We start from the raw sequence: 57,671 nt of genomic DNA on the forward strand, positions 1-57,671 counted from the left end.
AGGTAACGGCCGCTGCGGCGAATATTGCCGAAGGAGGCGACGGTCGCGCCGCTGCCGACCCGGTTTCTCTCGATCACCGTTACCCGCAGGCCGCGCCGGGCGAGAAAATAGGTTGATGCGGCCCCCATCAAGCCGCCTCCCAGAACGATCACATCCATGAAGCCGTTTCCATTGTCTCTTCCATGCCCTTCACCATTTCGGGAGCAGCCAACGGTGTCAAAGTCGAGCTTCTCGGCCTCCCATAAGTCGGGCCTATGGGCAGCGGAAACCAAAACATAAGCTCGACTTATGGGACGTGGCTTTTTCGCTCTTGGACCAGCTTCGCCAATCCGTGTCAGCTTCATGACAAGCAGCAGGAAAGGACCCTGGAAATGGACAATTCGGCCACGCCCGGCAAAGGCGCCTTCGACCAGCAGGACTGGAAAATCGGCGTTGATATCGGCGGCACCTTCATCGATTTCTGTGCTCTTGAAACACGCTCTGGCCGCGTTGCCTCCCTCAAAGTCCTGACGACGCCCGATGATCCGGGTGCTGAACTGATGACGGGACTGTCGCTTCTTGCTGAACGGGAAGGACTTGAGCCTTCTTCCGTCAGCCGTTTCGTTCATGGGACGACGGTCGGCATCAATACGGTGATCCAGCGTCGTGGCGTATCGCTGGCGCTGATGACCAATGCAGGCTTCGAAGATGTGATCGAGCTGGCGCGACTCAGGATGCCCGACGTCTATTCGCTCTTTTGTGCCCGCCCGGACCAGCTGATTGCCCGCGACATGATCTTTGGCATTCCGGCCCGCCTGCGGGCAGATGGCAGCGAAGCGCAGGCGCCGGATCTTTCGGTCGTCGCGACAGCGGTCGCCAGGGCAAAGGCGAATGGTGCGGCTGGCATCATCATTTCCTTCCTGCATTCCTGGCGTAACGATGCGCATGAGGCGGCCGTAAAGCAGGAGATCGCCCGTATCGCGCCTGAGCTCTTCGTATTCACGTCCTGCGAGGTCTGGCCGGTGATCCGTGAATACGAGCGGACGACGACCGCCATCCTAAATGGTTACGTCCATCCGCGTGTTTCCGGTTATCTGACAGCGCTCGAAGAAAAGCTGCTGTCGCGTGGCGTGACGGCGCCGGCACTTCTGACCAAGTCGAACGGCGGCGTCATGAATGCCGACGAAGGCAAGCGTTCCTGCGTTCAGATGCTGCTGTCAGGCACCGCGTCCGGCGTCATCGGTGCCGCCTGGCTTGCCCGGCGCGCCGGTGAAAAGCATATTCTTACCCTCGACATCGGCGGCACTTCGGCGGATTTCGCGCTGATCATCGATGGCGAGCCGCAATTCGGAACCGGTGAGCTGATCGGCGAATTCCCGCTACATATTCCCTCCGTCTCCGTCAGCTCGATTGGCATCGGGGGTGGTTCGATCGCAAGTGTCGATGCGCAGGGCGTTCTGCGTGTCGGCCCGGAATCGGCGGGTTCGACACCCGGCCCAGCCTGTTACGGTCGCGGCGGAGCACAGGCGACCGTCACCGACGCCATGGCCGTTTGCGGCTGGCTCGGCCATAGCCAGATGGCGTACGGGCAACTGCAGATCGATGTTGGCCTTGCTCGCGCGGCCCTAACCCGGCTGGCAGAGAAGATCGGCCGAACGGCAGAAGAGGCAGCCCAGGCCATTCTCGACATCGCCATTTCGGAAATGTTCGTCGAAGTCGAAAAGCTGGCATCGCGTGCCGGCGTCGATCTGCGCGAGTTCACGCTGATGCCGTTTGGCGGCGGTGGTCCTATGCTCGGCGCCTTTCTGGCTCGCGAATTCAAGATGGCCAAGGTCATCGGCCCGCCGCGGCCCGGCGTCGTCTCCGCGCTTGGTGGTCTGGTCGCCGACTTGCGTGGCGATTTCATCCGCACCGTCTTTACCCATCTTTCCGAAGAGGCCGCGCCGCAGCTGCGCGGCGCTCTTGAAGAGCTTGCCCTTGAAGGGCGTAACTGGCTGGCGAAGCAGGGCCATGCCGGGGCCGCGACGCTGAATATCTCCGCCGACATGCGTTATCTCGGCCAGAGCTTCGAGATCGAAGTGCCGATCCAGGCAGCCTGGATTGCCGAAGGCAGATTGGCTTCGATTAAGGAAGCATTTCACGCCATGCATGCACGGCTCTACGATTTCGATGATCCTGATGGTGCGATCGAGATCGTCAACTTGCGTCTTTCGGCAATCGGCGCGGGCCCAGTTCTGGAATTCCCGGTCGACACTCGTGAAGGCGGCGAAGCGGCCAATGCCGAGCGTGAGATCCCGGTCTTTACCGGCAAGACCATCGAGTGGATAGGCCTCCACCGGCGAGACCGCCTGCGCCCCGGCAGCCATTTTTCCGGGCCGGCCGTCGTTGCCCAGGAGGACACGACTTTCGCCATTCCGGGTGGGACGCATGTCGAAGTCGACAGCCACCTGAATCTGCACCTCACCTTTTCGGAGTAACAGCTCATGTTCGATCCCTTGAACCTTCAGGTGTTCGCCAACCACACCCGTGCTGCTGCCGAAAACATGGCCTATACGCTGCAGCGTACGGCCCATTCAGCCTTCGTCAAGGAGACGGAGGATTTCACTGTCATGCTCGTCAACCGCAAGGGCGAGACTTTTGGCGTACCGATGGGGCTTGGCGCCACATGGTATCCTGGCCTCACCTATACCCGTGCGATCGACATGATCGCCGATTACAAGCCCGGCGACGTCGCCTTCACCAACGATCCCTATTCCTGCTTCGTCGCCACCCATGCGCCGGACACGCATCTCTGGAAGCCGGTCTTCTACGAGGGCGAGATCATCGCCTGGACGGGCGGCCATATCCACAATACCGACATGGGCGGCGCCGTGCCCGCCTCGCTATCGCGGGCACTGACGGAAGTTCATCAGGAAGGTATCCGATTTCCGCCGATGAAACTGGTCAACGAAGGCGTCTTCGACGAGCAGATCCTGAGGATCATGACGACCAATGTCCGCAAGCCCGACCTCAATATCGGCGACATGAAGGCTCTCGTCGGGGCGCTCAACACGGGCGAACGCAAGATCCTCGCTATGGTCGAGAAATTTGGCAAGCAAGTCTTTCTCGAAGGCACCGAGGTCTTGCTAGACCATGCCGAGGCGCAAGCGCGCAATATTCTGCGCTCGATGCCGGACGGTACCTGGGAATTCGTCGATTATGCCGACGAGGATTCCGTCGAGGCCAATCCTTGCCGGCTGAAGTTGACGCTGACGATCCGCGGTGACGAGGCAATCCTCGATTTCACGGGCTCGGATCCGCAGCTCGGCTCCTCTCTCAACGTTCCCTCCGGTGGCGACCCGCGCCATACCATGCTTCTGGTCGGTGTCTATTACATTCTCTACACGCTCAATCCGAAGATCCTGCTCAATACCGGCCTGACGCGGCCATTCACCTGCATCACACCGAAGGGCAGCGTGCTGAACCCAATTGCGCCGGCAGCCGTTGGTATGCGCTCGCTCACCTGCGCGCGTCTTCGCTCCGTCGTCTTCGGCGCCTTCAATCAGGCGGTGCCCGATAGGTTGCCGGCAGCGCCGGCCGGCAACAATTGCATCGTCAACGTGATGACAACGGATGAACGCAATGGCCGAACGGTTATCGCCGCAGTCAATCCCGTGGTCGGCGGCGGTGGAGGCATGCCCTATCGGGACGGCACCAATGGTTCCGGCGCCGATGCGGCTTATCTCAAAAACACGCCGATAGAGATCACTGAAACGGAAGTGCCGATCGAGTTCGTCAAATATGGGCTCGCCAGGGATAGCGGCGGTGCGGGGCGCTGGCGCGGTGGTCTCGCAACCGAAATGGCCTTCCGGGTCTTTTCACCGGATAGCCGCATCACCGCCCGCAACCGCGATCGCAGCTTCTTCCGCCCCTGGGGCACACTGGGTGGCAAAGCGGCGGGCCTTTCCGACATGGTGCTGAACCCCGGCAGCGACGAATTCAAGCGGCTTGGCAATATCGACACCGCCATCCTGCAGCCCGGCGATGTGCTGGAAATCCGGTCTGCCGGTGGCGGTGGACGCGGCAATCCGATCGAACGCGAAGTCTGGCGCGTGGCACAAGATGTCGCTCGCGGTTACGTCTCGGCCGAGGCTGCCGAACGTGACTATGGCGTTGTCATCAAGGATGGCGTGGTGGACGAGGCGGGAACGGAAAAGCTGAGGGCCGCCCGCGCGGTGCCGGATGAGCATTTCCACTATGGCCCCGAGCGCGATGGATATGAGGCACAATGGACTCGAGAAGCCTATGATCTGCTGACCGAAATCCTGCAGGGCCTTCCGATTCACTGGCGCTTCTTCACCAAGACGGAGATCTTTCGCCGGATGACGGGTCGTGTCGGAGCAGACGGCGTGGCGGCGGCGTTTGCGGATGTCCAGGCACGCTTCAAGGATATGCCGGAACCCGTCGTCGAGCGGAAAGAGGCTGCGGAATGACATCCGGATTGCAATCTGCCCGGCCTGCAGGGCGAATAAGGCGCCTTGCCGAAAAGGGCAGGCCGCAGGTCCGGTTCAGACTGGACGGTGTCGATTGTAAGGCGCTTTCCGGGGACACGGTGCTGACCGCGGTGCTCGTCTCCGCACCTGCCGTGCGGCAATCGGAGTTCGGGCCGGAAAAACGGGCCGGCTTCTGTCTGATGGGAGCCTGCCAGGACTGCTGGCTCTGGCAGGAGGATGGTCGGCGGCTTCGGGCCTGTTCGACCCTGATTGCCGAAGGCATGCAATTGCGAACCGCGCCTCCGGAGATCTGGCCATGACCGACGAGAGCGGAGAAAAGGTGGTTATCGTCGGCGCCGGTCCCGCGGGTATCCGCGCCGCCGAGGTTCTGGTTCAGGCGGGGATAAGACCCGTCGTCATCGATGAGGGGCTCAAGGGCGGCGGCCAGATCTATCGTCGGTCGCCAGAGGGTTTTACGAGATCGCCGAAGCAGCTTTACGGATCGGAAGCCCACAAGGCCGTCGCACTCCACTCCCTGTTCGACCGCATGGTCGCGGTCGGAGCGATCGACTATCACCCCCAAAGCTCCGTGCTTTCGACGGCAGGCAATCTTCTGCAGGCACTGACACCTGCCGGACGCCAGGACTTCACGTATTCCCGCCTGATCCTTGCAACCGGCGCCATGGACCGCCTAGCGCCCGTTCCTGGCTGGCAGTCGCCAGGCGTTTATAGCCTCGGTGCAACGCAGATCGCGCTGAAGGCACAGGGGATCGCGCTTGGTGGCCAGACCGTCCTTGCCGGTTCGGGGCCATTGCTCACGCTGATCGCCACCCAGCTGCTGAAGGCTGGCGCGAATATCGCGGCAGTCCTCGACACATCCTCGTCTCGGAACCAAGTGTCGGGATTGCCTGGCATGCTGGCGAGGCCCACCCTGGTTTTGAGGGGCATCTTGATGCGGTCGAAGCTCGGCCGGCTTTACCATGCCGGTGTGACGCTGGAGCGGATCGAGACCGATGAGCGGGGCCCTGTCGCCATGCACTGGCGCGATGCCCGCGGCAAAAGCCGTGTCGCGTCCTGCGACGTGGTGGGTCTTGGCTGGCATCTGCGTGCCGAAACCCAGCTGGCGGGTCTGGCCGGCTGCTCGTTCGACTATGACGAAAGCTGGTTGCAATGGCTGCCCCGCACCGATCGCATGGGGCGGGCGGGCGAAAGGCTCTATCTTGCTGGCGATGGGCTGAGAATCCTCGGCGCCGATGGTGCGGAGGTCACCGGCCGTCTCGCCGCGATCGCCTGCCTTGCGGATATGGGTTGGCCCTTCCCGGATGCGCGACCGGACTTGCGCCGGCTGGAGCGGCTCGAGCGTTTCGCCCGCGCCATGGCCCGCGCCTTTCCCTGGCCGCGTGATATCGTCCGCGCCGTTCCCGACGAGACCGTTGTCTGTCGCTGTGAAGGTGTGACCGCCGGTCAGTTGCGTGAAAGCGTCGTCTATGGCGGTGCCGAAGCCAATCGGGTCAAATCACTTGCGCGTGTCGGTATGGGGCGCTGTCAGGGGCGTTTCTGCCAGCTTGCCAGCGTCGAGCTGATTGCCGAAAAGGCCGGTTTAAAGGTCTGCGATGCGGGTCGGTTGCGCGAACAGGCGCCTGTCAGGCCGCTGCCTATCGGTGACTGGGTTCGCGAGGCCTGACCAGCCGGCTCAGGTGGTGGTATTGCCAGCATTCAAAACCGCGGCACAGGCCTCTCGCAGATTGTCACGCATGGCAATATGACTTCCCGTGAGCGGTCGGTCTCGGCTAGTCAGCAACGCGATCGGCACGGAAATCTTCTGCTGAAGCGGGCGCCGGACGAGGCCCGCGAATTGTTCCCAGGGCAGAAGTCCATCGACAATGGCGACACCGAAACCGTCGCGGACGAAGGGCAGGGCGGTGATGGAAATATCGATCTCGATCGCCGGATTGAAGATCTGTTTTTCGGCAGCCGCGGCGCTCACCAGCAATCGGCCGGGAAGCGTGCCGGCGCGGTAGGAGATCAACATCTCGTTCTGAAGATCGGCAAAACCGATTTGTTCCAGTTCGGCAAGCCGGTGATGTTCGGGAATGATGCAGATCAGTTCCGCGTGCCCGAGCGTCTCAACGTCGATGCCGGGCCGGGCGAAATTGTTCATGACAATGCCGAGCGGCGCATCGCCGTCGCGGATCATGTCGACGACATTGACGAGCGGTGCGATCAGCGATCGGACGACGATGTCCGGATGGGAGGCGCGAAACGCGACCAGCGCCTTCGGCACGATCGACATGGCTGGCGGCGCGGAAGCCGCGACCCGGATCAGCCCGGTACGGCCGAAGCGCATGTCCGTCGTGCGGCGGCGAAGGGCGCTGAGCTCGGAAAAGATGCGTTCGCATTCCGGATAAAGCTCCTCGGCTTCCCGCGTCGGAACCAGCTTGCCGCGCACGCGGTTGAAAAGCTTGAAACCCAGTTGATCCTCGGCATGCAGAAGGATCTGGCTGAGCGCCGGCTGCGATATGTTCAGCATCGCGGCGGCGCCGGTCACCGTTCCGGTTCGCATCAGCATGCAAAAGACTTCGAGCTGGCGTGCCTGCATTGAAAATCCTTTGAATGCGTGACTGGGGTTTTAGACACCTTATCGCGCGACGGGACGATTCAGAAGTCGGCGACCTTTCCCCATGACGAGGTTTCAAACCGCTTCGGGTGATAGGGGATCGGATCGACGATCGGGGTGCTGGCGGTAACGATGTCGGCGATGAGGTGACCGGCGCCCGGGCCAATGCCAAAGCCGTGGCCACTGAAACCGGCAGCAAGGATGAAGCCGGGAACGCTTGCCACTTCGCCGATGGCCGGAACGCCGTCTGGTGTGGAATCGATATACCCGGCCCAACTTGCTGTGATGCGCCGCTTGCCGATTGCCGGCAGAAGTTCAACGGCACGGTCATAGGTCAGCTTGATCGTGCCAGCATCAACGGCGGGGTCGAGGATGCGCATATGTTCCATTGGCGTCGGGCGATCGAGCCGCCACCGGGCAAGGCTTTCATGGCCGCTGCGTATGCCTTCGAGCCCGCCTGGAGAAAGGCTGCGCCAACGGCGCATGAACATCGGCAGAAACTGCGTTGCAAAACGCATGTTCTGGGCGGTCACATCGACCCGGCCACGGCCGCTGATGGCAAGCGTATGGCCGCCGTCGCCGCGCCGCGTCACCGAAACACGTGCTGTATGCAGGGCATCCGGCAAATCGCCTTCACCGGGACCGATAGAGAGAATGGAGGAGCGGGTGGACGCCTGGGGAAAACGGATGCCGAGTTGGCGGCAGAAAGAGGACGCCCAAGCGCCGCCCGAAAGGATCCCGATCTTGGTCCTGATCGTACCATGTTCGGTAACGATCGCCGACAGCCTGCCGCTTTCCATTTCGATGCCGCGCGCGGCGCAGTTCTGCAACACGGTTCCGCCAAGCTTCACGACCGCACGGGCGACGGCGGGAGCGGCACTGGTGGGGTCCGCCGTTCCGTCGGTCGGCGAGAAGACGCCACCCTTCCAGATTCGGCGGGTCGCCTTGCCGCGTTCGCTTGCCTCGGCGCTGTCGAGCATATGGGTGGTGACGCCAACCGTTCGGGCAAAATCACGCCAGCGCGCCCAGCCTGCCAGCTCCTCCTCGCTGTCGCTGAGATAAAGCAGGCCGCAACGCCGAAAGCCGGTGTCCTCGCCGCTTTCAGCGGCAAAGCTTTCCCAGAGATCGAGGCTTTTCGTCGCCATTGGGAGTTCGCGCGCGTCGCGGTTCTGCTGACGGCACCAGCCCCAGTTGCGGCTCGATTGCTCGGCGCCGACACGTCCCTTTTCGATCAGCGCGACCTTCAGACCGCGTCTGACGAGATAATAGGCCGTGAAGACGCCGACGATGCCGGCTCCGATGACGACCGCGTCAGCGGAGTGCGGCAATTCGCCATCGGTTTTCATGAACGTGAGCGGTGCTGGCATGACGACCAATCTCCTCGGCGCAACTCGATCGATATCGCAACATAGCGCTGCAGTCTGCGCGGTGGTGACCGCACATTTCAGCCGAACAGCACAAGATTCTGCGCGCCGTTTAGGATGCAGCTTATTGTGCCGATGATCTTTTTGCAGAATGAAATAGACAAGAAAAGCCAAGGTGTTAAAATTGATCCTGGAAATCAGCAGCATAAAATGCTGCGATTGCCGGATAGCGCGAAAGGTGTCCAGACGTGAAGCTCGATCGCATCGACATCAAGATCCTCTACGAATTGCAGAAGAATGGCCGTATCACCAATGTCGAGCTGGCCGAGCTGGTCAACCTGTCGCCGAGCCCCTGCCTGATGCGTGTCAAGAAGCTGCAGCAGGAGGGGTATATCGAGGGGTATTCGGCCCAGATCAACATCGGCAAGCTGGGCCAGACCCTCACCGTTTTTACCGAAGTCACCCTCAAGAACCACCGGCAGATTGATTTTGCGCGCTTTCTTGCGGCGGTGGAACGGGTCGATCAGGTGATCGAATGCCACTTGGTTTCGGGCGGTTACGACTACATGCTCAAATTCGTCACCGCGGGAATTGGCGAATATCAGACGATCATGGAACGCCTGACTGACATGGATATCGGCATCGACAAGTATTTCAGCTTCGTGGTTTTGAAGTCGCCGATCGTCAAGGCGCATATGCCGCTGACCAGCCTGTTCCTGGTCTGACATCTCTTGTCTGGCAGAAACGTGAGGCAGCCCACATTGCCTCAGCCCCGTACGTAGGTCTTGACCAGTTCGGGATCGCGTTCCAGCCGGTCGAGCCAGCCGGAATCGAGTTTCGGAACGGATGAAAACAGCAGTTTCGAATAGGGATGCTGCGGCACTTTCGAAATTGCCGGCGTGATCTCTTCGATCTTGCGGCCGTTATACATCACGACGATCTCGTCGCAGATTGCTTCCACGACCGACAGATCATGGCTGATGAAGATGTAGGACAGCGAAAGCTCCCGCTGCATTTCCTTCAGGAGATCGATCACGGCAGCCGCCACGACCGTATCAAGGGCAGAGGTGATCTCGTCGCAGACGATCAGTTTCGGCTCGGCGGCGAGGGCGCGGGCAAAGTTGACGCGCTGTTTCTGTCCGCCTGAAAGCTCGGCCGGTGTGCGGCTGCGCAGCGCCTTCGGCAGGCGCACCATATCCATGAGCTGGTCGATCCGCGTGTCGCGCGCCTTGCCTTTCATGCCGTGATAAAACTTCAGCGGCCGTCCGAGGATTTCCTCAATCGACTTTGCCGGATTGAGGGATGTATCAGCATGTTGAAAAACGATCTGTAGCTCGCGCAACTGTTCGCGGCTTCTCTGGCGGGCCGAAGGAGCAAGTTTGCGTCCATCGAGCGTCAGCTGACCGGCAGAGGCCGGCAGTATCCCGGCAATCGAGCGGGCAAGTGTAGACTTGCCGCAGCCGGATTCGCCGATGATTCCGAGATTGCGGCCACGCTCGAGCGAAAGGCTTGCTTCCTGCACCGCCTTCACGAGCGGCAGGCCATCGGCCTGAACCGGGCCGTATCCGGCAATCAGGCCATCGACCTGCAGGAGCGGCTTGCGTTCCAGAGCAGCAACAATGCTTTCGGCTCGCGGTTTTGGTTCGAAGGCCGAGAGCAGCTCACGCGTATAGGGGTGCTTGGCATCGGCCAAGATGTCGTTGGTGCCGGCGACTTCCTGAACCTCACCACCGCGCAAGACGACGATACGATCGGCGATCTGGGCAACGACGGCGAGGTCGTGGGATACGTAGACGCCGGCGATGCCGCTCTTCTTCATTACTGCCTTGAAGGCACGTAGCACTTCGATCTGGGTCGTGACGTCAAGCGCCGTGGTCGGCTCGTCGAAAATGACGAGTTTCGGATCCGAGATCAGCGCCATCGCGGCAGCAAGACGTTGTAGCTGGCCACCGGAAACCTGATGCGGGTAGCGGCTGCCGATCTCGTCCGGATCTGGCAGTGACAGCGCCCTGAACAGCGAGACCGCCTTCTCGCGCGCCTCTGCCGGCGGCATCAGCTGGTGAATGCGGGTGACCTCGATCACCTGCTCGATGATGCGCTTGGAAGGATTGAAGGCGGCGGCCGCCGATTGCGGCACATAGGAGACTTCGAGACCACGGACATTGGCGCGCCGGCGTTCGCTGAGCGCCACCATGTCCTTGCCGGCGACCGTGACACTGCCGCCCGTTATCTTGCAGCCGGGGCGAGCGTAGCCCATGATCGTCAAGGCGATCGTCGTCTTGCCCGATCCGCTTTCGCCGATCAGGGCGACGATTTCGCCCGGCGCGATGTCGATATCGACACCCTTGATAATGTCGATGCTGCGGCCTGAATCGGTCGTTGCCTCCACCTTGAGATTTCGGATTTCGACGAGATTTTTCATTCACGCGCTCCGATCTCTGATCTTCTTGGGCAGATTATCGATCAGCAGGTTGACGCTGATGGTGAGGCTCGCAATGGCGAGTGATGGAACGATGACCGCGGGTGCGCCAAAAGGCAGGCCTCCGATATTTTCGTGAACCAGCGCGCCCCAGTCCGCATAGGGTGGCTGCACACCGAGCCCGAGGAAGGAGAGACCGGAAAGAAGCAGGACGATGAAGACGAAACGGATACCGAAATCGGCCAGAAGCGGGCCGATGATATTCGGCAGGATTTCCGAAAAGACGACATAGGGAATGCCCTCACCCCGGGTGCGCGCGACGGTAATATAGTCCATCGTGTTGACGTTGACGGCGAGCGACCGGGCAAAACGATAAGCACCGGGAATATAGATCACGCCCAGCATGATGATCAGCACGGGCAACGACGACCCGACCGCGGCAGCGATCACGAGGCCCGACAGCTTGCTCGGAATAGAATTGAGCGCATCGAGGAAACGGCTCAGTATCGTGTCAAACCAGCCGCCGATCACGGCAGCCGCCATGCCGAATGCCGCACCGGAAAAACAGGCGAGGCAGACGGCGGCAAGCGAGATGCCGACCGTATAGCGGGCGCCCATGATGATGCGGGAAAGCATGTCACGGCCGAGATAGTCGGAGCCGAGCAGGAGCTTGCTGCTCATCGGGCCGAAATAGTCCTCATCGACGATCTCACCCACCGGATAGGGGATGATATGCGGGGCCAGGAAGGCGATGATTGCCCAGAAGAGAATGATGGCAAAACCGATCATTCCGATCCAGCTGAACCGGTATCTGGCACCGCGGGGCATGGTCGTGGATGTGGTCATGATCAGCGCACCCTCGGATTGGCCAGGATTGCGACGACATCGGCAAAGGTGATGAGGGCGAGATAACCGACACAGAAGATGATGGCACACGATTGGATCAGCGGCAGGTCGCGCGTGGAAACACCGTCGACCATCAGCTTGGCAATGCCGGGATAGTTGAAGATCGTCTCAACGATGATGACTCCGCCGACGAGATAGGAGAGTGAGAGCGCGATTGCATTGGCGATCGGGCCGACCGCGTTCGGAAGGGCGTGAATCAGGACAGCGCGCCGGCGCGACGCGCCCTTGAGGATAGCGGCCTCGACATAGGGTGTTTTGATCGTATCGATGACCGCAGCGCGGGTCATGCGGATCATTTGGGCTGAAACGACGAAGGTCAGCGTGATGACCGGCATGGCGTAGATCTTCAACACTTGCCAGAAGGAGTCCACATCGGTTGCGAAGGAGAGGGCCGGCAGCCATTTCAGATAGACGGAAAACAGAAGCACTGCCGAGGTCGCGATCATGAATTCCGGCACCGAGATGACGCCGATCGTCAGAATCGTAACAACGCGGTCGTACACAGAACCGCGGAACATGGCCGCCGTAATGCCGAGCGTCAGGGATAGGGGGACGGCAAACAGCGTGACGATTCCGGCAAGGCGCATCGTGTTGACGAAACGCGCGCCGATCAGCTCCGCCACCGGGACATTGTTGACATAGGAGGTTCCGAAATCGCCCTGCAGCAGGCCAAAGAGCCAGCGCGCGAAACGGAAAAAGGCGGGCTCATCCAGGTGCATGGCGGCTCTGAGACCGGCAACGGCTTCAGGCGTCGCAGCCTGGCCGAGCAGGATCGTTGCAGTATCGCCCGGCAGCATGGCCGTAGCGAAAAAGACCGCGAAGGAGACGATCAGCAGAGTAAGGGCGGCGCTGCCGAGCCTGTTGGTGATGAGTCCGAGGACATAGGTGCTCAATGGAGTTTCCCTGTCTGAAAGTTCAAGAATGCCAGCGCCCTTTCCGCACGAACCGGTATGGCGTCGTCAGGCGCAGTCTTGGCGGCAAGGGAACGTCCCCTGCCGCCAGGCATCAGCCTCAGGCGTCGAGCCAGACGTATTCGGCGAAGGCATAACCCATCATGCCGCCGAGCGGATTGGCCTCAAGACCCTTCAGTTTTGCCGATATCGCATCCACGTTCGAGATATAGACCGGGATGACGGTGCCGGCTTCTTCGGAAATCATCACCTGCATCTGGTTGTAGATCTCCTTGCGCTTGTTCTCGTCGAGAAGGCCGCGTGCCTCGACCAGCATCTTATCGAATTTTTCCGACTTGTACTGGCTTTCGTTCCACGGTGCGTTGGACGCGTAGAGGAGCGAGAAAAGGATGTCCGGCGTCGGACGCGGGTTGATGTTGCCGAAGTGAACCGGCGCCTTCAGCCAGTAGTTCGACCAGTAGCCATCGGACGGTACGCGCTGGACGTCGAACTTCATGCCGATCTCGGAACCGGACTGCTGGACGATGGTCGCCATTTCCACAGCCGAGGTCGGGGCCTCCGAAGTGATCATCGGAATTGATTGGCCGATGAGGCCTGCCTTTTGGAAATGGAACTTTGCCTTGTCCGGATCGTAGCCCTTAGGCTTCAGGTCGGCATTGTGATAGTGGCTGGCCGGAGAAACCGGCTGGTCGTTTGCGATTTCGGCAAGGCCGCGCAAGACCGACTTCTGGATCTGCTGGCGGTTGATCAGGTATTTCATGCCGGTAACGAAGTCGGCCTTGTCGCCCGGCGCAAGGTCGAGACGGATGTTGAGGTCGGTATAGTTGCCCGACGTGGTCTGCGACAGGGCAAAGCCCGGTTGGCTTTCGACGAGCTTCATCGAGCGCGGCTTGATCGATGCAGCAAGATGGATGTCACCGGAGAGCAGTGCGTTGACGCGGGCATTATCGTCGCTGATGGCAAAGAACTCGAACGAGTCCACATGCGCGCCGCCCTTGAAGTAATTCGGGTTCTTGGTGAAGATCGACTTCACGCCCGGCTGGAAGGTTTCCATCTTGAAGGCACCGGTGCCGATACCCCTTGAAAAGTCCGTCGTGCCGTCCTGGACGATCATGAAATGATGCTGCGACAGGATGGTCGGCAGGTCGGCATTCGGGTTGGCGAGCGTGATCTCGACTGTCAGGGAATCGAGATCCTTGACCTCGGTGATCTGCTTGGCAATTGCGTTAACCTTGGAGCCGACGGCCGGATCGAGATGCCGCTTCAGTGAGAAGACGACGTCCTTGGCCGTCAGCTGCTTGCCGTCGTGGAAGGTGACGCCGGAGCGCAGCTTGACGGTCCAGACCTTGGCATCGCCGCTCTTGACACTTTCGGCAAGTTCCATCTGCACTGTGCCGGCCTGATCAAGAAAGGTCAGGCGGTTGTAGAGGGCGCAGCAACGGACATAATCGGTCGATAACGACGCCTTGGCCGGGTCGAGCGTGTCGGCTGTCGAAGACGACCAGCCGGCCGCCTTGAGATTTCCGCCGGATTTCGGGGTTGCAGCCACCGCGTTCGAGGCGCGGCCGAGGACGAGGCTGCCCATGGAAGCCGCGACACCGCCTGCCAACATCATCGTCAACAGTTCACGGCGGCTTGCACCCCGGCGAATGGCATTCTCGATCATAGCGTCGTCCGACGCGGTCCAGTTCGTGATCTTGTTGTTCATGTCATTCCCCTTTTCTGCTGGTTGGCGGGCAACCCATCTTCAGTGGTTTGGCCCGATGGCTTGAAAGTCTTGAATTCGTTCAGTTCCCGCGGGCAGTCCTCACAGCTTCGGCGAGGCCGGCCATGGAGGTGAAGTGATAGTCGGGCTTGGTGAACTTCGCCGGTTCGATCGTGCCGCCATAGCCCTTCTGCGCGTGGCGGCGCTCGATCCAGCAATTGGTCATGCCGAGTTCGCGGGAAACACCGATGTCGTGATACTGGCTCTGGGCGACATGCAGGACATCGGTCTTGTCACCGCCGTCCTTGGCAACGAAGTCAAACACCTGGCGGAAGAAGGCCGGATTGGGCTTTTCTGTGCCGGTATCATCGGCCGTAAAAGCGGCATAAAACGGATTGCCGAGCGCTGCCGAAAAATAGTCGAAAGCCCAGCGGCGCGCATTCGTCATCGCGATCAGGCGGTAGTTTTTTGCAAGTTCGGCCATGGCGGCCGCACTGTCCGGGAACGCCTTCCAGGCCTTGGCCGATTCCTTGAGGCGAATGCCATTGGCTTCTTCCCCCGGCAGGCCGAGCTTCGGCGCAATCGCGAGATAGACACGCACCAGATCGTCGGGGAAAAGGTCGGCCTTTTCGGAATAACGGGCGGCGCGATAGAGGGAAAGCGCCTCTTCGCTGTCGATCGTCACACTCGCTTCAGCGGCGATCGCCTGCAGGCACGTCGTGAGTCCACCTTCGAAATCGATCAGCGTGCCGACCACGTCGAAGCTCATGTACTTGAATTCGGGTAGAGATTTCGTCAATTCCATATCCCCAGTTGATATCGCCATGCGACTCCATGGAGCGCGAGCGAAAGAATATGCTGTTCCGGACCCTGGTTTCTTTTATCAAGAATCCCGTTTTTTCGGGCTTTAAGGTCTTATTAGAGAGAATACTGACAGTTCGACGGAACGGTTTTCGCCGAATCGGGTGGGTGGACCGGCACAAAATTCCGAAATCGGGCAGCCGGCGGTATTTCGGCCAGCAGCACGGGGGAAGGAATTCAGGCCTTCACCGCCTTGCGGACATCTGAATCTTCCAGCGTCTGGTCCAGCGTCTTCCTCGTTCGCTCTATGATTGCGTCGATATCGGCTTCCGTGCAGCAGAGTGGTGGCGCGTAACCGAGGATACCGTTGGCGAAGGCACGGATGATCAGACCATTGTTCCAGGCACGGTCGAAGACCCGGCGGGCTGGTGCGGCTTCGGCCGGAAGCGGCGTCTTGGCGGCCTTGTCGGTCACAAGTTCGACTGCCGCCAACATGCCGCGACCGCGCACCTCGCCGACAAGAGGGTGGTCCTTCAGGCTTTCGAGACCGGCCATCAGCCGCGCTCCGGCCTTGACGCCGTTTTCCAGCAATCCGCCCTCGTAAAGCCTCAAAACTTCCAGACCGACGGCTGCGCTGACCGGATGAGCCGAATAAGTGTAGCCGTGGCCGACCGCCGAAGCGCCGGCGCCATTGGCGATCACCTGGTAGACATGGTCGGCCATGAACACGGCGCCCATCGGCACATAACCCGAGGTCAGGCCCTTGGCCGTCGTCATGAAATCAGGAACAACGTCGTCTTCGGTGCAGGCAAATAGTGGCCCGGTGCGGCCGAAGCCGGTGATCACTTCGTCAGCCACGAACAGGATGCCATATTCCGTGCAGAGATTGCGGATGGCCTTCATCCAGCCCTTGGGCGGGACGATGACGCCGCCGGATCCTTGGATAGGCTCCATGTAGAAGGCGGCGATACGATCTGCGCCGACCTCTTCGATTTTAGCCTTCAGTGCAGCAAGCGAAGCATTGATGATCGTCTGCGGATCCTGGCCGACCGGGTTTCGGTAAGGGTAGGGTGACGGAATCTTGTGCTGCCAGTCGAAGGGAATGCCGAAGCCGGCATGGAAATTTGGCAGGGCGGTCAGGCCTGCACCGACGGTCGACGAACCGTGATACCCCTGTTCGACCGAAATGAACTGATCGCGTTGCGGCTGACCTTTTGCAAACCAATAGTAGCGGATGAAACGGACCGTGCTGTCGACGGCATCCGAGCCGCCGAGCGTGAAGTAGACGTGGTCCAGATCGCCCGGCGCCCGTTCTGCAAGTTCTGCCGCAAGCCGGATGGCTGATTGTGAACCCATACCGAAATAGGCGGTCGCATAGGGAAGCTCGCGCATCTGACGCGCCGCAGCTTCGACAATGGAATCGTGACCGTAACCCGCATTGACGCACCAGAGGCCGGCAAAACCGTCGACCAGCTGGCGCCCCTGCGCGTCGGTGACGGTTGCGCCCTTAGCGGAGGTCAAAACCCGTACGCCTTGCTGTTCATGGCCGCGAAATGACGAGACGGGATGAACCAGATGGGCGCGATCGAGTTCGATAAGCGAATTGCTGAGCATTGATGTTCTCCGGATCAGCCGAAGGCCTGGTTGGCCAGTGCGAAAGTGGTGAAGGTCGAGGTCCTTGGGCGTGCTGCAGCAGGACGCGCCATGGCGACGCCGCCGCCGACATGAGCGAGCGAATGTTCTGAAAGCCAGGAGGCAAGGTCGGCATTGCTGGTGTCGACCCTGAGAAACGCGCCGGTCCTGCTGCTCATGAAATGTGCGACGAGGGCTTTCGCATCCTCGAGAGTGGTGGCAACGATAGGCCCCACGACCTGACCGCGGCCGAAGGTTCGGATGCAGCCAAAGCCCCAGATCCTGCTGTCGCGGCGAATGACGGCAAACTCGCCGATCTCGGCAAGCTTCGTCATCAGTGAGGAACGGTCTGCTCCGAAGGCATCCCGATCCATGGTCCTTATCGCAAGCAGGTCGGCTGCTGTTGCCGCCTCAGTCTCAGCCGGTGCCGAAACTTGGCCCACGGCCCCCTGATGCTGGAATACCTGCCCGGTCTCGCGAAATCCGATTTTCTCGTAGAGCGGCAGGCCGTCCGCCGTGGCGATAAGTCGAAGAGCTCGCTCACCTCCGAGGATCACCGCCTCGTCCATCAGCCGCCGCCCAAGACCGTGGCCGCGCAGGCTGGCGTCGACGATGACCATATTGATCGTAGCGTAGTCTTTCCCATAGGGGGTCATCAAGGCGGTGCCAACGACCTTGCCGGTATCGTCAACAGCCACGACACCCTGGCTCAGATGCTGCGCAACCTGCCAATCCTCGATCCGATGCGGCCAACCCGCTTGCTGCGACAACTGCACCGCGCCATCCACGTGTTCCACTTCAAAAGCTCTGGTTTCGATCGCACCGGCCTGCATGGAAGATAATCTCCGTTTCCGCTTCAAGTTTCGAGGCGAAGAGGCCGGACGTTTATCCGAAGGCGGTGTCGGCGGCGGTATCTTTCGCCAAAGCATCAGGGCGGGACCGCATCTTATGCCGTGCGATGGCCGGCAAGGCAGGAACACCTCCCTCAGACGGCCATAGGAAACGACGCGATACGCAAACAAATGCCAAACGAGCGCCGTGATACGAAACTTTCTGCTTCGGATTCCGGCAAATCAGTCGGCGATGATGCCGGAGGCGGTCTTATGATCGTGTCATCAAAGGAAAGGCTCGAGGGCCCATCACGCAAGGACGAAGCGCATGACGACATTCCGCCCGAAATATATCACCTTCGATTGCCACGGCACGCTTATCAACTTCCAGATGGCCGAAGCTGCCCGCGATCTTTACGGTGACCGTCTCGCAGAGCCGGCCATGCAGAAGTTCATCAAGAATTTTGCCGCCTATCGGCTGGACGAGATCATGGGTGCCTGGAAACCCTATGCGGACGTCGTCTACAACTCGCTGGAGCGCAGCTGCAAGGCAAACGGCGTTTCCTTCAAGGACGAGGACGCCAAGATGGTCTATGAGCGTGTACCGACCTGGGGTCCGCATGCCGATGTTCCGGCAGGTCTCGCCAAAGTCGCCAAGGAAATCCCGCTCGTCATCCTGTCGAACGCCATGGACGACCAGATCCCGTCCAACGTCGCCAGGCTCGGCGCACCTTTCCACGCCGTTTATACGGCGCAGCAGGCCAATGCCTACAAGCCGCGCTTCCAGGCCTTCGAATACATGTTCGACATGCTTGGCTGTGGCCCCGAAGATATCCTTCATTGCTCCTCGTCCTTCCGTTACGATCTGATGTCTGCGCACGATCTCGGGATCAAGAACAAGGTCTGGGTCAACCGCGGCCATGAGCCGGCCAACCCTTTCTATGGTTATACTGAAATCGCCGACATTTCCGGCCTGCCAGGCGTGGTCGGCCTCTAACGGAAAGGCGAGAGCCGATGAAATACGTCTCCTATTGGCATGATACGGCGCCTCGTTTTGTAGGCGCCGTGGAGGGCCCGATCGAAGGTCACTACGATGTTGCCGTGGTCGGCGGCGGCTTCACCGGGCTTGGCGCAGCAAGGCAGCTCGCCATGGCCGGCGCCAAGGTCATCGTGCTGGAGGCGGAAACGGTGGGTTACGGCGCCTCCGGCCGCAACGGTGGTCATCTGAACAATGGTCTCGCCCACAGCTACCTCTCGGCCAAGCAGGAGCTTGGCAAGGAGCGGGCGATCGCCCTCTACAAGGCGCTGGACGCTTCCATTGACACGCTGGAAGCGATCATCGCCGAGGAAGGCATCGACTGTAATTTCCGCCGTGCCGGCAAGCTGAAACTTGCCTCCAAGCCCCAGCATTTCGAGGGGCTTGCGAAGAATTTTGCAGCAGTTCATGCGGAAGTCGATCCGGATACGGCCTTGCTGTCGCCCGACGACTTGAAAAGCGAGATCGGCTCGCCTTTCCACGGCGCCATGCTGTCCCAAAAGAGCGCCATGATGCATATGGGGCGTTATGTCGTCGGCCTCGCGGAAGCTGCAAAGCGTCGCGGTGCCCTCATTGTCGAGAAGGCAACCGTCACCGATATTTCGAAGTCGGGCGGCCGCAATGTGCTCAAGACGGCCAACGGAATTGTCACTGCCGACAGCGTACTGATGGCGAGTGGCGCCTATACGACGCCGAATTTCGGCTATTTCCGCCGCCGCATCATGGCCGTTGGCAGTTTCATCATTGCCACTCGGCCGCTGACCGATCAGGAAATCGCCGCGACGATGCCGGGCAACCGGACCTGCGTCAACAGCATGAATATCGGCAACTACTGGCGTCTTTCGCCGGATAACCGGCTGATTTTCGGTGGTCGGGCACGCTTCTCGGCAACGTCGGACCAGCGTTCGGACGCAAGGAGCGGCGCCATCCTGCGTGAAAGCCTGACCCGGATCTTCCCGCAGCTTGCCCGTGTCGAAATCGACTACTGCTGGGGTGGTCTGGTGGATATCACCAAGGACCGTTATCCGCGTGCAGGTTTCCACGACGGCCTATGGTACGCGATGGGATATTCCGGTCATGGTGCCCAGCTGTCCACTCATCTCGGAATGACGATCGCCGATGCGATCCTCGGCCGGCCGGACAGAAATCCGGTCAAGGGGCTGGAATGGCCGGCAGTCCCCGGCCATTTTGGCAAGCCATGGTTCCTGCCTTTCGTCGGCATGTATTACAAGATGCTGGACAAGATCCAGTAAGACGTCTCCTTCTAAGCATCGGAAAAAGGGTGGGCTGCAATCGCAGGCCACCCTTTTTGCTGGCTTTGAGATCAGGAAGGCAGGCTCAGTTGAGCCCGCCCATATGGAACGTCTTTACTTCCAGATACTCGTCGATCCCGAGCTGCGAGCCTTCTCGGCCGAGACCGGATTGCTTGACACCACCAAACGGAGCGACCTCGGTCGAGATGAGGCCGGTATTCAGTCCGACCATGCCGAATTCCAGCGCCTCGCCGACCCGCCATGCGCGCTTTAGGTTTTCCGTGTAAAAATAGGCGGCGAGGCCGAACGGCGTACCGTTGGCGATCGCGATCGCTTCTTCCTCGGTTTCGAAGCGGAAGAGGGGGGCGACGGGACCGAATGTCTCTTCGCTTGCAAGCTGCATGTCGGTGGTGGCGCCGGTCAGAACCACCGGAGCCGTGTACTGCCTGCCCGCCGGCAGGTTCGCCTTTGCCGTCACGATCTTGGCGCCCTTGGAAAGTGCGTCCTCGACATGGCGGTTGATCTTGGCGAGCGCCGCACCGTTGATCATCGGGCCGATCGACACGCCTGCCTCCGTGCCAGGGCCGACCTTCATCGCATCGACCTGTGCCGTCAGCTTCTCGGCAAACCGATCGTAAATGCCGGACTGCACCAGGATGCGGTTGGCGCAGACGCAAGTCTGGCCGCCATTGCGGAATTTCGAGATGATCGCGCCTTCAACGGCGAGATCGAGATCCGCATCATCGAAGACGATGAAGGGTGCATTGCCGCCGAGTTCGAGCGAGAGCCGCTTGATGCTGTCGGCAGCCCCGCGCATCAGAAGCGAACCGACGGGAGTCGAGCCGGTGAACGAGATTTTGCGCACCGTCGTGTTGGCCATGATTTCGTTGCCGATCTCCGTCGGCATGCCGGTGACGATATTGATGACACCCGCTGGAATACCCGCCATTTCGGCAAGGACGCCGAGCGCCAGCGCCGAATAGGGCGTGAATTCCGAAGGCTTTACCACAACCGTGCAGCCGGCCGCGAGTGCCGGCGCGATCTTGCGGGTAATCATCGCATTCGGAAAATTCCAGGGCGTGATGATACCACAAACACCGACCGGTTCCTTCAACACGATGATGCGGCGATCTCGCGTCGGAGAGGGGATGGTCGAACCGCCGATCCGCCGCGCCTCTTCGGCGAACCATTTCACGAAGGATGCGCCATAGCGGATCTCGCCGCGCGCCTCGTCTAGTGGCTTGCCCTGCTCGGTGGTCAGGATCAGTGCCAGATCCTCAAGATGCTCGTGCATCAGGGCGTACCAGGTTTCCAGCAGCGTGGCGCGCTCGGCATGGGTCTTTTTCTTCCACGCCGGATAGGCCTTGTTTGCAGCTTCAATCGCTGCACGGGTCTCGTCGCCGCCCATGTCCGGAACGGTGCCGATCACGGCCTGGCTTGCCGGATCGAAAACATCGACTGTCTTACCGGAGCCTGCGGCGACCCAACTGCCGCCGATCAGGCCTTGTTGCCGAAACAGGGAGGGGAGTTTCAAATTCTGCATGAATCCGGTCCTTGGGTTCAGAGTGCAGCGAGCAGTGCTGCGGTAATGGTGTCCGTCTTGTGCTTGCCCGGGACCGTGCCGATACCACTTGCGGTAACCGTCTCGATCGCCTTCATGACGGCCGCCGCTGCGTCCTTTTCGCCGAGATGCTCGAGCATCATGGCGCCGGACCAGACGGTGGCGATCGGGTTGGCGATACCGAGATGGGCAATATCCGGCGCCGAGCCATGTACCGGCTCGAACATCGACGGCGCATTTCGCTCCGGATTGATATTGGCCGAGGCGGCAAAACCCAGGCCGCCCTGGATGGCAGCGCCGAGATCGGTCAGGATATCGCCGAACAGGTTTGAGGCGACCACGACGTCCAGCATCTCGGGCGCCATCACCATCCGCGCCGCCATGGCGTCGATATGGTAGCTCGTCACCTCCACATCCGGATATTCGGCCGAAAGCTGTTTCGTCACATCATCCCAGAAGACCATCGAATATTTCTGGGCGTTTGACTTGGTAACTGAAGCAAGCTTCTTGCGCCGTCCGCGCGCCTGTTCGAAGGCGAAGCGAAGGATGCGCTCGACGCCCTTGCGGGTGAAGATCGAGGTTTCGACAGCGACTTCGTCCGCCGTGCCCTGATGGATGCGGCCGCCGGCGCCGGAATACTCACCCTCGGTGTTTTCGCGGATGCAGAGAATATCGAAGGCTGTCGCCTTCAGCGGGCCCTCGACGCCGGCGAGCAGCCGGTGCGGGCGGATATTGGCATATTGCACGAAACTCTTGCGGATCGGTAGAAGGAGGCCATGCAGCGAGACTGAATCCGGCACTTCCGCCGGCCAGCCGACCGCGCCGAGGAGGATGGCGTCGAAGCCGCGTAGCGTCTCGATGCCATCGGCCGGCATCATCGCGCCGGTTTCCTTGTAGAAGGCGCAGGACCAAGGGAAATCCGCGCCCTCGAGACCAAAGCCGTGAGGACCGGCCGCCTTTTGCAGCACAAGCCATGCAGCGGCAACCATGTCACGGCCGATGCCGTCGCCGGGGATCAGGGCAACCTTGTATGTTGTCATGTTCATAAAAATCCTCAGAGGCTGATAAGGACGCTCTTGCTCTTGCGATTGGCTTGGAAAGCATCCCGGCCGAGATCCTTGCCGATGCCGGACTGCTTGTAGCCGCCGGTCGGCAGGATGTGGTCACGAGAGCGACCGTAGCGGTTGACCCAGATTGTGCCGGCCTGCAGCCGGCGGGTGAGGCGGATGGCGCGCGAAAGATCGTTGGTAAAGAGGCCCGCCGCCAGCCCGTAGCTGGGATGATCGGCCAGGCTCATGGCCTCCTCTTCATCCTCGAAGGTTTGTAGCGTCAGGACAGGTCCAAAAATCTCCTCGACGATGGCAGGCGAGTTCTGGTCGATGCCGGCCACCAACGTCGGCGCGTAGAAGTATCCCGGCATGTCCATGGAGCGTCCACCGGTCAGGCATTCCGCACCCTCAGAGACCGAGGCTGCGATGATGTCGTCGATACGCTGGCGCTGTTTTTCCGAAATGATCGGGGAATACTGGCTTGCCGCATCCCAGGTCGGGCCGGGAAGGATGGCTGCCATCCTCTTGCGGATTGCGTCGATCAGCATCGGGGCGATGCCCTTTTCGACGATCAGGCGCGAGCCGGCGACGCAGGCCTGGCCCGCATTGCTGGTGATGCTCGCCGTCACCGCTGCTGCCGCCTTGTCAATATCGGCATCCGCGAAGACCAACTGCGGGCTCTTGCCGCCGAGCTCCAGCGTCATCGGCTTAATGCCGTTGCGGGCGATGTTTTCTATGATCGCGGACCCGGCACGGGTGGAGCCGGTAAAGCTCACCTTGGCGATGTCGGGATGGCCGGTGATCGCGCTGCCGGTCGTCATGCCGTCGCCGAGCACGATGTTGATCAGACCGGCCGGTATGCCCGCCTGGACTGCAAGCTTCGCCAGCCGAATGGTCGAGAACGGAGTCAATTCAGACGGTTTCAGCACAACCGCATTGCCGGCCGCAAGCGCCGGGCCGAGTTTCCATGCAGCCATGTTGAGGGGAAAATTCCAGGGCGTGATCGCGCCGACGACACCATAGGGCTCGGTCATGATCATGCCGAGATTACCGTCGTCGGTCGGCACGAGATCGCTGCCTTCCTTGTCGGCGAATTCGGCGAAGAAGCGGATCTGTTCGGCCGAGATGCCAATGTCGCCGTCGACCAGATGGCCGACCGGCCGGGTCGAGGAGAGGGCTTCGAGCTTTGCCAGTTCAACGGCGTTCTTCTCGATGAGATCCGCCCAGCGATGCAGCGCCTTCAGGCGTTCACGCGGACGGATTCCGCTCCAGTTGCTGTCCTTCAGGGCCTTTTTTGCTGTCTGCACTGCCTGATCGACAAGATCGGCGCTGGCGACCGGACAATCGGCATAGGCTTTGCCGTCCGAAGGGCGGCGCATGGCAATCACGCCTTCGGCTGCCACCAAGCGATCGCCGATGAAATGTCCCATCGGTAGGGCGATGCTGTCAGGATCGAAACTCAGGCTCATCGGCTTACCTCCGGTCACTTGGCGATAATTCTACAGGATCAACTGCATGGCTTGATCCGGTAGACGAAAGGGGTACGGCGCAATCATCCGTTTTGACACCGCTTTACGGTGTATTCTGCGGCCACGCCGATCCGCTAAAGGGTCGCGTCTCACGGCGTGACGACGATGTAGATCTTGCGGACGGTCTCGATCGTCTTCCAGACGCCGACGAAGCCGGGTTTCATGACAAAGCTGTCGCCCGCCTTGTAGATCACGGGCTTGCCATCCTTCGGCGTGATTTCCACGACGCCGGAAATGATATGGCAATACTCGAAGGTTTCGCCCTTGATCGAATGCGTCAGGCCGGGCGTGGCTTCCCATATGCCGGTTCGGACAAGTTCGCCATGGGACGTATCCTGCGCCCAGGTCTTGAATTCCGGATTTCCGGAAATCAGCCGCTCCGCCGTCGGCTTGTCCTCGCGCGGTGCGAATGAAGGATAGGTCTCGATGGTCTTGAGAAGCGACATGGCTGTTCCTTTTGTGCAGGGACTTCTGTTTCGGGGTTGTCGGGGGGGTGGAGGCTTCAATAGCCACGCTGGCGATCGACCAGGCCTATGGGGTCGAGTCCGCAACGCAGCAGCTTGATATTGTTGGCAACCGCGAGTGCGGCCGTCTGGGGTTGGGTGACGCTGGCGGTATAGGGCGTGATGATGATCCGCTCATGCTTCCAAAGCGGATGCCCGGCCGGCAGAGGCTGTGGATCGGTGACGTCGATCACCGCACCGGAAAGGTGGCCGCTGTTGAGGGCCGAGATAAGCGCCTCGTGGTCCAGATGCTGCCCGCGGCCAACCTGCACCAGAGCTGCCCCTTGGGGCAGTTGGTAGAAGACTTCAGCATTGAGGAAACCGCGGGTCTCGTCGGTAAGGGGAAGGAGACATATCAGGATGTCTGTCTCCGAAAGCATGGCTTTCAAGCCGGATTCGCCATGGAAACAGCGCACGCCCTCGATCTCGCGAGCCGAACGGCTCCATCCCGAAAGCGGAAAGCCGAAGGGCTGCAGCCGAACGAAGGACGCCTGGGCGAGACTGCCTAGGCCTAAAATGCCGATACGGCGATCGGCGGCCTGCACCGGCGGCAAGGAGTTCCAAAATTCCGACTGCTTCTGGCGGATATAGGTCGGCCAGTTGCGGTGCAACGCAAGCACCGCAAGCGTCACATATTCCTGCATCATACGGATAATGCCGTCCTCGATCATCCGGACGATCTTCAAGTGATCCGGAATCTTTGCTGCCTGAAATTGGTCGACGCCGGCGCCGATTGAAAAAACGACTTCGAGATTGCGATAGCGCGACAGGTCCGTGGGCACGGTCCAGGTGATGATGTAGCGGACCGCATCGGGATCGACGCTGGCTGCATCCATCGAGAATGGCAGATCTGGCAGTTCACGGGCGAGGATGTCGCGAAAGACCTGGCCGCGAGCGGCATCGGAGTTGAAGAGAAATGTCATGATTGGCTATGTCTCTCGCTCGTCAGGTTTCGGCCCGGCATCTGTCACCCAGCGCCTCGATCATCGCTTGGCAGGCAGCAAGCTCGCTCGCCGCGATGAATTCATTGGGTTTATGGGCACGCCCGATATCGCCGGGTCCGCATATGATCGCATCGATACCTGCGCGCTGGTAAAGGCCGGCTTCCGTTCCGTAGCTGACCGCGGCAAGCGGCTCGATCCCGGTGAGGTCCCTCAGCAGATCGGCGAGATGAGCGGTCGGTGAAAGCCTCAGCGCCGGATAACTGCTGAGGAGCTGCCAATCGACGCCGAACCCCTTCTGCTCCAATGCTTCGGCTGCTGTCCGGACAGGCGCGAGAAGCGCCTGGGGATCTGCTGACGAGATGGCACGTGCCTCCAGCTCCATCGTGCAGAGCTCGGGAATGATGTTAACCGCCTGACCGCCGCTGATCGTGCCGATCGAGAGTGAGGAATAGGGGGGGTCGAATTCGGTCTCGAACGGTCCATGCGACAGCTCAAGGGAAGCTGCGACAGCGGCCTGCTGCACCTCAGTCATGGCGTGGACGGCGTTGAGGCCGAGATCCGGCCGCGAGGAATGACCGGATCGGCCCTTCAGCGTCAGGCGCGCTGCCGCTTTACCCTTGTGGGCAAGAATGGCCCGCATACCGCTCGGCTCGCCAATGATTGCGCCGAGCGGCGGAGCGCAGAGATCGGGCAAGTGGGCGAGGAGGTGTGGAACCCCGCGACATCCGGCTTCCTCGTCATAGGAGAAGGCGAGGTGGATGGGCCGGGACAAAGGGCGTGAAAGCAGCGCAGGCACGGCAGCGAGAGCCGCCGCCAGAAACCCCTTCATGTCGCTTGTACCACGGCCATAGAGCTTGTCGCCTTCCGCGCTTGCCACGAAGGGATCGCTATTCCAGCCCGCCTCGGCTGCCGGTACGACATCCGTATGGCCGGAAAGGATATAGCCGGCCTTGTCGGCCGGGCCGATCGTCGCGAAGAGATTTGCCCTGTCGCCTTCCGGTCCGGGAAGGACATGCGCCGAGATGCCGAGAGACTTCAGATAGGCGACAACCCATTCGACGATGTCGCCATTGGGCATGCCGACGACCGACCGAAAGCCGACCAGCTTCTCTAATATGTCCACGGCGCGCGTCGTCATACTTCCTGCCTCTGAAAATCGTCATTACACATGTGTCCATCCGTTCCTGCGGAACATGCGAACCAATTCTGACGATCAAGGTTAGAGGCATGGAACACCAATGGCTGCCGAAAGTCGGTGTGATGCGGTCAAATCTTGTGTTCGACCTTGCTTTGGCAGTGAAATGTTTCGCGCGATGTCCATTAACATAACCGCGGGACAACGAGCGGCTCGCCCGGGAAGAGGGTATGCCATCCGGCTGGATGAATGATGGATAGCGAATTACTCAGAACCCTGAATGTCGACAATTTCGAGATGCGCTTCGCCGACGTCGCGAATGTCGAACTTTCGCAACTTCACGCATTGTCGATTTCGGTAGGCTGGCCGCATCGCGCCGCGGACTGGCAGCATCTTCTCGACATCGGAAAAGGCTTTGTCGCACTCGACGAGATAGGCCGTGTCGGCGCGTCCGCCATGTGGTTTCCCCATGGTCCAAGTTTCGCGACCTTCGGCATGTTGATTACGTCTCCGAGGCTGCAAGCAAGGGGCGCGGCCAAATGGCTGATGCAGCGCATCATGGCGGATTGTGGCCATGACTGCATCCGCCTCAACTCGACGCGCGAAGCTAGGCGCCTCTATTTCTCACTGGGCTTCAAACCAAAGCGTACGGTCTATCAGTGTCAGGGGACTGCCGTGACGCCTGCGGCACCACCGCCACTGGAGGAGGGTACTGTGCTGCGACGGTTGGACCCCAGCGATCTGGATACCCTCATTGCCTTGGATGCACCGGCCTTCGGCATCGATCGCCGGGCGCATCTGCTGCGGCTGTTCGGAAGTTCAGTCTGTTATGGCCTTTATAACGGCGACGTGCTACGCGCCTATTCCATGCGTCGCCGCTTCGGAAAGGGATTTGTCGTCGGTCCGGTTATTGCGCGCAACGACGAGGACGCGATCAGGGTCACCCATCCCCATGTCACGGCGCATATCGATGGCTTCCTACGACTCGACACGCATTTCGAGGCAGGGCCGTTCGCCAGTTTCATCCAGCAGTCTGGGCTTGCCGTTTTCGATACTGTAACGACGATGGTGAAGCAGGAAGGTGCCAGCTACGGGACTGGAGAGGATGGCGATGCCGTCGTCTACGGCATGGTGTCACAGTCTCTCGGCTGACCGGCCAGCGCTGATCCCAGCGACCAGCATCTCATAGACCTCAGGAGCCACGGCCTTGTCGCAATAGAAATAGGGGCTGCGGAGCATCTGTGAAACACAAAACCGATCTGCAAGGATTCTCGTTCGGATTCAGGCGAGCAATAAAACGGTCTAAACGGATTTCCGGACGCCCTTGGCGATGGAAGAGGTTGGCCGGACGTGATAGCCTGCTCGTGCCGCGCGAGACGGTGCGCGGTTGGATGTCTGATGCTGGAGTGTGGTTGTCGTGCAAACAACGGCGGACTGTGTCAGCCCAGAAGAATAGTGTCGGCAACTAACGACAGTCGTGACAGCAGGCCCCGAGCACTATTCACAAGCGGTTCTTTCGCTACGGATTGGTTTGCCTCACGATAACTTATCTGGTTCGCAGAAGCAGGCACAAGTTTACGACCGTCGAGCTAGCGACTGAAAACGACCTGGAACTGGCGCAGCGGAAGCGCGATAGTAAGGAGAGAAATCCGACCGAAATATCGTGGGCACATGAATTTGATATCTTTTATGAAGTCGGCGGGAACAAAGCTCGTGTTTTTTTCGTATATTACTTTACAGGCCGCCAGCTGATGCGGCTGGGTCCGGCGACTGTGGGAGGGTTCCATGCGAACCGACGGCAGTGACGTTTTCGATCTCTTTTCAAAAGCCTACGCTAGTGAAGCGCGCGAGACGCTGAGCCTACAGGAATACCTGCTTGGCTGCCGCGACAATGCGAGCATGTATGCGACCGCGCCGGAGCGCATGATCGCGGCCATCGGCGAGGCCAAGCTCGTCGATACCAGCACGGACGAGCGCCTGGGGCGTATCTTCGCCAACCGCACGATCAAGCTCTACCCCTCCTTCTCCGACTTCTTCGGCATGGAAGATACGATCGAGCGCATTGTCGGCTATTTCCGTTATGCCGCGCAGGGACTGGAGGAACGCAAGCAGATCCTCTATCTGCTCGGCCCCGTCGGCGGCGGCAAGTCGTCGCTTGCCGAGCGGTTGAAGAAGCTGATGGAAGAGCAGCCGATCTACACGCTCGCCATCGACGGCAAGATCAGCCCCGTCTTCGAATCCCCCTTAGGCCTGTTCAGCCGCGAACGCATGGGCGACCTTCTGGAAGAGAAATACGGCATCGCCAAGCGGCGTCTTACCGGTCTCATTTCGCCCTGGGCTACCAAGCGCCTCGACGAGATCGGTGGCGATATCTCGAAGTTCAGCGTCGTCAAGCTGATGCCGTCGCGCCTGCGCCAGATCGCCATCGCCAAGACCGAGCCGGGCGACGAGAACAACCAGGACGTCTCCGCCCTGGTCGGCAAGGTCGATATCCGCCAGCTCGAAAATTTCAGCCAGGCCGACCCCGATGCCTATTCCTACAGCGGCGGCCTCAACCGCACGACGCAGGGGCTCCTGGAATTCGTCGAAATGTTTAAGGCGCCGATCAAGGTGCTGCACCCGCTGCTGACGGCTACGCAGGAAGGCAGTTATAACGGCACGGAAAATTTCGGCGCCTTCCCCTATCAGGGCATCGTGCTGGCGCATTCCAACGAGTCGGAATGGCTGCAGTTCAAGCACAACAAGAACAACGAGGCCTTCCTCGACCGTATCCTCGTGGTCAAGGTGCCCTATTGCCTGCGTGTCACCGAGGAGCGGCTCATCTATGAGAAGCTTTTGCGCGAGAGCGAGCTATCCGACAGCCCCTGCGCGCCGGAAGTGCTGGAAAACCTCAGCCGTTTCACGGTCGCCACACGCCTGACACCGCACGAGAATTCGCCGACCTATACCAAGATGCGCGTCTATGACGGCGAGAACCTGAAGGACACCGATCCCAAGGCGAAGTCTCTGCAGGAATACCGCGATGCCGGCGGCGTCGATGAGGGCATGAACGGTATCAGCACGCGGTTTGCCTTCAAGGTCCTGTCGGAAACCTTCAACTACGATACCAAGGAGGTGGCGGCCGATCCGGTCCACCTCATGTATATCCTCGAACAGGCCATCCGCCGCGAGCAGTTCCCGAAGGAGGTCGAGGCGAATTATCTCGACTTCATCCGCTCGGAAATCGCCGCCCGTTATGCGGAGTTCATCGGCCATGAGATTCAGAAGGCCTATCTGGAATCCTACAGCGAATACGGTCAGAACCTGTTTGATCGCTACATCGCTTATGCGGATGCCTGGTTGGAGGACCAGGATTTCAAGGACCCGGACACCGGCCAGATCCTCAACCGAGACATTCTCAACAGCGAGCTTTCGCAGATCGAAAAGCCGGCGGGCATTGCCAATCCCAAGGATTTCCGCAACGAGGTGGTCAAATTCACTCTGCGCGCCCGCGCCCGGAACGGCGGGCGAAACCCCGCCTGGACGAGCTACGAGAAGCTGCGCGAGGTCATCGAGAAGCGGATGTTCGGTCAGGTCGAAGACCTCCTGCCGGTCATCAGCTTCGGTTCGAAGAAGGACAGTGCCACCGAAAAGCAGCACGCCGATTTCGTCGAGCGCATGACCGCGCGGGGCTATACCGTGCGGCAGGTCCGGCGGCTCGTTGACTGGTACATGCGTGTCAACAAGGCTGGCTGACAATACCGTTGCGGGGGCGGGTCAATGCCGAACTTCATCGATCGCCGGCTCAACCCCAAAGACCGCAGCCTCGGCAACCGGCAGCGTTTCATCCGGCGTGTGCATGATGAACTCAAGCGATCGATCAGCGACCGTGTGAAATCCGATCGGATTGCCGATGTCGATACGGCGCATGGCGTGCCGGTGCCGAAGCGTGGCGCTGACGAGCCGAGTTTCCGCAACGCCTCGACCAGCGGTGAACGGCAACATGTCCTTCCCGGCAACGAGAGCTTTTCGGCGGGTGACCGGATCGGCAAACCGGAGACTGGCGGGGGGCAGGGTGTCGGCCGCGGGCCGGGCCGCGGCGAGGGGGAGGACGACTTCCTCTTCGTTCTCTCGCGCGATGAAGTGCTCGACCTCTTCTTCGAGGATCTGGAGCTTCCCGACATGGTCAAGCTCAATCTCAAGGAGACCGTGACCTACAAGCCTCATCGCGTCGGCTTCACCACATCGGGCACGCCGAGCAACATCAATGTCGGGCGCACGATGCGCAACAGCTTCGGACGGCGTATCGCGCTGCATCGTCCGAACAGCAAGGAACACCAGGAGCTTGCTGGGGAGATCGCCGCGCTGGAGGGGGAGGAGAACCTTTCCCAGATGCAGCGCCGGCGCCTTGCCGCGCTGCGCGAGGAGATCGAGGCACTTGAAAGGAAGCGCAGGCGCATCGCTTATGTCGATCCTGTGGACGTGCGCTTCAATCGCTTCGAACGCCAGCCGCTTCCCAATGCCAATGCCGTGATGTTCTGCCTGATGGACGTCTCCGCCTCGATGGGCGAGCGGGAAAAGGACCTCGCCAAACGCTTCTTCGTGCTCCTGCATCTCTTCCTGAAACGGCGCTACGAGCGCATCGATATCGTCTTCATCCGCCATACCGACGAGGCGCGGGAGGTGGACGAAGAGACCTTTTTCTTCAGCAAGCAGAGCGGCGGCACGATCGTTTCCACGGCTTTGGAGGAGATGCAGCGCATCATCCTCGATCGCTATCCCTCTAATCTCTGGAACATCTATGCCGCGCAGGCCTCCGACGGCGACAATGCTACCGGAGATTCCGAGCGCTGTGCACAGCTCTTGCGCGACGCCCTTATGAAGCTCTGCCAGTACTATGCCTATGTCGAGATTATCGACGAGCGGGAAAGCGAGATTTTCGGCGCGACGGACAATGGCACGGCCCTCTGGCGAGCCTATCGCGCCGTCGAGAGCAGGATAGCGAATTTCCAGATGACCCGCATCGCGAGGCCCGCCGATATCTATCCGGTTTTCCGAAAACTCTTTGCCCGGCACAAGGCAGCCCAGCCCGGCCGATGAAAGGAGCGATCATGGCACGCGACGCCACCTTGCTGTTTGAAAGTTCCGAATGGAACTTCGCCACGCTGTCGCGCGCCTACGACGCCATCAAGGAGATCGCCGTCGGCGAACTGGGGCTGGATATCTATCCCAACCAGATCGAGGTCATCTCTTCCGAACAGATGCTCGACGCCTATTCCTCCATCGGCATGCCGCTGATGTACCAGCACTGGTCCTTTGGCAAGCGCTTCGCCTTCGAAAGCCACCTCTACCGCAAGGGTATGCGGGGGCTCGCCTATGAACTGGTCATCAATTCCAATCCCTGCATCACCTATCTCATGGAAGAAAACACCATGCCGATGCAGGCGCTGGTGACGGCGCATGCCGCTTTCGGCCACAACCATTTCTTCAAGAACAACTATCTCTTCCGCCAGTGGACGGATGCCGGAGCGATCCTCGGTTACATGGACTTCGCCAAAAAATACATCGCCAAATGCGAGGAGCGGTATGGGCTTGCAGCCGTGGAGGGAATTCTCGATTCGGCCCATGCACTGATGGACCAGGGCGTCTTCCACTACCGCCGCCCGCCGAGGCTTTCCCCGGCCAAGGTGACGGAGCGGGCGCGCGAACGGCTGGAATACGAGGAGCAGGCCTATAGCGACCTCTGGCGCACGTTGCCGGCGACGGCGGGTGCCGCCGATGTCGAGGAGGCGGAACAGGAGGCGATGGAGCGCAGGAAGGCGCTCCATCTGCCAGAGGAGAACCTGCTGTATTTTCTCGAAAAGAATAGCCTGATTCTGGAGCCGTGGCAGCGCGAGATCCTGCGGATCGTGCGGGTGATTGCGCAATATTTCTACCCGCAGGGTCAGACCAAGGTGATGAACGAAGGCTGCGCGACCTTCGTGCATTACACGATCATCAACCGGCTGTTCGATAAGGGCCAGATCAGCGAGGGCGCCATGCTGGAGCTCTTGGCGAGCCACGCGAACGTGGTTTTTCAGCCGAGCTTTAATGATCCACGCTTTTCCGGTCTCAATCCCTACGCTTTAGGTTTTGCTATGATGCAGGATATCGAGCGTATCTGCATGGCGCCGACGGCGGAGGACCGGGACTGGTTTCCCGATATCGCCGGCAATGGCGACGCGATGCGTACGCTGATCGATGCGTGGGAGAACCATCGCGACGAATCCTTCATCCTGCAATATCTGAGCCCGGCGCTGATCCGCAGATTCCGTCTGTTTCATCTCTCCGATCGCGCCACCGACCGTTTCTGCGAGGTGGCCTCCATCCATGACGAGCGGGGCTATTCTGCAGTCCGCTCGGCGCTTGCCCGCAGCTATGATCCCGGTGCGCACCGGCCGGATATTCAGGTGGTCGATGTTGATCTTCTCGGCGACCGGCGGCTTCGGCTCCAGCATTGGGTAAAGAACGGCATCCTCTTGGGGGAGGGCGAACGCGATGCCACGCTCGGCCATATCCGCCGGCTCTGGGGATATGACTTGAGCCTTACAGGGATCGATGCTTCCAGCGGCGCGGTGCTTTATGAGTGCTCGTCCACGGATAGCGGCGTAGTGCGCTCAGCCAGCTGACGCCTGCTTAAACATCCCGGCCTTCCACGCTTCGATCTTGGCAGCCGGTTTGTGCCACGACAGGTGTGGCGACATGCCATGGGCTGAGATCGGAAGATTGTTTCCGACCTCCTCAGCCGAATTTTCACACATCGTCTGGAACCATGCAGGGAATGCCGTGTTCGTTTCTGGTGCGAAAGGAGAATCCTTATGAAACGGACCGTTCTAGCGGCTGCCATGGTCATGGTGGCGACGTCGGCTCTTGCCCAATCGGCCGCAGAAAAATCAGGAGTGAATTCACTTGTTGGCGTTCCTCCGAAGGCCGAGGATTTCGTGATGGAAGCGGCGACCAGCGATATGTTCGAAATCGAATCCAGCAAGCTCGCCGTCGAACGTGCAGACGCAGCGACGAAGACCTTCGCGCAGCAGATGATCCAGGACCATCAGAAGACGGCCACAGAACTTAAGCAGCTCGTCGACAGCGGCAAGGTAAAGATCGCTTTGCCGACGGCGATGACCGAGGCACAGCGGGAAATGCTCGACAAGCTGAAGGGCCTGCAAGGGGAGGACTTTACGGACCAGTATCATTCGGACCAAGTCGACGCCCATGAGGATGCGGTGGATCTCTTCAAGCGCTATGGCGAAGAAGGAGACAACGCGGATCTCAAGGCCTGGGCAGCAAAGACCGCTCCAGCCCTGGAGCACCATCTCCAGATGGCCAAGGATCTGGACAAGTAAACGCGACGCCAGATTCGGCTGCTGCACCCGCTGTGGTGGATCCTCCGGCACAGCGATGAGCCGTCGCAGACCGGCAACTCATTCGATGCCCGTCCGAAGCCGAAAGGCTTGTCATTGGCGCGGGACGCTCAAGAGGACCTTACTGTGAAAGCACTGACCTGGCATGGCAAACACGACATCCGCTGCGAAAGCGTTCCCGATCCTGAAATCCAGCACGGCAGAGATGCCATCATCAAGGTGACCGCCTGCGCGATCTGCGGTTCCGACCTCCATCTTTACGATGGCATCATGCCCGAGATGCGTAGCGGCGACATCATGGGCCATGAGACCATGGGTGAGGTGGTTGAGGTGGGGAGGGATAATACGAAGCTGAAAGTGGGCGATCGGGTGGTCGTGCCTTTCACCATCTCCTGCGGCGAATGCTTTTTCTGCCAGCGCGGTTTCTATTCGGGTTGCGAGCGTTCCAACCCTGATCGGAGCAAGGTGACCAAGCTGTGGGGCAATTCGCCGGCAGGCCTGTTTGGATATTCCCATCTGCTTGGCGGCTATAGCGGTGGCCAGGCGGAATATCTGAGAGTGCCTTACGCTGATGTCGGTCCGATCAAGGTTCCGGAGGGGTTGACCGATGAGCAGGTCCTGTTCCTCTCCGACATCTTTCCGACAGGCTATATGGCCGCCGAGTTCTGCAACATTCAGGCGGGCGACACGATTGCGATCTGGGGCTGCGGACCTGTCGGCCAGATGGCCATCCGTTCTGCCTTCCTGCTCGGCGCCGCACGGGTAATTGCGATTGACGCGGTACCGGAACGACTGACGCTTGCAGCCTCGGCGGGTGCGATCACTCTCGATTTTCTGGACGAGGACATCTACGACCGAATCATGGAACTGACACACGGCCGCGGAGCGGATGCGTGCATCGATGCGGTCGGTACGGAAGCGGATGCCTCGGCAAGCTGGGACTCACGTATCGACCGGATCAAGGTCGCCATGTTCATGGGCACCGACCGGCCGCATGTCCTGCGTCAGGCAATTCTTTGTTGCCGCAATTTCGGCACCGTCTCCATCGTCGGTGTCTATGGCGGCTTCCTCGACAAGATACCCATGGGATCCGCCATCAATCGCGGCCTGACGTTCAGGATGGCGCAGACGCCCGTGCAGCACTACCTGCCGATCCTCATGGATCGGATCCAAAAAGGTGAAATTGATCCCTCCTTCGTCATAACGCATCGCGCGACGCTGGAAGAGGGTCCCGAACTCTACAAGACGTTCCGTGACAAGCAGGATGGCTGCATCAAGGTCGTCATGAAACCATGAAGGAGAAAGCCATGAGCCTTGCTGAAGCAGACAAGGGCCTTGCGGTCGTCACCGGCGCCTCGTCGGGGATCGGTTACGAGCTTGCGAAATGTGCGGCCCAGGATGGTTATGATCTTGCTATCGCAGCAGACGAGCCGCAAATCGAGGAGGCGGCGACGAAGCTCAGGGAGTTCGGCGTGGAGGTTGAAGCCATGCAGGTCGATCTCTCAACGCGCGATGGCGTGCGCCGGTTTGTTGCGGGAATCTCCGCTCTCGGAAAACCGATCGACCTTTTGATGGCAAACGCAGGCAGGGGCCTCGGCGACGGCTTTCTTGACGAAAACATTGATGATGTACAACGGGTCGTGGACACCAATATCAGCGGCACGTTGGCGCTGGTCCATGATATCGGCAATCGCATGCGGGCCCGTGGTAAAGGGCGCATTCTTTTCACCGGTTCGATTGCCGGCTTTATTCCCGGTACATTCCAGGCGGTCTATAACAGCACCAAGGCCTTCATCAACTCCTTCTCCTTCGCACTGCGCGAAGAGTTGAGGAATACCGGCGTCACGGTCACCTGCCTTATGCCGGGCGCGACGGATACCGAATTCTTCGAACGCGCCGATCTCATGGACACACGAGTCGGCCAGGCCAAGAAGGACGATCCGGCACCGGTCGCCAAGATTGGCTATGACGCGATGATGGAAGGCGAAGGCGACGTCGTCTCGGGATGGAAGAACAAGCTGATGTCGGCAGCCGCCAACGTCACGCCGTCCGAAGTTCTCGCCAGGCAGCACCGCAAGATGACGGAACCAGGTTCCGCGAAGAACTGACGATGCCAGGCAGCGGAACATGATGTATTTCGAAATGCCGCCAGCAGAAGGGCTTTCCGTGCCGATGCGGAACGGGCGCTTGCATCTGCATGATCCGGCCCCGTCCTTAACGGATTGCGTCGGAGCCTGACGTATCGTCGTCAGCAACACCTTTTTTGAAGGCTCTGACTCCTTGCCCCAGATCACCCAACAACTGAGGGATCTTTCCTCGACCGAATAGCAGCAGAATGATTGCGACTACGATCAACCAATGCCAGGCACTAAAGGAACCCATTTTTTTACTCCTGAGTTAGCTGCGACGAATAGAACTTCCAGAACCACATCCGGTTTTGAACACTGCTTGCCGTGGGAGCTTCCGGTTGTTCCAGCGCAGCATTGACGCGCGAAAGAAGGGCTGCGCTCACAGCAAGATCGGCGGAAAATCTAGACGGGGAGAGCATCAACCGAAACGGTCTGCTCTCCCGCAAGTATTGTTTGGATTGTTTGCCGATCGATTAGACCAAAGGCGGTCGAATAGGCGTCGGCCCGGGTAGCGTTATCGGCAATGACGGTCACTCTGCGGTAGAGGGGAGCGATCTTGCCTTTCCGGGGATCAAGTATATGGCTGAACCGCCCGGCGTTGTCGAAATGGAAACCGGAGAAGCTTGATGTGGCGACTGCCTTATTCACCACCGGAAGGACCTTGTCTGTTCGAGTATCGGTCTGGTTTGCCGCCAATCCGATGCGCCAGGATGACCCGTCAGGCTTTGTCCCGATTGCGTAGCTTTCGCCCATGTCGACCAAGCTGCTTTCGATGCCACTCTCCCGCATCAGAGCGACCACTCGGTCCGTGACGTAACCCTGGGCGATCCCGTTGAGCGTCAACGCCATACCGGGCCGTTTGAAGACGATCCGATCACGGCTGAACTCCAGGTGCTGAAAACCAATGGAGGTTCTGACCTGCTCCAGCTCGACCTGAGAAGGGCCGGAGGCCGCGGCATCAGTCTTGCTGAAGTGGCGGGCGTAAAGTGCCCAGAGCGGCTGGATGCTGGGGTCGAAAATTCCGTTCGTTTTCTCCCAGGCTTCGCGGCTCGCTTGCAGCACGGCCACCAGATCTCGCGACGGAGCCGCCAAGGCACCCACACGGTTGAGCTCGCATAGCTCGGAATGACTGCGATAGAGGCTGAAGATATCTTCGAGCCGGCGGGCTTCCGCCACCACGCGACCGATCAGGTTTTTCGCAAATGAGCGGTCCGGATGGTTGAGGATGAGCGTGGTCGCGGCTCCAAGCGCATGGCCATGCCAGACGACCGGCTCGATTTGCACACCGGCCCTAGCGTGGGAGGGAAGCAACGATAGCCCGGCGGCTGCACCCAGGATCCGCAACGTTCTGCGGCGTGATATTCCGCTAGTCATCTGCGTGCCCCTCCGTGGTGTCATTTGATGCCGTATCGGTCGCCGTACCGGCACTTAGGATGTAATCCCTTGGAATATCGCTGAAACCGACGATCCTCCCCCCGTGTTGTTGCGCGAAGCTGCGCGCATCCTCCTGAACGGAGAAGGGGACCGCTTCGTCTGCATCCATGCCGCCGCGCTGTGTGCTGCCGATGACGAAATAGGCCTTCTTTGCGTCTATCCAGTTTTCCGCTCCCGGCTCCTCCCAACTCGGAGCCTTGCTCATGTCGGATACGTAGATGGCTGCGATATCCCGCGGCTCCTCCGGCAACATCGTGAAGGCCAGGGTGTCCCGGGCCGACGAAAACCAGATCGCTTCCGGGATATTTTTAAGAATTATCTGACCTTTTGGCCCTGGATGTTCGAGCACGTTCATGCCGCAATAGCGGCCCATCGCATCCTCGGTAAGGGCGAAGGGAGCGGGTGGGGTTGCCTCTTCCTGACCGCTGCATCCGGAAAACAGGAGCGTCGAGGCAAGCGCAATTATGGCCAGGGGAACGTTCATGCTTCTCTCCTGGAAAAAAAGAAACTGGCAAGGCCAAGGGGAACAATGGTCCAAAGGAAGAGCGCCACGATCATCACAGGAGTCGACAGGCGGCTATTGGCGGCGACGCCTCCCATGCCCGACAGTGCGCCGGCGTTTCCGGAGCCAAGATTGAGCAGGCGGTAGGCGTCAGTTGGATTGGCGACAAGCAGAAGATCGAGCAGGAGGGCCGGCACGGCGCGGCCTTGGGCAGCGACCAGTCCGCCGAGCAGCGCCATGTCGTAGATCAGCACGAAAAACAGCCATATGCCGATCGCGATGCCGCCTGCTGTGCTGCGTTCGCGGGCGAGCGTGCTTGTGAGATAGCCGATGGCAAGAAACACTGCGCCGAGCAGTACCGAGGAGCCGAGCATGGAGAGAAAGGCCAACCAGCTTTCGCCGGTAATATCCGTACCTGTCAATGTCAGGGCCACCGCCGAGGCTCCGAAGCCGATCAGCGTGGCAAAAGCGAGGATAGCCAGGTGGCCGAGAAACTTACCGAAGATGACCTCGCCACGACCAATCGGATAGCTGAGCAGCAGCAGCATGGTGCCGCGTTCGGATTCCCCGACAATGGCATCGTGCGAGAGCAGCAGGGCGATCAGCGGCAGCAGGAAGATCGTTAGACTGGAAAGGCTGACGATCACCACATCCAACTGGTTGACGCCGACATTGCCGGTTGGGGCGCTGCCGAGGAAGGAAAGGGTAAGGGAAAGGGCGGCTAGCAGCAGCGTGGTTGCCAGGACCCAGCGGTTACGCAATCCTTCCTGGATCTCCTTGCGGGCGATGATGAGAATGTTGGTCATTTGCACGCCTGCCCCGTCAGAAAATGTGCGTAGAGATCATCAAGCGTCGGCTCGATCACGGTCAGATCCGCGAGTTTTGCGGGCTGGACGGTCATCCTGTGGAGAAGCGGGATCTTGTCCTCCGGCGCGACTTCGGTTTCGAAGGTGCCAGTGGGCGTCCGTTTCCAGCCTGTTTCTCCAGAAGGCCATTCGGGGCCGTGATCCTCGGCGAAGCGGATACCGATGCGGGTCGGCAAGCGCGCAATCCGTCGCAGTTCATCCAGCGTACCGTCGGCGATCTTCACGCCTCGATTGACGATAATGACGCGATCGGCGCGGTCTTCCAGTTCGGTCAATGCGTGGGAAGAGAGCAGCACCGTTGCGCCGTCGGAACGCAAGTCGGCAATCAGGTCGTAGAAACTGCGGCGAAGCGCCGGATCGAGACCGCTGGTAGGCTCGTCAAGCAGCAGGACGCGCGGTTCGCCAAGTAGGGCCTGGGCGAGCCCAAGCCGTTGCCGCATGCCCTTGGAATAGGTGCGAACCGGGCGGTCGGCAGCTTCCTGAGCAAGACCGACGCGTTCGAACAGTGCATCGGCGGAGGAAAGCGGGACCCGCTTCAGGCGGGCATAGAAGGAAAGGGTTTCCCGGCCGGTTAGCGCCATGTGAAAGGACACGCTTTCGGGCAGATAGCCAAGCCGCTGGCGAACATGGAAGTCGCCCTGGGCAGGATCCTCGCCCAACATCTTCAAGGTGCCGGTGGTTGGGCGGATCAGCCCCAGCATGAGCTTGATCAGCGTGGTCTTGCCCGCCCCGTTATGCCCGACCAAAGCAATCGTCTCACCGGCATTGAGCGCGAAGGACACGTCCTTCACCGCGTGAACATTGCCGTAGCGCTTGGAAATACCGGTAGCAGAAACTGTCGCCGTCATGGTCTTGCCTTCTTCTCATTGATCGGCGCCATCAGAGGGTGGCTGTCCACCACGCCGCCAGGCAGGAGTGCCGGAAATTGGGCCTGTGCCCAGCGGATGACCTGAACAGCCGGGCTGGTCATCAGGACCTTCGCCTGCGGCGAGGTCCACAGCACCTGGTCAATCAGATCGTTTGGCCTATAGGGATTGTCGGCGATGCCATCGCCGTCGAGGTCGAAAGCCGGATTATCGCTCCAGTAGTTGCCGCGGTTCTCATAGGACCAGTCGAGAAAACGGGTACCGACATATTTGACCTGGTTGCGATTGTTGATGAAGGCATTGCCGCTCATCCGATTGCCTTCGGAGCCTGCGGTGAAATGGATGCCGATGGCGCAGTTTTCGAAGTGGTTATCCGCAAACCGGTTGCGGTTGGCATTGTACATGAAGACGCATTTTTCGGGTCCGAGCCGTGCACCGCCCTCCAGAGCCATATCCGCGACCTCGGTTTTCGGCATTCCATGTTCGCCTGTCTGCTGACCAGCCGAAAGCCAGCGATCGATCGGCTGCATCCGGCCAATGACTGTATTTCCGTGGATTTCCGAACTGTTGGCCGCATTGAGAAGCAGCCCATGGTCGCGATCCCCGTTCGAAACGTTGCCGACGATCTTCAGCCGTTTCGAAAACATGATCGCGTAGCCGACCGAATTGCCGGTCGAGACATTGTCGCTGATCTCGCTGTCGTTGGTGTACATATAATGGATCGCAAAGCGCAGATCGGAAAAGCGATTGCCGCTGAAGACGTTGTTCTTGCTGGCGGTCGTCGCGATCCCGTCACGGCCGAAACTGACGTCGTTGCCGATTACCTTGGCGCCGGGTGAGTTCCAGATGGTGATGCCGCTACCGGCCTCGCTCATGCGGCCGGATCTGAGGCCGACCACGCGGTTGTTGCGGGCAATGGAATCAGCCGCGCCATAGAGATAGATGCCGGACATATTGTCGGTGACGGTATTATCTTCGATGACTGCGCCGGTTGCCTCCTCCGTCGCATAGATACCGGAATCCCGCATCGACAGGTTTCGGCCCGATCCGGTGACGGAGAGCCCACGCACAGTCACGCCGGGCGAAGCGATGGTGATTACGCTGCCTTCGCCGCTGCCTGTGATGGCAGCACCTGGCCTTCCGACAAGCGCAAGAGGCTTGTCGATCACAATGGGACCTCTGTAATCGCCAGACGAGAGGACAAGCGTGTCTCCCGGCGCGGCTCTTGAGATAACCTCCTGCAATGCGACGTCGGCCGGTGACACGGAAATATCCGCCGCCAGCGTCACGGCTGGGATGGCGGCCAAGAAGGCCGCCATCCCAGATCGTATCGTCGGGTGACGAAGAGACATCACGCCGCCTTCGGTTCGACGAACATGCGGCCCTTCATTTCCATGTGCATGGCATGGCAGAACCAGGAGCAGTAATACCACCAGACGCCTGGCTTGGTGGCCTTGAACGTGACGGAAGCGGTAGCCTGCGGGCCGATCTCCATATTGATGCCGTAGTTGATGATGGCGAAGCCGTGGGTCAGATCCTCCACCTCGTCGATGTTGGTGACATAGACGGTCACTTCATCGCCTTGCTTCACGGAAAAAGTCTCCAGGCCGAATGCCGGCGCTGACGACGTCATGTACACCCGGACCTTGTTGCCGTCGCGGATGACTTCGCTGTCCATCATCAGGTCGATGCCATCCGCCTTGGCCTGGGCCACGGCATCTGCGAAGAACGGGTCGTCGCGCTTCCAGACATGCACCGGATTGATCTTCGAAGCGTGGACGATCGTGGCGTCATGCGGCTCTGCAAAGGAGGGGCCGTCGTGAACGATGACCATCTCGTCGCCGGAGATGTCGATCAGCTGATCATTTTCCGGCTTCAGAGGACCGACGTTCAGATAGCGGTCCTTGGAGAATTTATTGAGGGAGATAAGCCACTTGCCATCCGCGTCCTTGGTCTGACCCATCGAGGTATGGTTGTGGCCCGGCTGGTAGTGGACGTCGAGTTTCTGGCGGATCGGATTGACTTTTTCGCCTGCGTAGGCGCGCTTCGCGTCCTCGATGTTCCACTTGCAGACCTGGCTGTCGAGGAAGAGCGTGGTATAGGCATTGCCCTTGCCGTCATAGGCTGTGTGCAGCGGGCCGAGGCCCAGTTCCGGCTCGGCCACAACGCAGTCCCGCGGCTTGATCTTGTCGTCGAACAGATCATCGAACTTGCGAACGTCAAAGACCGTGACGGTTGGGGACAGCTTGCCGTTGGCAACGACATGGATCCCGTCAGGCGCTGTATTGATGCCATGCGGGCTGTTGGAAATCGGAATGTAGCGGGTAAAGGGCGAACCCTTGCGGCCATCGATCACCGGCACGCCGCCCATTTCCTTGAACTGGCCCTTGGCGACGGCTTCCTCGATCCGCTTCAGGTTGAAGACCACGACCCAGTCCTGCTCGCTGGACATCATCTGTTCGAGATTGACGCCCTCCTCGGAATTGTAGCAGGTCGCAAATGCATATTTGCCCTGATAGTCGCAGTCGACATTGTCGAGGTTGCCGTCGACCATGACCTGCCATGCAACCTTCATGGTTTCGCCATTCACCGCGGTGAAGATCGCGTGATACTGCTTGTGATCGTCAAGCACCTTGCCATTGTTGGGGATCGGCACACGGTCTTCGCCGTTGCAGAACACATAGCCCGTCTTCGGGTATTTCTGGACGCGAAGGCCGTGAACGGTGTGCTGGTTCGGCAGCTGGATGATCTTGTCGCACTTCATGACGTCGAGGCGAATACGGCAAACGCGGGTATTGGCCTTGTCGTTGGCATAGAGATAACGACCATCATAGGTGCCGTCGGTGAATGAAGGATGCGGATGGTGCAGGTCGCCGTTGACATAGGTGCCGCCGAGATCCTTGAGGAATTCCACGGATTCGGGGAGGAGCCCTTCAGTTAGGATCTTGCGGCTTTCATTGGTCTGTCCCCAACCAGTGGCGCTGCAACGGTTGAACACGGGAATGCGCATCAGTTCGCGCATGGAGGGCAGACCGACAACCCGGACCTCGCCCGTCTGGCCGCTGGAGAAGAATGTGTAATATTCGTCCAGTTCACCCGGCTTGACCTCGTAGCTGTGGTCGGACGACCCTTGGGCCGCCGCTGGAGTGGCGACGGCGCCTGTCAGGCTGAGCGCGCCTCCGATAGAAGCCGCCCCGGCCGCCGCGGCAATGGCCGTCGACCCCAGTATCTGACGCCTGTTCAGGCGCATCGGGTTTTCCTCATTAGACATAGTAACCTCTCTTAGGCTTGTTGATCACGCAGGGCTTTCCGACGTTCCGCCGGCCCTGCCGATCGGAGCGCCATTGTGGGTGACAACCGTTTTTGGCGGGGGTTCTCCCCGGGATGCGGGTGTCGAAAGAGCCATGAATTTTTCTCGCTTCAGCCGCACCTGGATCATGTGCGGGCAGCGGTGGTCGTCATGGTAGAGTTCCTGACAATGCATGCAGTAGATGCACTCGTTGACGTTGATCTGACCTTCCGGATGGATCGACTGAACAGGGCATTCCTTGGCGCAACGCTGGCAGGGCGAGCCGCATTCGGGCCAGCGCTTCAGCCACTCGAACATCCGGATGCGCCCGGGAATGGCGAGAGCGGCGCCTAAAGGGCAGAGATACCGGCAGTAGAAGCGCTCGATGAACAGGCCGGCAGCCAGCATGGTCAGAGCGAAGATGACGAACGGCCATTCGCGGGCGAATTTCAGAATGATCGCAGTCTTGAACGGCTCGACTTCCGAGAACATTTCGGCGAGTGCGACGGAATAGAGCGACAACCCGAAGAGGCCGAGGAAGATGATGTACTTGATCGGCCACAACCGCTCATGCAGCCCCCAGGGAAGCCGGACCTGCGGAACTTTGAACTTTTGCGCAACTGTATTGGTCAGTTCCTGGAGGGCTCCGAAGGGGCAGAGCCAGCCGCAGAAGGGGCCTCGACCCCAGAAGAGAAGACCGGCGGCAATCGCCGCCCACAGGATGAAGATCAGCGGAGCCGACAGGAAAAATTCCCAATTGAAGCCGGTGATCAGCGAATTGACGAAGGTGAGGACATTCACCACCGACAACTGGGCGTTGGCATACCAGCCGAGCCACACGAGGGTGAACAGGAGATAGCTGCGGCGTATCCATGCAAACAGGGCAGGGCGCTTTACCAGCCAATCCTGGAAGAAGAAGATCGCGGTAAGGACCAATAGCGCAGCGATCGTGATGCCGATCTTGATGCGGTTCATGTCCCACATCCGCATCCACAACGGCTGTCCCTCTGCGACCTGCGCGTCCGAAAGGATATCGCTCGCCGGCGTGGCCGCTTGGGGTGCTGCGGCCTGCGCCGGTGCCGGCGGCGCCTCTTTCGTTACGTAGCTGTCCGGTAGGACATAGGAGAGGTTGTAGGGCAGAATCGATTTGTCCCGGCCTTCGGCGCTGCGTTGCACCAGCATCTGCAGTTCGAACGGCTCGGTCACGTCGAAGGCAAATTCGGCGGGCACCACGAACAGCGCGATTTCGCGCAGGCGGGGAGCGCCCGCCGCCGCCAGCGCCGGGATGCGGGTGTGATCTCGATCGCGGAACCGCAGGCCTTGGCCGTCCTGGAGAAGCTCGATGCGGTCGAAAATGCCGCCGCGCACATAACCGGAACCCTTGAAGGAGTAGGCGCCGTCGCCTGCCACCAGGATTGCCGACTGCCCCGGCTTCAACTGCGCGGCCAACCGCTCATAGGCGGAATTTCCAAGAAGAGTACGGCCGATCGCCGGGACGCTGACAGGCGCGAGATAGAGATCGATGAAACGATCGTCCCGGTTCTTCGTTTCCGGCTTGTCCGCTGCAATCGTTTGGCGGGCCGCGCGGAATGCATCGGAGACCTCTCCCACTGTCATCCGTAAGCTGCGAACCGATCCGTCGCCCAGAAGTGTCTGCCAATCGCTAGTGGCGGTCCTTGCCAGATCGAGCTTGCGGTTCTCTGCGGAAGGCGCCGCCGTCGGTGCGAGAGCGACACCGATGCGGTTGGCGCGAATGAGCTGGACTGCCGCACGCGACACGCTGTCGCCCATGACAAGTACCGTGACCGTGGCGCCGCTGACGATATCGACCTGGGGTGGCCGCTCGGCGCCTGACGCCACGCGGCCCATGTCCTTGTCGATCAGGGCGTTCATGGAAGCAACGACCTTTTCCTCAGGAATGCCGATCAATACGATCGGCTCCTTGTGGTCAACGAGCTTGAAGCCGCGGATGATGCCCTTCGGATCAATGCCGACGACGATATGGATAGGCTTGCCCGAATAGCCGATAGAGCTCGTGAAATCGGAGTTGAGGTAGGCGTAGCCGAGCAACTCCTGTCCGCGCAGAACCGGTGCGATCGGCGGCTCGCCAACGGGATCGCCAAAGCGATCCGCGCCCTTGAAGAGGTCGTCCGGCCCCACCTTGTTGAGATAGCCGACGAGTGCATCGGCAGCATGGCTGGACGATGTAAACGCCATGGCGGAAAAGAGGAAGGCCACCATCGCGATCAGCCAGATCAGAGGCCTGCGACTGCCGCTCGAAATTATGCTCTTTATCATCCGCTTCGTTTCGCGACGCCTCTATGCTGTTGAAGCCTGTCTATCGAGGGCAACACGGGTGCACTTTGTGCTAAGTCAAACTTTGAGAGGCATCTTTCGCGCAGATTGGCTGGACTTGGCGGATGCGCGTCAGGAAAGCCGGCGAGGGAGCAAGAATGACAGACGACGGAAAACAACCGTGGCAGATCGAATCGATGCAAGCGCTTCTGTCGATGGCCCGGGCTCTCGAACAGGAGGCGATCGCCGGATATAGGGCGCTTGCCGAACGCATGAGAAGAGAGCATCGCCCGGATCTTGCTGCTGTCTTCGAAACCTTGTGTGCGGAGGAAGAGGGGCATCTCGGCAATGTCGATCGATGGATCGAGCAGTCGGCTGTTGCCATTCCGGCGGTGGTTCGCCCCGAGCAGGCAATGTTCGACGATGAGGGAGCGAGCATGGTCGCGCCGGAACTTCTCAGCTCATATCGGGCCTTCTCCATGGCGGTACGCAATGAGGAACGCGCCTTTGTGTTCTGGACCTATGTCGCGGCGCATGCGCCATCCGACGAGATACGGGAGGCTGCCGAACAGATGGCGCGCGAGGAACTGGGCCATGTGGCAACTCTTCGCCGCGAACGTCGGCGCGCCTTTCACAATTTGCGCCATGCTGAGGGAATTCCGGCGCGTCCCGGTCTGGCCCAGCTGGAACTGCGCCTTGCAGATCACCTTGAAGCAAAAGCCAACGAGGTTACACGGGACGAAGCGGAAAGATTGCGCAAGTTGGCGGTGGCGTCGCGGGCACGTAGCGGAGATATCCTCGCTAAGCCCTACGGCAGAACCAGCGTGCTGGACAATGCCGCGGAAGGTGCCGACGCCAGGCTTGTCCCGACTTGCGAACTCATCCTCGACGCCTATCTGGATCTCGCGGAGCACGAAAGGAACGAAGATATGCGCGCGAAGGCGCAGTTCTCGGCCGGAGCTCTCATCGAATGCCTCGTATTCATCCGCGAGTAGATGAAGGTAGGTATAGGCAGCCGCACAGGGCTCGCCACACGCCGATCAAGTTGCCGACGGCCGGCCTTTGATCGAGCCATGAGCCACGCCTCCCTTGACGTGTTTGCAAGTCGATATGTCAGGTCTGCATGGCGATCGGACGGCGTTGTGTTGGACGGCGGTTCTCATGCTCAAGCTCTAGACCGGCTCCCGAGGCGCTACCGGCGTGTTGCTGGCGCGCGTCTCCAACGCCTTTGTCAGCAGCAGCCAGATTACCGACAGCAGCAGCAGAGCCGCCATACCCGCCTGTGCCAGCAATGCTTCGGCGACAGGATAGAGGCCGAAATAGAGCTGCATCCAGGGGCGATCGGGGAACCAAGCCACCGGCGTCGCGGAGAGGAGGGCTGCGGTCTGCAGGCCACGGACCCCACTTCCGATAAGGACGATGCTGAGGAGAGCGAGCAGGCATCCCGTTAGCCGAAAGAAGGCCGCGACCGGCAACTTCGCCTCCAGCCCGAGGATGGCATAGGCAACGGCCGCGGCGAGCAGTCCGCCGATTGCAAGTCCTGCAAGCACCGGTAGGGCTGGGGCATCGAACAGCAAGGCCTCGTAGAACAGAACCGTCTCGAACCCTTCCCGGAAAACGACGAGGAAGGACAGTGCAAACAGCGTGAACCAACCGAAATGCCTCACTTTTTCCCCGGTCCTGGCTTGGGTGGCGGCTGCAGTCTTCCTGCGTATTTCGGCCACCCAATCCCCGACATAGGCTTTGCGGAATATCCAATGGGTCACGTAGACAAGAACCGCTGCCGCGATCAGTGCGGTTGCGCCCTCGAGGAGTTCACGTTGCAGGGTGCTCATTGCAAACAATTTGCCGACGACCAGCCAGAGTACGAGGGAACCGACGAGCGCAACCGCTACACCGCAGCTCAACGGCCAGCGCCAGCCTCCTCTCCCGGCGGCCGGCATGCGGTTCGCTTTCAGGGCACCGACCATGCACGCAAGAACCAGCACGGCTTCCAATCCTTCTCGCAGCAGGATGGCAAGGGATTGCAGGAAGGCGCCGGATGATGAAAGCTGGGTATTCAGCACCTCTTTCGCCTCCTCCGTCGCGCTCTTCATCCGGGCAATGGTTTGCTTCAGCAACTCCGGACTGCGGTCGGCAATGATGCGCCCCAGACCCGGTTCAGCGACTCTGCCCTCCCAGAAGCCCGCCTCCATCTTCAGCGCCAGGCTCGGGGCGCGCGGCATCAGGCGTTGCTCGATGTCGGGATCGAACAGCGCATAGGCTTCCAGCCGTTTCAGTTCGGCTTCCTCCCAGTCGCCAGCCTGAGATACCAGCAGAATTTCGTTGAGAATATCCGGCAGCAGCGACAGAGCGGCCTCATGGCCGCCCTGATTCAGCTTCGTCCCATAGAGATCCGCAAGAAGGCTACCCGCCTCGTCCGCGAGAGATCGCACAACTGTCTCGTCACCCTTGTCCGCGACCAGGGTCTTCATCTGAGCGAGAATTGCAGTAAAGCGCTCGAACGACCCGGGAGACCGGGCGGCAAGGTCGTAGCCGAGGTCACCGAACAGCATCTCCGCACGGTCGCGAAACAGGCCGGCCTCGAAGTATTCGAAAGGGATGGTGATCTCGCCGTCCCTCACTCCCTTTTCGTATTCCACCGGAACGAGGCCGATGAAGCGCGCCAGTAGCCGAACACGTCGGTCGAGTTCATCTGCGGACAAGCTGGTCGGCGCATAGGTGGCAAGGGTCGCCTCGATCTGCGCGACCAACGAGTGAAGGGCCTGCCCGTCGGTCGGCGACGCTTGGGCGAGCCGCGCGAAGGCGTCGCCGAGAATCCTGCCCTCATCGGGTTCGAGCCGGCTCGCAATATTGTCGGATAGCAGTGCGTAAAGACCGATTGCGCGAGACAGAGCTGCGGATAACTGCACTCCATAGCCTGTGGCTAGGTGCGACCGCGCTGCGGCGATTGCCTTGCGCAATTCACCCGCATAGATGCCAAGCAGCTCCGCCTCGATGACCTCGCGAGCACGCTCCGCCTCAATGCGGCCCGCAAGCGCTTCGCGCATGGCGATGCTGGCAGCCGTATCCCGGGATGTGCGCGCATATTCACGAATGTTGAGCCAGGCGGCGGCATCCTCCATGCGACCTTGCTCTAGGCATGCCAGGGTCGCGCGAAAGGCGCCGTCGAGCATGGCGGTCCAGATTTGTGCACGCGCGGCGGCGGCGTTCACCGAATCCCATCGGGAAACAGCCTCGGCAAATGCCGCAACGGCCTCGGCCACACGATGGGCCTCATTGGGTCCCATCCGTTCATAAGCTGCCTCGAGCTGGTTGCTCCACAGATGGGTGACCCGCTCCAGCCGCTCTTCGACCTCTTTGCGAAGGGCGGCGTCCGGCGTCCGGAACAATCGGCGCTGTATCTGCGCACTTTCCGTCCTCACCACTTCGGCGTCCTGCCAGGGAACCACCTGCGCCTGCGCTGTCGATCCCAGTATGAGAACAAACACGAGCACGGCGGCGCGGCAGGCATTTTTGATCATGGTCGGACCTTTTCGGTATCGGGAAGTCTGAATGTAGCGACCGCCAGCTCGAACGGCGGAATGACGAGGTCCGTCTTCAGCGTGTTATAGGTAAATTCCTGGGTGGCGACGCGGTACCAGAGCCGCGCCTCCAGCCTGAATGGCCCCTTGGCATCCGGCGGAAGCTGCGTCTCGTAGATGACAGCGTCCTCTCCCTTCGGCGGCACACCGCGACGTACATGCGAGATGGCGACCGTAACGAACGTGAGATGGTCGGGAATGCGCTTGCCCTCTGCGTCAAGGAAGTCTTCCCGCCAGATCACGGCCTCCGGATCGGTCTCGCCGCGTTCCGCGTCGAAGGCACCCGAATGATAGATCTCGGCGCCGGTCGAATCCCGGACGACGACTTCCAGCCACATATATTTCTGATCAATCACCCCGGTCGGCAGATTGTGCCCGGCGCCGAGATTTTGTACGGCCACTGCAAAACGCAGATTCCCCTCGGCGACTTCACTCTTGCGCAGCGCAAGTCCTGCGGCCGAGCGCAACAGCGCCCGTGTAGCCTCGCCCTGCCGGGCAACAAGTTCGGTGTTTCTTGCATCCGAAAGACCAGGCAGGATTCCTCCCCGCAGGAAGGTGAGCTTGGATCCGAGGCTGGTGTCGAACATCAAGTAGTTCGAGCCGACGAAATTGTGGGCATAGCGCATCGGCTTGCTGAGATCACCGGCTCGGATCTGCCGCACATAGGCAGCCGGATCCGGCGCCATGTGGCAATCCTGGCAGGTGACATTGTTGCGGCCGTACCAGCTGTCGCGCCATTCGCTGAAGGTCGTCTGCACATGCTGCCGGCTCTGCGCCTTCGACATGGAGCCGTCATAGGCCTCGGTGTGGCACGCGCCGCAGAAATCCCCGCTGGCGATCAACGCGTTGGTCTCTGCTGCACCGTAGGCGCGAGCGTGATCACGCGGCGCAGCCAGGATCATTGGATCGGACACCTGGTCTACCCCGGTATTCACCGCAAGCGTCAGTGCTCCGTTGCCCTCCTCGGGATCGGCGTGGATCGCCGTATGACACATGACGCAGGTGATGCCCTCGGTTTCCGCATCAGACGGCATGACGGATTTGAAACGATTGGTGCGTCCGGCCAGCACCTCGCCCGGCGCATGACAGCCCTCACAGAACCGTGCCTTCTCCACGCCATCCTTATGGAGGTCCTCGTTGGCTTCAACGGCTCTTTCATAGACCGTATCCCGGCCGGCGATGGCGTGCAGGGACGGCGCCCATTCATCGAACTCGCGCCTGTGGCAGGCCGCGCACTCCGCGGCTGACCGGATTTGGCTGGGATCCGCCATCTTGCCATTCTCGGTCTGCACGCGCGACGGCCAGAAGGGCCGCTCACGCCCCGCTTCATCCGGACCGAACGGCAACTGATAGAATGGGATGTCTGCGACTTCGACTCCCGGCTCCGGGATTTCAGGGCGCAACAGTTCCGCCCCAGCTAGAAAGACCAGAGCGGAAAGCATCCCGAGCGCAAGCGGGGGAAGATTGGCCTTGAACTGGTACTTCATGACGCACGCCGTCTCTTTCCGGCCGGTGGTGGCGCCCAGTGCCGCAGCGTGAGATGGACAATAAGGCCCGCAGCTGCGGCAACCGCGCTCCAGAGATGCAGAAAGGTCAGCACATAAGTCGCCTCGAAGCGCCAGAACCAGAGGCCACCACCGAAATGGATCAACGTTGGCAACACCATCATCAGGCCCGTCACGAGGATGACCGCATATTTTGCCAGCAGGATCCAACTGAGCCAGGTGAAACCTGGCCGTTGGCTCTTCGGCGAGCCGCGCAGTACATGCCCGGCGATCCAGGACAGGAAAACGGCTGCAAAGACCAGACCAAGGATGATGTGGAGCAACAGCACCACCTCACCGGCGTTCCAGTTGCGCGCCGCAAGAAATTCGACATGCAACCCCGTGCCGAACAGAAATGCAAACAGCAGGCATAGCGTCAACGCCCGCCGAAGCCCCGGTCTGCGCGGGCCGTAATCGGTCAGGAGCTGCCGACAGGCCGGCGGGGGAGGGAGGCGGATGTGTTCCATCTCATCGCTTCCTGTAGTCGGCCCGTGGAGGCGGCCGCTCAGTGGAGAAACCTCAGCCGCGGATCCGAACACCGGCCTTGGCGGCCGCTTGAAGCACGAGGGCAACGATACGGTCTGCGATGTCCTGCGCGTCGTTGCCTAGTGCGTCCGCCTCCTCGACACCGAATTCCGCACCGGAAGCTTCCCTGGCATACGTGTCGTCCACGAGTGTGAGCAGTTCCTCAAAACCTGCCTTGATGCGGCTGTCGAGATCGGCATCGCCGGCGGCTACCACCGGAGAGAGCGCCTCGGCATACATCTTCCGGCAACCACCCATGATGCCCTGCACATCGGCGAGACGGCTTTGAGCGACAAAGGCGCCGATTTCGCCGGAAATGAACTGCGATTCCTTCCATTCGCCGAAATAGTCCCCAACGGTCGGAGTCATGACGACGACGGAGGTGAAGGCATCCTCGCGATTGGGTGTCCAGGCGCTCATGTCCGCTTCCAGCGCTTTTGCCCAGAAAGCCAGAGCTCTGGCGGCGCCAAGACCGAAATTGGCGTCGAAAAGAATCTCTCCTCGGGTGGTCTTGCCATCGCCGTTAAGGTCGGCGGAGAGTTTAATGCCGGCCTCGCTCATCCCCCAGAAGAGCGGCTCCGTGACACCGTGGAACAGGTTGCCCGGACGTTTGAGAACGGTACCGTCGGGAAGCTTCAAATCGTATTCGGCGACGTCCTCGCCTTCCGTTCCCGGATTGCCGGCGTCGAGGATGAGGTCGTATTTCGCGGTAGCCGGAATGCCGGCCACGATACCCTCGATGGTCTCGTAATGGTTCGAGGCTTCCAGCCAAAGGCTACGGATTGATGCGATCTGCTTTGCAAGCCGCGGGCCTTCGGAAGACCAGGCTGACGCGTAGTCGCCGCCATGTGCGGCTATCGTTCCAGCATAGTCGACAAGAGCAGCCTCCAGAAGTTCAGCCTGGGCGATCAGGCGACGATTGTGATCGAGCGTGAATTGCTTGACATTTGCGAGGCCCCGGCTCTCCGCGTCGTCCGCCGCGACGGCACCGCATGGCAGCAGCAGGGCGGACGTAAGCATCATGGCCAGGGCCGGCTTACTCATGTTCATGGCAAAATCCTTCGTCTGATCGCTTCGGAGATGAAATGGCGCTTGGCATCGTGCTGGCGTCTCGCGTGGAGATGTGAGGCGCCAGTTGCGAACGATTATCAATCGCGACACGGGCGCTCTTTGCGCCAGCGCAAATATTGACTTTGATAGTCATGTATTTTTTACGAAAATGTCGGGGATGCGGGAACGCTGTAGCGGCTGCGCTCCGGAGGCATGAGACAGGTCCGCGTGACCCGCTTGCTATGCTCGACAAACCATCGATTTGCTGATTGGTTTCCTTCAATCTTCATGACAGTTTATGTCAGCCTTGCGAAGAATTCCTATCCTTAGGGGTGGTATCAATGAAGCGTCCCACCATTGCCGATGTCGCATTAGCGGCCGGCGTCAGCGTTGCAACTGTCGATCGCGTTTTGAATGCCCGATTGCCGGTGCGGGAGGAAACATCAAGGAGGGTGTTCTCTGCTGCCGAGCAGATCGGATTTCACGGTACAAACATAATTCGGCAGCGAATGCTGGCAGATTTGCCTTCGTACGATCTCGGCTTTGTATTGCGCAAGGAGCGCCACGCGTTCTACCAAGCCTTCGCTGAGGAATTGCAGGCTGCCGCACATGCTGTCAAGGACCGACGCCTTCAGGTGCACGTCCGGTTTGCAAAGTCCGGCGAGCCCGGCGAGCTTTCAGACCTGTTGCTCGGCATGAAGGGCAAGGCGCAGGCTGTTGGTGCTACCGGCCCAGACCATTACGATGTCACCTCGGCAGTCAGCGCCCTCAAATCTCACGGGATTCCGACCTTCTCGCTGCTTTCCGACTTTGCGCAAGGCGTTCGAGAGGCCTATCTCGGCACGAACAACATGAAAGTGGGACGGACTGCAGCGTGGCTGTTGTCCAAGCTATCGCATTCACCGGGGAAACTGCTGCTCCTGCTGGGCGGCCACCGATTTCATGGGCACTCGCTCCGCGAGACCGGATTTCGCAGCTATATGCGGGAATACGCTCCGACGTTCGAGGTGCTGGATGCGCTCATCAACCTTGAAACACGGCGCCTGACCTACGAATTGCTGATGGACGCGATTTCTCGCCATGACGATCTAGTCGGTGTCTACTGCATCGGGGGCGGTATGGAGGGCGCAATCGAAGCTATGCGGGAAACCAACAAGAGCGAAAAGATCGGCTGCCTCGTCAATGAGCTGACGCCGCAATCACGACAGGCTCTGCTTGAACGGCGTATCTCAGGTGTATTCCAGACGCCGCTGCGTGAATTATGCGCCGACTTGATTGCCACCATGGTTCATACGATCGAACAAGGCATGGCGGAAACCCCAGGACAACGCTTCCTCCCCGCACAGCTTTGGGTTCCTGAAAGCCTTTGATGGTTTGATAGATTCTATCATACGTCATCCTGTTGTTTCTATCAGCGCTGATAGCCTGTGATCGTCAAGAGACGTTGACGACGGCCCTTCACTCGGAAAATGTTCTGTCCGGTGGTGGCGACAGGAGGCAGCTCCACCTGGATAACTCAAGTCCTGACCCGAACGATGATGATGAAGATCACCGATCCTCGTCAGTGAATTTCTGTTGTCCTAAACCGCCCTCAGGCTTCATTTCCAGCAAGGAGGCAAGGAGCATCATGCGTATCGCCCTCGACCCGTTCATGCATCGACATCTTAGCCTTGAGGAGCTGCCGCGGAAGGTGCGTGAGCTAGGCTACGAGTGGATCGAACTCAGCCCACGGTCCGACTTTCTCGAGTGGTTCAAGGCGCCGCGGGTTTTCCCGGAGCGGATCAAATCGTTCAAGAAGGCGCTGGCCGCCGAGAACGTGAAGATCGCCTCGCTCCTGCCCATGTACCGCTGGGCTTCGAACGATGAAACCGAGCGGCAGGCGGCCGTCAAGCACTGGAAGAGAGCGATCGAGATCGCCGTTGAGATGGAAGTCGACACGATGAATTCGGAGTTCGGCCGTGGCCCGCACCCGGACAAGGGGTCGTGTTACTGCTGCCATACCGGCTCGATGATCGAAGCCTGCGAGAACGCCTGGTGGCGCTCGATGGAAGAGCTCGTTCCGATCTTCGAGCGGGAAGGCATCAACCTGCATGTGGAGCCGCATCCGGAGGACTGGTGCGAAACGCTGCAGCCTGCCCTCGACATCATCCGCACGGTCAATTCGAAAAACGTCAAGTTCCTCTACTGCGCGCCGCATACCTTCTACTTCGGGGACGACACGAGGGCGATGCTGCGCGAGGCGAAGGACGTGTTGGCTCATGTGCATGTCGGCGACACGTTCAATCATAAGGCCTCTTCCGGTCTGCGCTACATTCTCAATCCGCCCGGCACCCAGGCGCGGGTGCACCAGCACCTCAACATCGGCCAGGGCGAGGTGCCGTGGGACGACTTTTTCGGGACGCTCGCCGAAATCGGCTTCGACGGCATCATGACCTCCTGCGTCTTCGCCTGGGAAGACAAGGCAGACCAGTCGGGTCGCTTCATGTGCGCCGAGATGAACAACTACATTCAAAAGTATCAAAAGTGAGGCTTTTCAAATGACTGTCGGAATTGGTGTCATCGGCACCGGCGCAATCGGGCGCGACCATGCCCGCCGGATCAATCAGGTTCTTGGGGGTGCGAAGATCGTCGCTCTGAGCGACCTGAATCTCGCCTCCGCCGAAGCGGTAAAAAGAGACATAGGGCCAGATGCCGTGGTTTTCCGCACCGGGGAAGAACTGATCGCGTCACACAATGTCGACGCCGTGCTAATCACATCCTGGGGTGCAACCCACGAGCAATACGTGCTTGCGGCGATTGCCGCCGGCAAGCCCTGCTTTTGCGAAAAACCTCTAGCAACGACCGCCGAGGGAGCAAAGCGCATCGTGGATGCGGAAACGGCTCATGGAAAGCGGCTGGTGCAGGTCGGTTTCATGCGCAGATACGACGCCGGTTATGTTGCGCTGAAACAGGCGGTCGACACCAAGATCGGTGCGCCGATCATGATTCATGCTGCCCACCGCAATCCGGCCGTTCCGGAACAATATGTAACGCCGATGGCAATCCATGACACGATGATCCATGAGATCGACGTGCTGCGCTGGCTGCTCGACGACGACTACGTTTCGGCAAGAGTGATCTTCCCCCGTTCAGCGGCACGCAGTCACGCGAAGCTCAGGGACCCCCAGATTGTCATCCTTGAGACGGCCAAGGGGACGATCATCGACGTCGAGATCTTCGTCAATTGCCACTATGGTTATGACATCCAGTGCGAAGTGGTGGGCGAAGACGGCATCGCCAGCCTGCCCGAACCGATGGCCATACAAACACGCCTTGGCGCCAAACTCCAAAACGATATTCTTACCGATTGGAAGGACCGTTTCATCGCCAGCTACGACGTCGAACTCCAGGATTTCATCAACGCGGCTGCCAACGGCACCGCTGCAGGCCCGAACTGCTGGGATGGCTATGTGGCCGCGATCACGTCGGATGCCTGTGTTCTTGCCCAGGAGGCCGAGGGACAGCCCGTCGCAATCAATCTGCCGCCGCGTCCGGCGCTCTACAACTGAGGTCTTCGATGCGTTTCGCCATCAATCACATCACCGCGCCCAAACTTTCGCTCGAGCAATTCTTCGCGACAGCCCGTAGTCTGGGCCTGAGAGAAGTCGAGATCCGCAACGATCTTCCCGATATCGTCGGGACGGTCAAACCCGAAGCAGTCAAGGCTGCCGCCGAAAAGTCAGGCGTGACGATCGTCTCGATCAACGCGCTCTACCCCTTCAACGTCTGGTCAGGCGATCTGCCGTCGAAGGCGGTGGCGCTTGCGAATTATGCGGCAGCGAGCGGAGCCAACGCGCTCGTCATGTGCCCGCTCAACGACGGCACCAAGGTGTCGTTCGACGATCTTGTCGCGGCGCTGAGGGCCATGAAGCCCATTCTTGAGGAGCGTGGACTGACGGGGCTTGTCGAGCCGCTTGGCTTTCCGGTTTCGTCGCTGCGGACCAAGAAGGAAGCAGTTCGCGCCATCGATGCGGCCGAGGGCGGCGCCGTCTACAAACTGGTGCACGACACCTTCCACCATCACCTTGCCGGTGAAACGGAGTTCTTCCCGGATCGGACCGGACTGGTGCACATTTCCGGCGTTGTGGATCCGGCTGTCGCTGTCGAAGATATGCTCGACGTGCATCGTGTGATGGTCGACGCTTCCGACCGGTTGGAGAATGTTCCGCAGATCAGGGCGCTCATCGCCGCAGGCTTCGACGGCCCCTACAGTTTCGAGCCTTTCGCCGAGGAAGTGCATGCGCTGGCCCATCCGGAAGCCGCCGTGCGCCAGAGCATTGGCTACGTTTCCAGCAAACTTTGAACCGATAACCGCTGCCCGTGCCCAGGCTCGGGCAGCGTGTAATGCAAGGCAATTGCGCGCCGCGCTCCAGGCTTCTTTATCCCCTCGCGCACAACAGGATTACCTACCTTGATGCCAGAGCTTCAAAAGCAGCGTTCATCCGTTCATCTGCTTTTTTAGGCAACTTCACCGCCTTTACCAGATCCAGATTGGCGGGCGGGTCTCCGACGCGGATGAGGGCGACCATGCCCATGCTGAAATGCGGAGAACATTTCACCCCGTAGTAGCCGGGTTCGCTGACCGTCAGCACGTATTCCTGGCTCACCTCGCTCTTGAAGGGCTGGACCCCTTCGGGGAGCATTCCCTTGATGGCCTCGACATTGTGGCTCTTGTCCGTCGGAACGAAGCGGATCGTATCGCCGGGGGCCGCGACGACGGCGGCCGGTTCGAAGACCATGTTGCCGCTTTCGCCCTTGTTCATCATCTTGACGGTGTGTTCGGCCGCATGGACCGCACCGGCCGCAAGGATCATCAGGGCAGATGCCGCCAATAGTTTCTTCATGTCCTTCCTCCTCCAATTCGGGTGGAAGGGATGTCCCATAGGGTGGTGCCTGCCGCAATGCGACCTTGGTGCCGATCAGCCGGCATGCAGCACGAAGGCCTCAAGCGCCTCGGCTGCGATCGGCTTGTACATGATTTCGATGCCGGCGGCGTCCGCGGCAAGACGTGTCTGTGGGGTGCGGTTGGCAGTGAGGATGCGGGTCGGGCGTTCGCCATATTCCGCATGTAGGGCTTGCACGGTTTCTATCCCGGTGAGCGTTCCGTCCAACTGCTGGTCGACCAGGTAGACATCGGGCACGATTCCGATCTCTTCCAGCAGAGAGAGCGCTTCTTCGCCGCTTGTCGCCTCAAGCACGCTCACTCCGCGCCGCTCCAGAAGCAGCGCGATGGCCCGGCGCAGGTCCAGATCGTTTTCAACCAGAAGCGCGATACGATCGCTGTTGTCGCCCGGTTCCTCCGGGATCGTCGGCGTCGCCTCCCGATAGGCAGGTTTCGCGTGATGCGCGACGACGGCCAGATCGACCGAGAAACAGGTGCCGCGTCCCGGCGCCGAGCGAAGCGCCAGCCGGTGATCGAGCAGGCCACAGGCCCTTTCCACGATCGCGAGGCCCAGGCCCATTCCCTCGGACGCCGAGGCCGAGCCCTGGATGCGATGAAATTCGCGGAAGATCGCTTGC

At 60.2% G+C, this 57,671-nt stretch carries 49 protein-coding genes (2 of these 49 cut by a window edge); 19 read left to right on the forward strand and 30 right to left on the reverse strand.

The window, feature by feature from the left end; all coding sequences use genetic code 11:
* A protein-coding gene (locus C5L12_RS12225) for an NAD(P)/FAD-dependent oxidoreductase (protein WP_105372322.1) crosses the window boundary here: on the reverse strand, positions 1-158 show its 5' portion. 949 nt of this gene lie to the left of the window's left edge; 158 of the gene's 1,107 nt are visible here — the first part of the coding sequence; its start codon is at positions 156-158; its stop codon lies off the left edge, out of view.
* Positions 159-371: 213 nt separating this feature from the next.
* Here C5L12_RS12225 and C5L12_RS12230 point away from each other — a divergent pair, with 213 nt between their 5' ends.
* Genes C5L12_RS12230 through C5L12_RS12245 form a run of 4 tightly spaced genes read left to right on the forward strand, consistent with a single transcriptional unit; the run spans position 372 to position 6,135 of the window.
* Complete coding sequence (locus C5L12_RS12230; RefSeq protein ID WP_105372323.1) at positions 372-2,456, forward strand: hydantoinase/oxoprolinase family protein; 2,085 nt, start codon at positions 372-374, stop codon at positions 2,454-2,456.
* Positions 2,457-2,462: 6 nt separating this feature from the next.
* Entirely contained in the window at positions 2,463-4,451 is a 1,989-nt protein-coding gene (locus C5L12_RS12235) for a hydantoinase B/oxoprolinase family protein (protein ID WP_105372324.1), read from the forward strand.
* The gene (locus C5L12_RS12240; RefSeq protein WP_105372325.1) at positions 4,448-4,771 is read left to right on the forward strand and encodes a (2Fe-2S)-binding protein; all 324 of its coding nucleotides are present in this window, start codon (positions 4,448-4,450) and stop codon (positions 4,769-4,771) included. Before C5L12_RS12235 ends, C5L12_RS12240 begins: the two co-directional genes overlap by 4 nt.
* Complete coding sequence (locus C5L12_RS12245; RefSeq protein WP_105372326.1) at positions 4,768-6,135, forward strand: NAD(P)/FAD-dependent oxidoreductase; 1,368 nt, start codon at positions 4,768-4,770, stop codon at positions 6,133-6,135. The genes C5L12_RS12240 and C5L12_RS12245 overlap by 4 nt, the downstream gene beginning before the upstream one ends.
* Before the next feature lie 9 nt (positions 6,136-6,144).
* On the opposite strand, the gene C5L12_RS12250 is transcribed toward C5L12_RS12245, so the two are convergent.
* Both C5L12_RS12250 and C5L12_RS12255 read right to left on the reverse strand, forming a co-directional pair.
* Positions 6,145-7,050 carry a LysR family transcriptional regulator gene (locus C5L12_RS12250; RefSeq protein ID WP_105372327.1) on the reverse strand — a complete coding sequence of 302 codons (906 nt, stop codon included), beginning with the start codon at positions 7,048-7,050 and terminating at the stop codon, positions 6,145-6,147.
* A 59-nt stretch (positions 7,051-7,109) separates the two neighbouring features.
* Positions 7,110-8,435 (reverse strand): NAD(P)/FAD-dependent oxidoreductase, encoded by a 1,326-nt coding sequence (locus C5L12_RS12255; protein ID WP_105372328.1) that lies wholly within the window; start codon positions 8,433-8,435, stop codon positions 7,110-7,112.
* Between the two features lie 245 nt (positions 8,436-8,680).
* On the opposite strand from C5L12_RS12255, the gene C5L12_RS12260 reads away from it, so the two are divergent.
* Entirely contained in the window at positions 8,681-9,157 is a 477-nt protein-coding gene (locus C5L12_RS12260; protein ID WP_105372329.1) for an Lrp/AsnC family transcriptional regulator, read from the forward strand.
* A 41-nt stretch (positions 9,158-9,198) separates the two neighbouring features.
* On the opposite strand, the gene C5L12_RS12265 is transcribed toward C5L12_RS12260, so the two are convergent.
* From C5L12_RS12265 to C5L12_RS12295, 7 genes are all read right to left on the reverse strand, one after another.
* Positions 9,199-10,854 carry an ABC transporter ATP-binding protein gene (locus C5L12_RS12265; RefSeq protein WP_105372330.1) on the reverse strand — a complete coding sequence of 552 codons (1,656 nt, stop codon included), beginning with the start codon at positions 10,852-10,854 and terminating at the stop codon, positions 9,199-9,201.
* Complete coding sequence (locus C5L12_RS12270; RefSeq protein ID WP_425350781.1) at positions 10,855-11,703, reverse strand: ABC transporter permease; 849 nt, start codon at positions 11,701-11,703, stop codon at positions 10,855-10,857.
* Positions 11,700-12,650 (reverse strand): ABC transporter permease, encoded by a 951-nt coding sequence (locus C5L12_RS12275; RefSeq protein ID WP_105372332.1) that lies wholly within the window; start codon positions 12,648-12,650, stop codon positions 11,700-11,702. The genes C5L12_RS12270 and C5L12_RS12275 overlap by 4 nt, the downstream gene beginning before the upstream one ends.
* A 118-nt stretch (positions 12,651-12,768) precedes the next feature.
* A complete protein-coding gene (locus C5L12_RS12280) occupies positions 12,769-14,376 on the reverse strand; it encodes an ABC transporter substrate-binding protein (protein WP_105372333.1) in 1,608 nt (535 codons plus the stop codon).
* A gap of 79 nt (positions 14,377-14,455) precedes the next feature.
* Positions 14,456-15,172, reverse strand: a complete 717-nt coding sequence (locus C5L12_RS12285; RefSeq protein WP_105372429.1) for an HAD-IA family hydrolase — start codon at positions 15,170-15,172, stop codon at positions 14,456-14,458.
* Between the two features lie 239 nt (positions 15,173-15,411).
* Positions 15,412-16,788 carry an aspartate aminotransferase family protein gene (locus tag C5L12_RS12290; protein WP_105372334.1) on the reverse strand — a complete coding sequence of 459 codons (1,377 nt, stop codon included), beginning with the start codon at positions 16,786-16,788 and terminating at the stop codon, positions 15,412-15,414.
* Between the two features lie 14 nt (positions 16,789-16,802).
* On the reverse strand, positions 16,803-17,639 hold the full coding sequence (locus tag C5L12_RS12295) for a GNAT family N-acetyltransferase (protein WP_105372335.1): 837 nt from the start codon (positions 17,637-17,639) through the stop codon (positions 16,803-16,805).
* 325 nt (positions 17,640-17,964) lie between these two features.
* On the opposite strand from C5L12_RS12295, the gene C5L12_RS12300 reads away from it, so the two are divergent.
* Together C5L12_RS12300 and C5L12_RS12305 are read left to right on the forward strand one after the other, a co-directional pair.
* Positions 17,965-18,633, forward strand: a complete 669-nt coding sequence (locus C5L12_RS12300; protein ID WP_105372336.1) for a haloacid dehalogenase type II — start codon at positions 17,965-17,967, stop codon at positions 18,631-18,633.
* Positions 18,634-18,650: 17 nt separating this feature from the next.
* Positions 18,651-19,925 (forward strand): NAD(P)/FAD-dependent oxidoreductase, encoded by a 1,275-nt coding sequence (locus tag C5L12_RS12305; RefSeq protein WP_105372337.1) that lies wholly within the window; start codon positions 18,651-18,653, stop codon positions 19,923-19,925.
* 85 nt (positions 19,926-20,010) lie between these two features.
* Here the strand turns inward: C5L12_RS12305 and C5L12_RS12310 are convergent, their stop codons facing one another.
* The 6 genes from C5L12_RS12310 to argE all read right to left on the reverse strand — a co-directional run bounded on the left by C5L12_RS12310 (position 20,011) and on the right by argE (position 26,649).
* On the reverse strand, positions 20,011-21,468 hold the full coding sequence (locus C5L12_RS12310) for an NAD-dependent succinate-semialdehyde dehydrogenase (RefSeq protein WP_105372338.1): 1,458 nt from the start codon (positions 21,466-21,468) through the stop codon (positions 20,011-20,013).
* A gap of 17 nt (positions 21,469-21,485) precedes the next feature.
* A complete protein-coding gene (locus C5L12_RS12315) occupies positions 21,486-22,526 on the reverse strand; it encodes a tartrate dehydrogenase (RefSeq protein ID WP_105372430.1) in 1,041 nt (346 codons plus the stop codon).
* Positions 22,527-22,540: 14 nt separating this feature from the next.
* Positions 22,541-24,004: an aldehyde dehydrogenase family protein gene (locus tag C5L12_RS12320; protein ID WP_105372339.1), complete on the reverse strand. Its 1,464-nt coding sequence runs from the start codon at positions 24,002-24,004 to the stop codon at positions 22,541-22,543.
* A 149-nt stretch (positions 24,005-24,153) separates the two neighbouring features.
* Positions 24,154-24,510, reverse strand: a complete 357-nt coding sequence (locus tag C5L12_RS12325; RefSeq protein WP_105372340.1) for a cupin domain-containing protein — start codon at positions 24,508-24,510, stop codon at positions 24,154-24,156.
* 56 nt (positions 24,511-24,566) lie between these two features.
* The gene (locus tag C5L12_RS12330; protein ID WP_105372341.1) at positions 24,567-25,490 is read right to left on the reverse strand and encodes a 2-hydroxyacid dehydrogenase; all 924 of its coding nucleotides are present in this window, start codon (positions 25,488-25,490) and stop codon (positions 24,567-24,569) included.
* Positions 25,491-25,512: 22 nt separating this feature from the next.
* On the reverse strand, positions 25,513-26,649 hold the full coding sequence (gene argE / locus C5L12_RS12335; RefSeq protein WP_105372342.1) for an acetylornithine deacetylase: 1,137 nt from the start codon (positions 26,647-26,649) through the stop codon (positions 25,513-25,515).
* 249 nt (positions 26,650-26,898) lie between these two features.
* Between argE and C5L12_RS12340 the strand changes: the two genes are divergently transcribed.
* From C5L12_RS12340 to C5L12_RS12375, 7 genes are all read left to right on the forward strand, one after another.
* Complete coding sequence (locus C5L12_RS12340; protein WP_105372431.1) at positions 26,899-27,798, forward strand: GNAT family N-acetyltransferase; 900 nt, start codon at positions 26,899-26,901, stop codon at positions 27,796-27,798.
* 633 nt (positions 27,799-28,431) lie between these two features.
* Entirely contained in the window at positions 28,432-30,381 is a 1,950-nt protein-coding gene (locus C5L12_RS12350; RefSeq protein WP_105372344.1) for a PrkA family serine protein kinase, read from the forward strand.
* A gap of 24 nt (positions 30,382-30,405) precedes the next feature.
* The gene (locus tag C5L12_RS12355; RefSeq protein ID WP_105372345.1) at positions 30,406-31,725 is read left to right on the forward strand and encodes a YeaH/YhbH family protein; all 1,320 of its coding nucleotides are present in this window, start codon (positions 30,406-30,408) and stop codon (positions 31,723-31,725) included.
* 11 nt (positions 31,726-31,736) lie between these two features.
* Positions 31,737-33,293 carry a SpoVR family protein gene (locus tag C5L12_RS12360; protein WP_105372432.1) on the forward strand — a complete coding sequence of 519 codons (1,557 nt, stop codon included), beginning with the start codon at positions 31,737-31,739 and terminating at the stop codon, positions 33,291-33,293.
* A gap of 189 nt (positions 33,294-33,482) precedes the next feature.
* Positions 33,483-34,010 (forward strand): DUF4142 domain-containing protein, encoded by a 528-nt coding sequence (locus C5L12_RS12365; protein ID WP_105372346.1) that lies wholly within the window; start codon positions 33,483-33,485, stop codon positions 34,008-34,010.
* Between the two features lie 144 nt (positions 34,011-34,154).
* The gene (locus C5L12_RS12370) at positions 34,155-35,324 is read left to right on the forward strand and encodes a zinc-dependent alcohol dehydrogenase (RefSeq protein WP_105372347.1); all 1,170 of its coding nucleotides are present in this window, start codon (positions 34,155-34,157) and stop codon (positions 35,322-35,324) included.
* Between the two features lie 11 nt (positions 35,325-35,335).
* Positions 35,336-36,136, forward strand: coding sequence for an SDR family NAD(P)-dependent oxidoreductase (locus C5L12_RS12375; protein WP_105372348.1), 801 nt, complete (start codon positions 35,336-35,338; stop codon positions 36,134-36,136).
* A 106-nt stretch (positions 36,137-36,242) separates the two neighbouring features.
* On the opposite strand, the gene C5L12_RS12380 is transcribed toward C5L12_RS12375, so the two are convergent.
* The 8 genes from C5L12_RS12380 to C5L12_RS12415 all read right to left on the reverse strand — a co-directional run bounded on the left by C5L12_RS12380 (position 36,243) and on the right by C5L12_RS12415 (position 45,355).
* Complete coding sequence (locus C5L12_RS12380; protein WP_105372349.1) at positions 36,243-36,410, reverse strand: twin-arginine translocase TatA/TatE family subunit; 168 nt, start codon at positions 36,408-36,410, stop codon at positions 36,243-36,245.
* 149 nt (positions 36,411-36,559) lie between these two features.
* A complete protein-coding gene (locus C5L12_RS12385) occupies positions 36,560-37,531 on the reverse strand; it encodes an FAD:protein FMN transferase (protein ID WP_157949043.1) in 972 nt (323 codons plus the stop codon).
* Positions 37,524-38,075, reverse strand: coding sequence for a nitrous oxide reductase accessory protein NosL (locus tag C5L12_RS12390; RefSeq protein WP_105372351.1), 552 nt, complete (start codon positions 38,073-38,075; stop codon positions 37,524-37,526). Before C5L12_RS12390 ends, C5L12_RS12385 begins: the two co-directional genes overlap by 8 nt.
* Positions 38,072-38,899, reverse strand: coding sequence for an ABC transporter permease (locus C5L12_RS12395; RefSeq protein ID WP_105372352.1), 828 nt, complete (start codon positions 38,897-38,899; stop codon positions 38,072-38,074). Before C5L12_RS12395 ends, C5L12_RS12390 begins: the two co-directional genes overlap by 4 nt.
* Positions 38,896-39,807, reverse strand: a complete 912-nt coding sequence (locus C5L12_RS12400) for an ABC transporter ATP-binding protein (RefSeq protein WP_105372353.1) — start codon at positions 39,805-39,807, stop codon at positions 38,896-38,898. The genes C5L12_RS12395 and C5L12_RS12400 overlap by 4 nt, the downstream gene beginning before the upstream one ends.
* The gene (locus C5L12_RS12405) at positions 39,804-41,144 is read right to left on the reverse strand and encodes a nitrous oxide reductase family maturation protein NosD (protein WP_245422875.1); all 1,341 of its coding nucleotides are present in this window, start codon (positions 41,142-41,144) and stop codon (positions 39,804-39,806) included. Before C5L12_RS12405 ends, C5L12_RS12400 begins: the two co-directional genes overlap by 4 nt.
* A 32-nt stretch (positions 41,145-41,176) precedes the next feature.
* Positions 41,177-43,096 carry a TAT-dependent nitrous-oxide reductase gene (gene nosZ, locus C5L12_RS12410; RefSeq protein WP_105372355.1) on the reverse strand — a complete coding sequence of 640 codons (1,920 nt, stop codon included), beginning with the start codon at positions 43,094-43,096 and terminating at the stop codon, positions 41,177-41,179.
* A 24-nt stretch (positions 43,097-43,120) separates the two neighbouring features.
* Complete coding sequence (locus C5L12_RS12415; RefSeq protein WP_105372433.1) at positions 43,121-45,355, reverse strand: 4Fe-4S binding protein; 2,235 nt, start codon at positions 45,353-45,355, stop codon at positions 43,121-43,123.
* Positions 45,356-45,567: 212 nt separating this feature from the next.
* Here C5L12_RS12415 and C5L12_RS12420 point away from each other — a divergent pair, with 212 nt between their 5' ends.
* Positions 45,568-46,404 carry a ferritin-like domain-containing protein gene (locus C5L12_RS12420; RefSeq protein ID WP_105372356.1) on the forward strand — a complete coding sequence of 279 codons (837 nt, stop codon included), beginning with the start codon at positions 45,568-45,570 and terminating at the stop codon, positions 46,402-46,404.
* 177 nt (positions 46,405-46,581) lie between these two features.
* Here the strand turns inward: C5L12_RS12420 and C5L12_RS12425 are convergent, their stop codons facing one another.
* From C5L12_RS12425 to C5L12_RS12440, 4 genes are read right to left on the reverse strand one after another with little or no spacing between them, the layout of a single operon-like run.
* Positions 46,582-48,933 (reverse strand): FTR1 family iron permease, encoded by a 2,352-nt coding sequence (locus C5L12_RS12425; protein ID WP_105372357.1) that lies wholly within the window; start codon positions 48,931-48,933, stop codon positions 46,582-46,584.
* A complete protein-coding gene (locus C5L12_RS12430) occupies positions 48,930-50,480 on the reverse strand; it encodes a multiheme c-type cytochrome (protein WP_105372358.1) in 1,551 nt (516 codons plus the stop codon). Before C5L12_RS12430 ends, C5L12_RS12425 begins: the two co-directional genes overlap by 4 nt.
* Positions 50,477-51,004, reverse strand: coding sequence for a hypothetical protein (locus tag C5L12_RS12435; RefSeq protein ID WP_105372359.1), 528 nt, complete (start codon positions 51,002-51,004; stop codon positions 50,477-50,479). The genes C5L12_RS12430 and C5L12_RS12435 overlap by 4 nt, the downstream gene beginning before the upstream one ends.
* Before the next feature lie 52 nt (positions 51,005-51,056).
* Entirely contained in the window at positions 51,057-52,112 is a 1,056-nt protein-coding gene (locus tag C5L12_RS12440) for an imelysin family protein (RefSeq protein WP_105372360.1), read from the reverse strand.
* Between the two features lie 341 nt (positions 52,113-52,453).
* Between C5L12_RS12440 and C5L12_RS12445 the strand changes: the two genes are divergently transcribed.
* The 4 genes from C5L12_RS12445 (at position 52,454) to C5L12_RS12460 (ending at position 56,454) form a co-directional block, all read left to right on the forward strand.
* On the forward strand, positions 52,454-53,482 hold the full coding sequence (locus C5L12_RS12445) for a LacI family DNA-binding transcriptional regulator (RefSeq protein WP_105372361.1): 1,029 nt from the start codon (positions 52,454-52,456) through the stop codon (positions 53,480-53,482).
* 257 nt (positions 53,483-53,739) lie between these two features.
* Positions 53,740-54,639 carry a sugar phosphate isomerase/epimerase family protein gene (locus C5L12_RS12450; protein ID WP_105372362.1) on the forward strand — a complete coding sequence of 300 codons (900 nt, stop codon included), beginning with the start codon at positions 53,740-53,742 and terminating at the stop codon, positions 54,637-54,639.
* Between the two features lie 10 nt (positions 54,640-54,649).
* Positions 54,650-55,660, forward strand: a complete 1,011-nt coding sequence (locus C5L12_RS12455; protein WP_105372363.1) for a Gfo/Idh/MocA family protein — start codon at positions 54,650-54,652, stop codon at positions 55,658-55,660.
* Positions 55,661-55,668: 8 nt separating this feature from the next.
* The gene (locus C5L12_RS12460; protein ID WP_105372364.1) at positions 55,669-56,454 is read left to right on the forward strand and encodes a TIM barrel protein; all 786 of its coding nucleotides are present in this window, start codon (positions 55,669-55,671) and stop codon (positions 56,452-56,454) included.
* Positions 56,455-56,557: 103 nt separating this feature from the next.
* On the opposite strand, the gene C5L12_RS12465 is transcribed toward C5L12_RS12460, so the two are convergent.
* Both C5L12_RS12465 and C5L12_RS12470 read right to left on the reverse strand, forming a co-directional pair.
* Positions 56,558-56,995 carry a pseudoazurin gene (locus tag C5L12_RS12465; RefSeq protein WP_105372365.1) on the reverse strand — a complete coding sequence of 146 codons (438 nt, stop codon included), beginning with the start codon at positions 56,993-56,995 and terminating at the stop codon, positions 56,558-56,560.
* Between the two features lie 75 nt (positions 56,996-57,070).
* Positions 57,071-57,671 carry the 3' portion of a PAS-domain containing protein gene (locus tag C5L12_RS12470; protein ID WP_105372366.1) on the reverse strand. 1,592 nt of this gene lie beyond the right edge of the window, so only the last 601 of its 2,193 coding nucleotides appear in the window; the start codon falls outside the window, past its right edge — the gene reads right to left on this strand; it ends in the stop codon at positions 57,071-57,073.

The organism is Neorhizobium huautlense (assembly GCF_002968575.1).
GTDB classification, from domain to species: Bacteria; Pseudomonadota; Alphaproteobacteria; order Rhizobiales; family Rhizobiaceae; genus Neorhizobium; species Neorhizobium huautlense.

Coding starts and splice junctions, on each gene's coding strand:
- C5L12_RS12440 (WP_105372360.1), bottom strand. CDS start 52,112: ATGAACATGAGTAAGCCGGCCCTGGCCATGATGCTTACGTCCGCCCTG.
- C5L12_RS12430 (WP_105372358.1), bottom strand. CDS start 50,480: ATGAAGTACCAGTTCAAGGCCAATCTTCCCCCGCTTGCGCTCGGGATG.
- C5L12_RS12290 (WP_105372334.1), bottom strand. CDS start 16,788: ATGCTCAGCAATTCGCTTATCGAACTCGATCGCGCCCATCTGGTTCAT.
- C5L12_RS12250 (WP_105372327.1), bottom strand. CDS start 7,050: ATGCAGGCACGCCAGCTCGAAGTCTTTTGCATGCTGATGCGAACCGGA.
- C5L12_RS12400 (WP_105372353.1), bottom strand. CDS start 39,807: ATGACGGCGACAGTTTCTGCTACCGGTATTTCCAAGCGCTACGGCAAT.
- C5L12_RS12245 (WP_105372326.1), top strand. CDS start 4,768: ATGACCGACGAGAGCGGAGAAAAGGTGGTTATCGTCGGCGCCGGTCCC.
- C5L12_RS12365 (WP_105372346.1), top strand. CDS start 33,483: ATGAAACGGACCGTTCTAGCGGCTGCCATGGTCATGGTGGCGACGTCG.
- C5L12_RS12420 (WP_105372356.1), top strand. CDS start 45,568: ATGACAGACGACGGAAAACAACCGTGGCAGATCGAATCGATGCAAGCG.
- C5L12_RS12380 (WP_105372349.1), bottom strand. CDS start 36,410: ATGGGTTCCTTTAGTGCCTGGCATTGGTTGATCGTAGTCGCAATCATT.
- C5L12_RS12330 (WP_105372341.1), bottom strand. CDS start 25,490: ATGACATTTCTCTTCAACTCCGATGCCGCTCGCGGCCAGGTCTTTCGC.
- C5L12_RS12355 (WP_105372345.1), top strand. CDS start 30,406: ATGCCGAACTTCATCGATCGCCGGCTCAACCCCAAAGACCGCAGCCTC.
- C5L12_RS12385 (WP_157949043.1), bottom strand. CDS start 37,531: ATGACTAGCGGAATATCACGCCGCAGAACGTTGCGGATCCTGGGTGCA.
- C5L12_RS12310 (WP_105372338.1), bottom strand. CDS start 21,468: ATGCAGAATTTGAAACTCCCCTCCCTGTTTCGGCAACAAGGCCTGATC.
- C5L12_RS12425 (WP_105372357.1), bottom strand. CDS start 48,933: ATGATCAAAAATGCCTGCCGCGCCGCCGTGCTCGTGTTTGTTCTCATA.
- C5L12_RS12405 (WP_245422875.1), bottom strand. CDS start 41,144: ATGGCGGCCTTCTTGGCCGCCATCCCAGCCGTGACGCTGGCGGCGGAT.
- argE (WP_105372342.1), bottom strand. CDS start 26,649: ATGACGACGCGCGCCGTGGACATATTAGAGAAGCTGGTCGGCTTTCGG.
- C5L12_RS12390 (WP_105372351.1), bottom strand. CDS start 38,075: ATGAACGTTCCCCTGGCCATAATTGCGCTTGCCTCGACGCTCCTGTTT.
- C5L12_RS12460 (WP_105372364.1), top strand. CDS start 55,669: ATGCGTTTCGCCATCAATCACATCACCGCGCCCAAACTTTCGCTCGAG.
- C5L12_RS12395 (WP_105372352.1), bottom strand. CDS start 38,899: ATGACCAACATTCTCATCATCGCCCGCAAGGAGATCCAGGAAGGATTG.
- C5L12_RS12295 (WP_105372335.1), bottom strand. CDS start 17,639: ATGCAGGCCGGTGCGATCGAAACCAGAGCTTTTGAAGTGGAACACGTG.
- C5L12_RS12320 (WP_105372339.1), bottom strand. CDS start 24,004: ATGAGCCTGAGTTTCGATCCTGACAGCATCGCCCTACCGATGGGACAT.
- C5L12_RS12265 (WP_105372330.1), bottom strand. CDS start 10,854: ATGAAAAATCTCGTCGAAATCCGAAATCTCAAGGTGGAGGCAACGACC.
- C5L12_RS12325 (WP_105372340.1), bottom strand. CDS start 24,510: ATGTCGCTTCTCAAGACCATCGAGACCTATCCTTCATTCGCACCGCGC.
- C5L12_RS12235 (WP_105372324.1), top strand. CDS start 2,463: ATGTTCGATCCCTTGAACCTTCAGGTGTTCGCCAACCACACCCGTGCT.
- C5L12_RS12445 (WP_105372361.1), top strand. CDS start 52,454: ATGAAGCGTCCCACCATTGCCGATGTCGCATTAGCGGCCGGCGTCAGC.
- C5L12_RS12350 (WP_105372344.1), top strand. CDS start 28,432: ATGCGAACCGACGGCAGTGACGTTTTCGATCTCTTTTCAAAAGCCTAC.
- C5L12_RS12415 (WP_105372433.1), bottom strand. CDS start 45,355: ATGGTGGCCTTCCTCTTTTCCGCCATGGCGTTTACATCGTCCAGCCAT.
- C5L12_RS12465 (WP_105372365.1), bottom strand. CDS start 56,995: ATGAAGAAACTATTGGCGGCATCTGCCCTGATGATCCTTGCGGCCGGT.
- C5L12_RS12360 (WP_105372432.1), top strand. CDS start 31,737: ATGGCACGCGACGCCACCTTGCTGTTTGAAAGTTCCGAATGGAACTTC.
- C5L12_RS12300 (WP_105372336.1), top strand. CDS start 17,965: ATGACGACATTCCGCCCGAAATATATCACCTTCGATTGCCACGGCACG.
- C5L12_RS12255 (WP_105372328.1), bottom strand. CDS start 8,435: ATGCCAGCACCGCTCACGTTCATGAAAACCGATGGCGAATTGCCGCAC.
- C5L12_RS12305 (WP_105372337.1), top strand. CDS start 18,651: ATGAAATACGTCTCCTATTGGCATGATACGGCGCCTCGTTTTGTAGGC.
- C5L12_RS12435 (WP_105372359.1), bottom strand. CDS start 51,004: ATGGAACACATCCGCCTCCCTCCCCCGCCGGCCTGTCGGCAGCTCCTG.
- C5L12_RS12375 (WP_105372348.1), top strand. CDS start 35,336: ATGAGCCTTGCTGAAGCAGACAAGGGCCTTGCGGTCGTCACCGGCGCC.
- C5L12_RS12280 (WP_105372333.1), bottom strand. CDS start 14,376: ATGAACAACAAGATCACGAACTGGACCGCGTCGGACGACGCTATGATC.
- C5L12_RS12340 (WP_105372431.1), top strand. CDS start 26,899: ATGGATAGCGAATTACTCAGAACCCTGAATGTCGACAATTTCGAGATG.
- C5L12_RS12450 (WP_105372362.1), top strand. CDS start 53,740: ATGCGTATCGCCCTCGACCCGTTCATGCATCGACATCTTAGCCTTGAG.
- C5L12_RS12230 (WP_105372323.1), top strand. CDS start 372: ATGGACAATTCGGCCACGCCCGGCAAAGGCGCCTTCGACCAGCAGGAC.
- C5L12_RS12455 (WP_105372363.1), top strand. CDS start 54,650: ATGACTGTCGGAATTGGTGTCATCGGCACCGGCGCAATCGGGCGCGAC.
- C5L12_RS12240 (WP_105372325.1), top strand. CDS start 4,448: ATGACATCCGGATTGCAATCTGCCCGGCCTGCAGGGCGAATAAGGCGC.
- C5L12_RS12315 (WP_105372430.1), bottom strand. CDS start 22,526: ATGACAACATACAAGGTTGCCCTGATCCCCGGCGACGGCATCGGCCGT.
- nosZ (WP_105372355.1), bottom strand. CDS start 43,096: ATGTCTAATGAGGAAAACCCGATGCGCCTGAACAGGCGTCAGATACTG.